The following is a 56,148-nucleotide window of genomic DNA, read 5'->3' as shown; positions in this document are numbered from 1 at the left end:
ACGCGTCGCTCGCCCGGTGCGCCGCCGCAATACAAATACGGCATTGTGCATCTTTATGAAGCGCTCAACCTTCCGGTTCTGCCGATTGCGCATAATGCCGGACTTTATTGGCCGCGCCGTAAATTCCTGCGTTTTCCGGGAACCATTCGTTGTCGCGTCCTGCCGCTGATCCCGGCAGGGCTTGAGAAAGAAGAATTCCTGCGTCGATTGATCGAGACGACGGAAAACGCCTGCGATGACCTTCTGGTCGCAGCAAGCCGTGACGCAAATGCTCCGCCGATGCCACCGACAGCCGTTCAGCGGCTTAAAGAGCTTGGTGAATAATCCTCACAACAACCCAATCATCCCCATCCGCTCTGTTTCGTCTGACGAGAACGACAATTCGCCGCGTTTTGTTGAACTTTCGTTTTTCTTGCACGCAATCATGAAACCCGTTATCAGAGCGCGACACGAAAGGACCCATCATGAATATTGATGCTATCTCCATCGGCAACAATCCGCCAGAAGACGTCAACGTGATCATCGAAGTGCCGGTCGGCGGACAGCCGATCAAGTACGAGATGGACAAGAAGGCTGGCGCCCTGATTGTGGACCGTTTCCTCTATACGCCTATGACCTATCCGGGCAATTACGGCTTCGTGCCGCACACGCTTTCGGAAGATGGCGACCCGATCGACGTTCTGGTTTGCAATACCCGTCCCTTGATCCCTGGTTGCGTGATCAATGTTCGCCCAATCGGCGTTCTGGTCATGGAAGACAATTCCGGCAAGGACGAGAAGATTATTGCCGTTCCTTCGCCAAACCTCACGCAGCGTTATGCAAAGGTGCATGATTACTCCGATCTTCCGGAAATCACGCTCAAGCAGATCGCGCATTTCTTCGAGCACTATAAGGATCTGGAACCTGGCAAGTGGGTGAAGATCGGTGACTGGGGTGATGAAGATTACGCGCGCAAGTTCATCGTTGAAGCGATTGAACGCGCCAAGGGCAAGTAATCTCTCTTATATGTTTTAAACAAAAACGCCCGGATGAAAGTCCGGGCGTTTTAGTTGGCTGGGTACGTTGTCGGCCTCTTACAGAAGGGCCGGAAGCAGCGTCGTCCACATAAACTGGCGGATGAAGAAGATAATCAGCAAAAGCACGACCGGTGAAATATCGATGCCACCGAGATTGGGCAGGATATTGCGGATTGGGCGCAGAACCGGTTCGGTGACTTTGTAAAGAAATTCACCGATGGATGCGACAAACCGATTGGAAGAATTGACCACGTTGAACGCATAGAGCCATGAGAAAACGGCGCTTGCGATGATGATCCACGTGTAGATATCGAGCGCCAAATCAATGGTGCGAAAAAATGCGATCATAAAAATAGTCTCCTTGAAAGCCTGCCGAGATGTAGCGGTTGCATTGGGCGAGAACAAGGGTTGAGGCATCGTTCAGTTCAAATTTTCAGTCCGGGACTATGGCCTGCTCCTTCGAAATCTGAACTTGTCGTAGAAAATAACAATCAGCGCTCATCACGCTTATGGTTTTCAATGTTTTGGCGCACAAGGTCTGTCACATGCTCCAGCGCCGGATCGCGTACACGCATATTGCGCAGGTGTTCGAGCGTGTTTGCAACATAATCGACATTGGCGCCGGATTCGCCACGCGCCGTGGCGACGATTGCTGCCGCATCCTGCGCTGTGAGTGATCCCGCATATTGGGTATGACGGCGGTCTGCAACATAGGTTACGGCTTTCACGTCGCGACCATCAGCAAGGCGCAGGCCAAGCCATTTTTCATGATAGACGTTGTTCGACATTTCGCGTTCGCGCAAATAAACCATAACTTCCTCCGTCATATCGCCCGGAACACGGAAAGCGATGCCAAGGCACGACCCTCCTGCATCCAGTCCCAGCACAAGGCCGGGATGGTCTGGTGTTCCGCGATGGACGTGTGAATAGATGCACAGGCTGCGACGATAACCATGCAGGCGTGCACGCATGGTTTCCACATGCGCAAAGCCCGGCCTCCACATCAATGAGCCGTAACCAAATACCCAGAAATCGTTCATTCGTTGTTCGTCGGTCTGCATTGTCATGATGGACATCAATATATGTTCTATTATGGCGAGTTTTTATCGGGATTCTCAGGATATAGCTCTTTTTTATTCGGCGAAACTTTGCATGACTCATTCCTGCCATAATATGAACACCACTTGGCGGGAACAGAAACAGATATAATCGTTTATGCGTATTGGTGACGTGTTCCGATACGTCCGATACTTATGATGAAACGGGGCTTTTTCGATGGTGCATGCTGGAATTGAATACAAGAAATCCAGAAAGCGCCCAATCACGATTGCGGTTATCGTCCTTGTGCTGGTTGCTGCCTATACGGCAGGCTGGTTCTATGTGGCAGGCAAGATTGAAGCGCGCGCCAAGGCCGATATGGCCAAGCTTGCTTCGCAGGGTGTCGGCGTGCATTGCGAAGATCTGCATATGGGCGGCTATCCGTTGCGCGTGAATGTGATTTGCTCCAGCGTCTCATGGCAGAAGCCCTCTGAAGGCATGTCATTGCGTGCCGGTCGCTTTACGTCCGGTTCACCGGTCTATGCGCCGTATTCGCTCAGCAATGCACTGACTGGTCCGGCCTTTGTCGAGTTTCCCGGTATCAAGCCGCTTGAAGTCAACTGGAATACATTCACCTCCAACACGCGTCTTGAACGACCCTTCCCGACCGAGATCGAGTTGAATGCGCGCGATGTGCAGGTCGGCTTGCGAACCGAAACCACGAAAACGGAACAGATCAGCAAGCTTGAGCAGATGAATTTCCGCATGAGCAGCGAAGATGACCAGCTTAAGATCAATGGACGTTTTGCGGCGCTGAAGCTTGAGCCATCCGTTATTGGCAATGCCAAAAGCCCCGAAATTGATGGTCTGGTCGATATGGAAGTTGCCAATGCCGCAACATTCCTGGCTCCCAGCCCGTCGCCGTTCAATGAGCGCATGCGCGGCCATAGCGGCTTGATCAATCAGGCATTCTTATCGATGCCCAATGGTGCCATGCTTTCGGTTTCAGGACCGTTTTCGATCGATATGGAAGGGGAGATTGATGCGGACCTTAAGGTTACGATGATCAATCCCCAATCCTTTGCGCAGGCTGGACAGACGGTTTTCCCGGAGCAGGGCGGCAATATCGCGACTGTTCTGTTTGCTCTTTCTGCCATGCCGAAAGACGAAAACGGCAATCCCGTTATCGAGATTGCCGTTCGCAAGGGAAAAGCCAGTGCCGGATTTATTCCGCTTGGCCGGTTGCCCAGTCTGTAGCCTTAGCCTTTTGGCGGGTTCGCTGCCTGACGGCCGAAGTTTGGCGCGTCGACTTCCTGACCTGCATCGATGATGCTGCGACGAATAGCACGCGTGCGCGTGAAGAGGTCGAAGAGTGCGTCGCCATCGCCCCAGCGGATCGAGCGTTGCAGCGATGCAAGATCTTCCGAAAAGCGCGCCAGCATTTCAAGGATTGCATCCTTGTTATGCAGGCAGACATCGCGCCACATGGTCGGATCGGATGACGCCAGACGTGTGAAATCACGGAAACCGGAAGCTGAATATTTGATGACTTCCGATTTTGTGACCTGTTCCAGATCGCTGGCTGTGCCAACGATGTTATAGGCGATGATATGCGGCAGGTGCGAGACGATGGCCAGCACCAGATCGTGGTGCTGCGGGTCCATCTGGTCAAGGCGCGAGCCGCAGGCCGTCCAGAAGGCGGAAAGCTTATCGATGGCCGTTTGGTCCGTGTCAGGCAGGGGCGTGAGAATGCACCAGCGATTGGTGAACAGCTCTGCAAAACCCGCATCGGGCCCCGAATATTCCGTTCCGGCCAGCGGGTGGCCCGGAATGAAGTGGACGTTGCCGGGCAATTCCGGCTGCATCTGCGCAATTACCGATGCCTTTGTCGAGCCGACGTCGGTGACAATGGCACCGGGCTTCAGATGTGCTGAAATCTGTTTTGCAACGGTGCCGGACGACCCCACCGGCACCGAGATGATCACAAGATCAGCGTCTTTGACGGCTGCTGCACTGTCAGTAAAGTAGCTGTCGCCGAGGTTTAGCTCCTCGGCGCGTTTGAGTGTTTCGGCACTGCGTGTGGCAATGGCGATATGATTGGCCAGTCCCTCACGACGGATGATGCGCGCCAGCGACGAGCCAATAAGGCCGATGCCAATAAGCGCGATTTTCTCAAAATGGGTTGTAGACATTGCTCTATTTTAAAAACTCAGTGAGAGCGGCTATAACGCCGCGATTGGCCTCTTCCGTGCCGATGCTCATGCGCAATGCATTGGGAAAGCCGTAGCTGCCAACGCGTCGCAGGATGTAGCCGCGCTTCGAAAGATACGCATCTGCCTTGTCTGCCGAATGTTCGGCATCGTCCGGGAAATGGACCAGCAGAAAGTTGGTCACTGACGGGGTGACACGAAGACCAAGCTTTGTGAATTCTTCAACCAGCCATGACCGCCATTTTTCGTTGAATTCGGCCGATTTTTCCACATGAGCGCGATCGCGGATTGCTGCTGCACCCGCAGCAATGGCTGCCGAATTCATGTTGAAGGGGCCACGGATACGATTGACCGCATCAATGATGTGCAAGGGCGCATACATCCAGCCAATCCGCAGGCCCGGCAGGCCGTGAATCTTCGAAAAGGTGCGCGTCATGACGACGTTTTCGTTTGACGATACCAGTTCAAGGCCGGATTCATAATCGTTGCGGCGCACATATTCGGCATAGGCTCCATCAAGAACCAGCACGACATGTTTCGGCAGGCCGGCATGCAGGCGGCGCACTTCCTCAAACGGCAGATAGGTGCCGGTCGGGTTGGCAGGATTGGCGATGAAGACCATTTTTGTGTGTTCTGTAACGCCAGCGAGGATCGCATCGACATCAAGACGCTCGTCTTTTTCTTTCACTGTCACAGGCGTTGCGCCTGCGCCAAGCGTCTGGATTTTATAAACGGCAAAGCCATGCTGGGTGATGATGGCTTCATCACCCGGTGCCAGATAGGTCTGGCAGAGAAGGCCGAGCAACTCATCTGAGCCATTGCCACACATGATATTGCCGATGTTCAGGCCCTGCGATTCAGCAATGGCTTCGCGCAGCACAAGTGCCTGTCCGTCGGGATATATCGCCAGATGATCGGCCCAATATCGATAGGCGTCAACCGCATGAGGGCTGGGACCGATCGGGGTCTCGTTGGAGGAGAGCTTATAGACCTTTGCTACGCCTTCAACATGTTCCTTGCCTGGCACATAGGCTGCAATGTCGAGCAGACCGGCTTTAGGCTGGGGACGGGAGAGGTTTTGCATATTGGTCATGATTTTGGCTCCGCCAAAAGGACTGATGTTAAGGTTACGCAGCGGGCATAAACCGCCGCAGCGTTCAAGTCGAGAAAAACCTTGCTGTCAAAGCGTGCAACGCTATTTTTTGGGTTCTTGCATCGTGGTTTTTCTCATGCCACTGACCGGTGTTCCCTGTGGCGCCAGAACCGGCACAAAGACGCGGCGTGATGAACGTTGTGCAACAGGCAGCCCCTGATAAAGCCGCTTTTGTGCCTCCACGACCAGGACGCCTGCAAAAAGCGGCCAGAACTTGCGTCCCAATCCTTCAACCGCCATGCATGGGCGCATCATCCAGCGGCGTTTGACAGGTGGAAAATGCAACGCATTGCTGATCGTGTTGACGCTGAAATTGGCTTCACGCAGCAAGGTTATAAGCTGGGTGCGGCTGTAAGGCCGACCGCTGCCAAATGGGGTGCGGTCCAGACGTGCCCATACGCCGCGCCGGTTGGGAACAACGATCACCAGCCTGCCATTGGGGGCGAGCACGCGCCACATTTCTTTGAGCGATTCAGCGGCATTTTCCGAATATTCCAGCGCATGAACCATCAAGATGCGATCAATGGAGGAATCCGGCAAAGGCAGCTCTTCATCAAAAACCAGCGCGGTCGCCGATTTTTCCGGGTTTGGCCATGCAATTGCGCCCTGACCCGCTGGCATGAAAGCAAAGCTGCGTTCGGTGTCCGCGCTGAAACGGTCGAGATAAGGCAGACTATAGCCAAGGCCGACAAGGCGCTCTCCCGGCACACGTCCCCAGAGCGCTGCCAGCGCCATGCGGATTGAGCGCTCAGTCAGATGACCCAGCGTCGTATCGTAAAAAGAGCGCAGTTCGATGATGTCTGTGTGCATGGGATTCACGCTATATCAAATCAATCAAATGGCAAATGGTGCAATTGTGCGAAAGCATGGTATAGAGCGTGCCTTTCAAAGCAATTTTATGCTTAAAAATCAGGAGACGCAGCAGATGCCTCAGGTCGGCGGCAAAACCATTGACGTGCTTTTCAGCCCGGAGGAAATTGCTGCGCGCAATCTCGCGCTTGCAAAGGAGATTGCCAAGCGCGATTTTCACAATCTTCTGACGATTTCGATCCTCAAGGGATCCTTTATCTTCGCAGCCGATCTTATTCGCGCCATGCACGATGCAGGGGTTGAACCGGATGTCGAATTCATCACTGTTTCCAGCTATGGCAAGGGCACGACCAGCACGGAAGTGCGTTTGCTGCGCGATATAGATAGCGATGTAAAAGATCGCGATGTGCTGCTGATTGATGACATTCTCGAATCAGGCAAGACGCTCAAATTCGTGCGGGAACTGATGATTGAACGTGGTGCGCGCAGCGTCAGCATTGCTGTGCTGCTTGATAAGAGCGTGCGCCGCAAGGTCGATCTTGATGCCGATTTTGTTGCTTTCGAATGCCCCGACTATTTCGTTGTCGGCTATGGCATGGATGTTGGACATTCCTTCCGCCAACTGCCTTATGTCGGGCATGTGAAGGAATAGTACCAAATTTCGAGCTGCTGTTTTGGTATCAATCGAACTGCAACAGCCGCTGGAGATATTCCTTCTCCATCTGTGGCGTCAGCGCGTTGCCAAGCTTGCGGCGGATTTCGTCAAGAATTTCGCGTGCGCGCTGAATATCGATTTCGCCCGGAATCTTGACGCCATCACCGTCGGACAAACCATTGCTGCCTTGTTGACGACCAAGCGGATCACGGCCATTTTGACCACTTTGGCCCTGACCATTCTGTCCCATGGCCTGTTGCATTTGTTTCATCATATCACGGCCGCCGCGACGCAGGGCTTCGAGCGCGCTGCCTTGCTGATCACCTGCTTCCGAGCCTTCGTTGCGGCCCAGTGCATCGGCAGCATTGCCCATTGATTTGTCCGCATCAGACAGATCCTGATTGGGATCAATGCCCATGCCCTTGAGGTCCTTGTTGAACGTTTTGAGTTCGTCTTGAAGGGCCTGTTGCTGCTGTTGCAGCTTGCGCATGGCTTCAGCGAGATCTGTCGGTATATCGCTTGGCTGCCCACCTTGTTGTGATTCGCCTCTTCCCATAGAGCCGTTATCGCCGGGAAGCTGATCATCCCAGAATTCACCTTCACCATTGCCATATTGCTGCTGCTGCATCTGCTGATCGAGTTTGAAGGTCTCGTTCATCATCTGCTGCTGGCGGCGCATCAGATCGCCCAGCTTGTTCATCTGCTGCTGCATCTGATTGGCCTGGCCCTGACCTTGTCCCTGCTGGCCCGGTTGGCCCATCTGAAGGTTGTTCATCAGGTCTTGCAGCTGCGACAGAAGCTGTTCAGCCTGATCACGCGAACCCTGACGCGCCAGATTTTCAATCTGGTCCATCATGCGCTGTAAATCCTTGTCGGTCAGCAAACGGGCATTCGGGTCCATTGGCTGATTACGGGCATTGGGGTTCTGTTGCTGACGCTGGGCGAATTCACGCAGAAAATCCTGCATTGCCTTGCGTAGTTCCGCAGTCAGCTTTTCTATCTGTTCCTGTGAGGCACCATTTTGTAGTGCGCTGCGCAATGCTTCCTGTGCCTGACGCAGGCGGCGTTCTGCTGCGGACAGATTGCCGTCTTCGATGCCAAGCGCCACCTGCCACATATAATCAGCCGTATCACGCAAGGAATCGTCGCTGGTTGCGAGCTTGAGCCGCGTGCGGATGGTGACGAGACCAAGGTAATGGGCTTTGTCCTTTATCGTCTCTTCCGGGCGGATCATGAGTGCTGAAAGCATATCGCGCACATGGTCGCGCTGTGTGGCGTCAAGGGCGAGAATGCGTCGCTGCTCGGCAACGGCCTTGGCCAGTGGATTGGCAAAGGGGCGTTCGGGCAGGGTGATGATCTTGGTTTCGCTGCGCGCACTCTTGCCGCCAGCATCGGTCACAACCAGCGTGAGCGCTACCTTTTGACCGGCCCATGGATGCTGGGTCAGGTCCTTGGATGTTGTCGCTTCTTTTGTTCCACGGCGCGGCAATGCAAGCGGCAGATCAGGGGCGTCGTAAAGAGGAACCGTTTCCTCGTCTTCGTGGTCGATATTAAGGGGTACAATTTCGCCATAGGCTTTTGCCGCACCGTAATCGTCGGTAATTTCATAGCTGAGCTGCAATGTGCCGTTCAGCGCATGGCTCGGCTCTTTGGTAAAATGGATGGTTGGCGGATTGTCGGGCGTGACGGAAAAACTCCAGCGCGCATCGGTGCCGGACAGCATCAGCGTCTGATCCTGTTGCAGATCGTAACGGAAGTTACGGCTGCCATCGACAAGGTCCTGCTGGTTTTCGCCTTCTTTGGCGGCAACGGGCTGAATGTCACTGCGATGGCCGGTCGAATCGGTCGTGGTCAGCCGTTCAGAACGGCCACCGATGACCCGGATATTGACGATGCTGCCCTGCGGTACGGTGATGGGTTTGGCGGTGGCTGCCGCATCTGTCGTGGTGCTGAGGAAAACCGGCGCGCGGTCCGTATATTGCGGTGGCGTTACCCATGCATCAATGCGCGCAACGGCTGTGGTGCCACCGGCGCGAATATGAAATGCATCCGCAATACGACCGCTTTTCGGGCTAAGACTATAGGCAGAGGCGGTCACAAACAGCAGCGCCACAATTGCGCGCAGCGCAAAAGGATCGCGTTCTGGAATGCGCGGGCGGGGAACGCCTGATTGCAGATTTTTCAGCCGCTCAGCCATGCGGCGCTTATGTTCCTGCCAGAGAGCGATGGCAAAAGGGTCCTTGCTGCCGGTCGCCATTTGGCTGGTCTGCACGGCCAACGGCTCGTGGATCAGGCCATTTACATCTTCAATGCGTGCGGTGATGGTATTTTCATCAGGCAGGCGAAAGCGGAACGGCAGACAGAGCGCAACCAGTGCTGCAAAGGCAAAGAACCCAAGCATACCCAGATGCAGCCAGCGCGGCATGAGTGCAAAAAGCCCAAGCCAGCTTAAGCTTGCAAAAAGCGCAATCAGCAGAATCAGCGGCAGAACGAGTGGCCATAGGCGCTCGAAACTGATTGTCAGAAAATTTTGCAGGCGAAGGCGGCGCAGGGCAGCGCCTTCACCGGAAAACAGGCGGAAAAACGCATCGCGCTTGCGGGCTGGCAAGTCTTTGCTGTCTTTTCTCTGTTTTGTCATCGTGGCTTTCTGATGCGTGTAACGCCTATGGGTTGTTCATAGAATAACACGCATCATGGCAAAGACGAGGCTTTCGCTTTAATTTATAACCAGTCCGGCACGGAATCGAGCGCAAGCAGCTCTTCATAGGTCCGACGTGGGCGAATGACGTGATAGCGGTCGCCATCCACCAGCACTTCGGGGATCAGAAGGCGGCTGTTATAGGTACTCGACAGAACCGCGCCATAAGCACCTGTCGTGCAGACAGCAATCAGATCGCCCGGAGCAGGCTTTGCCACTTCGCGGTCAAGGCCGAGATAATCGCCGGTTTCACACACAGGGCCGACAAAATCAGCGCGGATGCGTGGGGTACTATCCTTGGCTTCCATGACTGGCTTGATGTCGTGGAAAGCTTCGTAAAGGGTCGGGCGAATGAGATCGTTCATTGCCGCATCAACAATGATAAAATTCTTGGCGTCGCCTTCTTTTACGAAAATGACTTCTGTTATCAGAAGACCGGCATTGCCGACGATCAGACGCCCCGGTTCAAATACGGTTTTAAGGCCCAGCGGCTTGATGTGCTTTGCGACGATTTCCGCATAGGCTGCGGGCAGCGGCGGCGGGTTGTTGTCGGTGCGATAGGGAATGCCCAAGCCCCCGCCAACATCGACGTGGCGGATATTGTGACCATCAGCGCGCAATTCCTCAACCAGCTGCGCCATCAGCGCAAAAGCGTTGTCGAATGGCTCAAGATCAATGATCTGGCTGCCGATATGCATGTCGATACCGACAACATTGATACCCGGAAGACTTGCAGCTCGTGCATAGGCCTGACGGGCTTTGACGCGGGGAATGCCGAACTTGTTTTCGGATTTTCCGGTTGAGATTTTGGCATGGGTCTTGGCATCAACATCGGGATTGATGCGAAGCGAAACGGATGCGACCTTGCCAGCCTTGAGCGCGCGCGCCGAAAGGATTTCCAGCTCGGGTTCGGATTCGACATTAAAGCAGTAAATGCCTGCTTGAAGCGCGAAATCCATTTCATGCGGGGTTTTGCCAACGCCGGAAAACACGATTTTGTTCGCCGGAATACCGGCAGCCAAAGCGCGGCGGATTTCGCCTTCCGAAACCGTGTCGGCGCCCGCGCCAAGCTTGGCGAGCGTTTTCAGCACGGCCAGATTGGAATTGGCCTTCAGCGCGTAAGTGACCAGCGTTTCCATATCGGCAAAGGCTTCGCTGAAGACGCGGAAATGGCGCTCAATCGTGGCACGCGAATAGACATAGAACGGCGTGCCAACTTCTTTTGCGATGTCGGGCAGGCTTACATTTTCGGCGTGAAGAACGCCGTTGCGATATTCAAAATGATTCACGGGAAACAATCCGAATGGGGGATTACAGGATTTTGTCGAGGATGAAGGGCTTGTCTTCCTTCGGTTTCTCTACCGTGCGCCCCTGTTCATTGGTGATCATCTGCGCAGGCGGCGGCTCAAGCGGGCCTTTTCGTCCGCAAGCGGCAAGAGTGGCAGCAAGGGCTGCGATCAGAAGCACGGAAGAAATGGCGGAGCGGCCTGTCATCAGCTTTGGTTCCCGGAATTTGTCCTATGGGGCTGGTCTAACCCAAAATGCTTGAAAGTGAAATCACTCCTTCAGGAGCGATTTCACCACGATCGTTAGCTTATGCCTTTGCGATGCGATTTTTCCAGTAAGAAATCTGGTTTCGCACCTGTTGTGGTGCAGTGCCACCGAATGACTGGCGGCTTTTGACCGACTGCTCGACCGTCAGATAGCCGAAAATCGCATCGGTAATGCCCGGATTGATCGACTGAAGATCTGCGAGCGTGAGTTCTGCGAGGTCAATCTGCTTGCTTTCAGCCAGAGCCACGGCGCGGCCCGTCACATGGTGCGCATCGCGGAATGGAAGGCCCAATTCGCGCACCAGCCAGTCAGCGAGATCCGTTGCGGTGGAATAGCCGGAACCGGCGGCTTTTTTCATGGAAGCGACATTGACGGTCAGGTCACGCATCATGCCAGACATGGCAGCGATGGCGAGTTCCAGATTTTCAGCAGCGTCGAAAACCTGTTCCTTGTCTTCCTGCATATCTTTTGAATAGGCGAGCGGCAGACCTTTCATGATGGTAAGAAGGGCTACCAGCGAGCCATTGATGCGGCCCGTTTTGGCGCGCACCAGTTCGGCAGCGTCCGGGTTCTTCTTCTGTGGCATGATCGATGAGCCGGTCGAGAAAGCATCAGACAGGCGCACGAAATTGAATTGCGGCGTTGACCAGATGACGATTTCTTCAGCGAGACGCGACAGGTGCCCCGCACAGATGGCGGCAAGCGACAGGAATTCGAGCGCATAGTCGCGGTCAGAAACGCTATCAAGCGAGTTGCGGGTTGGTTCGCGGAAACCAAGTGCCTGCGCCGTCATGTGACGATCAATCGGGAAGCCGGTGCCTGCAAGGGCTGCGGCACCCAGAGGCGATTCGTCCATACGTTCAATCGCATCGCGCACGCGCGACAGATCTCGGCCAAACATTTCCACATAGGCCATGCAATGATGACCGAAAGTGACAGGCTGTGCCGTCTGCAAATGCGTGAAGCCCGGCATGACGGTTGCAGCATGCTCTTCTGCGCGCTCCAGAAATGCTTCGATCAGGCCTTTGAGTGCAATCGCTGTTTTCTGCATCTCCTGCTTGACCCAAAGGCGGAAATCGACAGCCACCTGATCGTTGCGCGAGCGGGCGGTGTGCAGGCGTCCGGCGGATGGACCGATGAGGTCGGCAAGGCGCGCTTCGATATTCATATGAATGTCTTCGAGCTTGCGCGAGAAGGTGAATTTACCCTCTTCAATTTCCTTGAGGATGGTTTTCAGGCCCTCTTCGATCTTTTTATGATCGTCTGCCGCAATGATGCCAGTCTTTGCAAGCATGGCAGCATGGGCGAGCGAGCCCTGAATATCCTGCGCATAGAGCTTGCGGTCGAAGCCAATCGATGCATTGATCTCTTCCATGATCGCATCGGGTCCTGAGGCAAAACGGCCGCCCCACATCTGATTGCTTGATTTTTGTTCGCTCATGCTCGTATGCCTCGGATGCAAGACTAAGGGAAAGTGACGCGAGATGGCAAAAGACAACGATAAGGCAAAGTCAGGAAACCGGAAGATCGTCCTTCTTGCAGCACTTGCCGGTGTCATCGCCGGTATAGGCGCGGTATACGTGATGGAACGGCCTTCTGGCAATGCACCCGTCAGCAAAGTTTACGTTCAAAGTGATGAGGCTTCCGCACAATGTGCGTTGAAGGCCGATAGTCTGAAAGCTCTTGATGCAGCGGCGACGGGTAGTGTTGCTGCGATGCGGGCTGCTGAAAAGCCTATTTCTGTTGCCCATATCGCTTTTACCGGCCCTGACGGCAAGCAGATGACACTTGGCGATTACAAGGGTAAGACGCTGCTTGTTAATCTCTGGGCGACATGGTGCGCGCCCTGCCGCGAAGAAATGCCCGAGCTTGATCATCTTCAGGCTCAAAAGGGCGGCAGCGATTTTGATGTCGTCGCGATCAACATTGATACCGGCTCTGATGAGAAGCCGAAAAAGTTTCTCGAAGAGATTGGCGTGAAGAGCTTGAGCCTTAATCGCGATGCCAGCATGTCGAGCTTCAATGAATTAAAGCGCAAAAATCTCGCTTTCGGTCTTCCTGTGACATTGCTGGTCGATAAAGAAGGCTGCCAGATAGCATCGATGAATGGTCCGGCTCCGTGGGATAGCCCGGATGCAATCAAGCTGATCGAAGCGGCACAAAAACTTTAGATAGACAAGTTTCACGTTTGGTGGCTTCCTTATGCTCATAAAGGGGGACATTGCCGATGAGCATGGAAGTCTGGCTGGCATTCTCTGCCGCATCAATCGTTATGTTGATTATTCCGGGACCGACGGTTTTGCTGGTGGTGTCCTATGCGCTGGGGCAGGGCTGGAAGGCCGCCCTTCCGATGGCAATTGGTGTGGCGCTTGGTGATTTCACCGCCATGACGCTTTCCATGCTGGGGGTTGGTGCACTTCTTGCCGCTTCAGCAACCGTTTTTACTGCGGTTAAATGGATGGGGGCTGCCTATCTTATCTGGCTGGGCATAAAGTTGTTTCGATCCGGCGGCGCGATGAATGCCAAGGCGCGGCATGATCAGGTGAAGCCGGTCAAAATGCTGCTTCATGCGTGGCTGGTAACGGCGCTCAATCCGAAAAGCATTACGTTTTTCGTGGCTTTCCTGCCGCAGTTTTTAAGCCCGCATCGTGATTTCATGACGCAGATGCTGGTCTTTGAAAGCACGTTCCTCGCGCTGGCGTTTCTCAATGCTTTTGCTTATGCGCTGATTGCCACACGTGCGCGACGTTTCTTCGCCAATGAGCGTGCCTTGCGTATTTTCAACCGTGCAGGCGGCACTATGCTGATTGGCGCAGGGGTCGCGACCGCTTCGATGCGCTCAAGCTGATACGAAACCGGCGCGCTTCAACTGGACAATGGCCTGTTCAAGCGCCGACAGGAATGCCGAGCGGTCTTTGGGTGAAAAGGGGGCTGGCCCGCGTGTAACTTCCCCGGCAGAACGCAGCGAATCCATCAGATTGCGCGTTGCAAGCGTGTTGCCGATCGTGCTTGCCGTGTGCACTTTGCCATTGGGTGCGATAACCGATGCGCCCTTTTCAATGGACCGGCTTACGAGCGGAATATCCGCCGTGATGACGACAATGCCGGGACGGGAATTTTCTGCAATCCAATCATCTGCTGCATCAAGCTTGTCCGAGACGATGACACGTTCAACGCGTTCTGCATCGCGTGGGATGGCGATATAGCTGTTGGCAACCAGCACAACAGGCAGACCATGGCGTTCGGCCACGCGATAGATTTCCGCCTTCACCGGGCAGGCGTCGGCATCAACAAAAATGCGGATTGTGTTGTTTTCAGCGTCCATGCTGTTTCATAGGCAGAACTGCGGCATTTGGCAAATTGATCGCAGCATTGAGATTTATGCGATAGCGGAATCGCATGAGGAAGACTATTGCAGGCAAAACAAGAAAGTCTGCATCATGGCCACCCGCTTTTTCCCGATCATGTTTGTGCTGCTCTGGGCCACTGGCTTTATCGGGGCCGGGCTTTCCATGCCCTATGCGGAACCGTTCAGCTTCATGGCGGTGCGCTTTTCCATTGCAGCGCTCATCATGATCCTCTGGGCTTTGGCAAGTCATAGCGTTTGGCCGAAGGGCAGGGGGCTGATCAATGCAGCCATTGCCGGGTGTCTGATCCATGGCGTTTATCTTTCAGCGCTTTTCTGGGCTGTGCATCACGGATTGCCGGCTGGCATGTCGGGCCTTGTTGCGGGGCTTCAGCCCATGCTGACCACACTGATTGCAGCACTTCTTTTGGGGGAGCGCGCAAGCGGTCGGCAATGGCTGGGGTTGCTGATCGGTTTTGTTGGTGTTGCAATGGTGGTGGGGCCGAAATTTTCTGGCCACAGCGGCGTCGACCCGCAAAGCCTGGCGGCAGCATTTGTGGCGGTTCTGGCGATCAGCACCGGAACGGTTTGGCAGAAACGCTTTGGTACGGCGGCGGATTTGAAGACTGGGACGGCGGTGCAGTATATTGCTGCTGCCGCTTTGACAGCGATTTGTGCTTTTACCTTTGAAACACGCGTGATGGTCTGGTCGCCGCAGCTTATCTTTGCGTTGGTCTGGCTGACATTGGCGATTTCCATCGGCGCAATTCTGGCACTTCTGGTGATGATCCGCGAAGGGGCGATGTCGAAAGTTGCATCGCTTTTCTATCTGGTGCCCGGAACCGCTGCGATCATGGCTTATCTGATTTTTGGCGAAACACTGGGGCCTATTCAGATTGCGGGCATGGTTGTGACAACCTTTGGCGTGGCGCTGACTACTTTGCGTCGATAAGTCCGGGCTGTTGTTCGCGCTTGCGGAAAATCATGATGGCCGCGTTGATTTCTGCGCCAATGATGAAGATTGCCGATAGCATATAGAGAAATACGATTGCCACCATGATCGAGGCGAGGCCTGCATAGGTGGTGACGTAATTGGCAAATGTTTCGAGATATTTTGCAAAGGCCGTTGCGGCAGCAAGCCATGCAATCAGCGTGATGCCGATGCCCGGCAGAATGTCGCTCAAGCGGCGTTTTCCGGCTGGCAGCCAGATATGCACGATGAACAGCGCCAAGACGAGAACGATGACAGTAATCGTATAGCGCCATATGGCGATTGTTCCGGTGAAAGGTGCGATGTCCGGAAACCATTGTTCTGCCAGCCGCACGGCAAGCGGCGCCAGAACCAGCAGAAAGCTGATCGCCATCAGGCTGATTGTACCGATCAGCACAAAACCTAAGCTTTGCAGGCGGCAGAAAATGATCGAGCGCTGGTCGCTGACACGATAGGCACGGTTCAACGACATGCGCAGCGCTTCCACACCATTGGAGGCAAAATAAGCGGCGGCGATCACACTCAGCGTCAGAAGTCCGCTGCGCTGAACGGTCAGAACATTCATCACTTCATTGGCGATGGGAGCGGCGATATTGGAAGGCCACATATCAAAAATGACGTGCACGGCATTGTTGGCAAATTCTTTGGTGCCAAGAAAACCGGCGAGTGTGGTTGCAAAGATCAAAAACGGAAACAGCGCCATCAGTCCTGACAGGGCTATATGAGAGGCGAAGGCCCAACCATCGTCGCTGCTGAAATGCCCGTAAACATCGAAGGTGATCTGACGGAGAAAACGCCGTATTTTTCGCATCCGCAGATTTGTCTCTCTTTGGCTCATTTATTGGATTTCAAAGCCTTCAATCTAGTATCGAATTGGGAAATGCAAGGGGCGGACTGTTTTAAACCTTTTGCGAATCAAGCACTCTGGCCAAAATCCTACTGTAGGAAGAAAGCAATGGCTCCACAAAATGCAAAGCGCAATATCCTGATAACCGGGTGTTCTTCGGGGATTGGGGCTTATTGTGCAGAGGCTTTGCATAGGGCCAACTGGCGCGTATTGGCCACGGCGCGCAAAGATGCGGATATTGCAGCGTTGAAAGCCAAAGGCATTGAGGCTTTCTATCTTGATTATACGCAACCACAGTCGATTGAAGCGCTGGTCAAGCAATTTTTGCGTGCAACCGATGGAAAGCTGGATGCGCTTTTCAACAATGGCGCCTATGCGCAACCGGGCGCCGTTGAAGATTTGCCGGTGGATGCTTTGCGCGCGCAATTTGAAGCCAATTTCTTTGGCTGGCATGATCTCACACGCCGCATCATTCCCACCATGCGCGCGCAGGGCCATGGCCGTATCGTGCATTGCTCATCGATCTTAGGTCTTGTGCCGATGAAATGGCGTGGCGCTTATGTGGCGTCGAAATTTGCGCTCGAAGGGTTGATGCTCGCGCAACGCATGGAACTCGAAGGTTCAGGCATTGCGGTGTCTATGATTGAACCCGGGCCGATTGCGTCGCAATTTACCTATAATGCAGCCTTACATGCGCGGGCCAATATCGATCTTGAGCATTCCGTGCATCGCGAATTATACCAACGCCAGATGGCAAAGCTTGAAGGTGGTGGTACAAAATCTAAAAACAAGCTTGGCCCGGAAGCGGTTTACGCGGTACTTGTGCATGCCTTGGAAGCGCACAACCCGCGTCCGCATTACGCCGTTACACGACCGGCGAAACTGGGTATTCTGGCACGACGCCTGCTACCATCGCGCTGGCTCTATAAAATGCTGTCCGACCAGTCTTGACCAAAAAAGACGGCGGATTATGGGAGGAAAGTAAATGGACGTTCTGTTCAAGGGCGCGGCTCTGGTGGCGATGTTTGCCGTGGCGATTGTGCTCATTATCGGCTTGCGCAATATGATGCGCGGTGGCGACGGTAATTTTTCAAACAGGATGATGCAGTTGCGCGTGCTTTTGCAGTTTGTCGCGATTGTGTTGATCGTTGCAGCGGTCTATTTCGCACGCCAGACGGGTGGACAATAAGATGGTCAGGCTCAACAAGATTTATACCCGCACGGGGGATGATGGCACCACAGGTCTGACGAGCGGACCGCGGCGGCTCAAATCGGATTTGCGCGTTGAATCCTATGGCACGGTTGATGAAACCAATGCCTGTATCGGCCTTGTGCGCATTCATACCACGAGCGTGGATTATACGCATATTGATGTGATGCTTGCGCGTATCCAGAATGACCTGTTCGATCTTGGTGCCGACCTTTCAACGCCGGATGATGGGCAGCCTCTAAGCTATGAACCGCTGCGTATTGTTGAGCAACAGGTTAAAAGGCTGGAATCCGATATTGATTATCTGAATGTCGATATTCCACCACTGCGCTCGTTCATTCTGCCGGGCGGTTCGGCAGCGTCGGCAGCGCTGCATCTGGCACGTACTGTTTCACGCCGCGCTGAGCGTCTGATTGTGGCGCTTGCAAAGACCGAAGGCGAAGTGGTTTCGAAAGAGGCGTTGCAATATATCAACCGCCTCTCTGATTTCCTGTTTGTCGCTGCCCGCGCCGTCAATGAAAACGGCGCGAAGGATGTGTTGTGGGTGCCTGGACAAAACAGGTAGTTCAAACCCCGCGCTTATTGCCCCAGATCAGCACATGAAGCTGGGGCAGCACATGCGCCTCAAACCAGCGGTCGGCCATTACCTTGTCGACCAGCCATTCCATGCGGTTCATGATGCCGTCCATGTCAATGCGGGCATTGTCATCTTCGGGCGGCGGCGGTGTGTGGTTGCCCGGCTGAAGGTAGACGGCCAAATGCGGGTGCCGCGCTGATGCGACCTTTGCAAAGGCATAGTCTGCATCGTCGAAAACCACGAATTTGAGGACTGTTTTCGGCTTTGATCCTGCCGCATCAATGCAGGCGGCAAGCGCATCCCAATCCGTTACCATGCCGCTTGATGGCGGCTTTGGGCTTAAAACCAGCGTGTCGAGCTTCGCAAACCAGTCTTTCGCCACCGATCCCTGAGTTTCCAGCGCAAAACGATAGGCTTGCGCGTGACCATGATCGATCAGTGGTCCAAGAGGCTGGATGGCTGGATTGCCACCTGAAAGTGACACTGTTATGGGGCTTTTTCCAGAAAGTGCCGTCACTTCATGCCAGATTGCATCGACGCTCATTGGCTTCCAGTCATGACGAAAGCGGCTTTCAACAGCGTGCAGACTGTCACACCATGCGCAGCGATAGTCGCAGCCGCCCGTGCGCACAAAAACAGTCGGCTCGCCGCTTAATACGCCTTCGCCCTGAATGGTTGGGCCGAAAATCTCGCTGATGCGAATTTCGGGTTCGATCTTCATGGCTGATGTCCGGGCCGATACTCAGCCCATGTTTTTGGCGTTTCGCTGACCCGCACCGCCGTCACTTCCTGCCAGCGGCTCTTGCACCATTCAAAGAGATGACATGCCAGCACTTCCGCCGTCACGCGATTATGGCCAAGCACATCATTGAGATGGCGGTGATCGAGCTCATCATCAATATAGCGCTTGAGCGGTGCCAACTCGTGATAATCACGCACAAAACCGTGGTCATCGAGAACCGAAGCGGAAAGCTCGACTTCCACGATGTAATTGTGCCCGTGCAGCCGCGCACACTGATGATCGGCTGGCAGTTCGGTTAACTGATGCGAGGCGGAGAAATGAAATTCCTTGGTGATGCGAAACATCAGGCACCCCCTCTTTCGATGGCGGCACGCCAGAAATCAGCATCTTCGTAGAGCGTTGGATCTTGGATCCCGGCCAGATGAAAGGCCTCGCGGCGTTCCACGCATGTGCCGCAGCGTCCGCAATGATGCGCACCGCCTTTGTAGCAGGACCATGTTGCCTCAAATGGTGTTTTGTATTTCGCACCATCCACGACGATGTCGCTTTTTGTCTTTTGCACATAGGGCGCGAGCAGCCTGGCATCGGCATAGCCTTCCAGTGCATGATCCTGCATGGTCTGGAAAGCATTGATAAAGCCGGGGCGGCAATCGGGATAGATGAAGTGATCGCCGCCGTGAACGGCAAGCGCCACGGCTTCAGCTTTTTGTGCTGCCGCCACACCAAAGGCAATTGCCAGCATAATGGCATTGCGGTTGGGAACGACCGTGATTTTCATTGTTTCTTCGGCATAATGGCCGTCAGGAACATCAACATCGTCGGTTAGGGCCGAACCGGTGAGGCTTGAACCAATCGGGCGAATATCGATGATCTGATGAGGGACATTGAGCCGCTTTGCACAAGAGGCCGCAAAGTCGAGTTCTTTTTTGTGCCGCTGGCCATAATCAAAAGAGATCAGGCCAGTGAGCTGATGTTCCGCCGCAATTTTATAGCTAAGCGAAACAGAGTCCAATCCGCCGGAGCAGATGACGAGTGTTTTCATCGTTTGAGTCCTTGTTTTGACCGGGTAGGCTGCGACCGGATGTTTACGGGGTTCTCCTAACCCACAAGATTGGGGTTGTAAACGCTATGAAGTTGGGATGCCTGTGATCGTGCAGGACGAAACATGGTGGAAAGCATCACAGGGACCAGATGCGATCGGGGTTAGTGCGAAAACGGAATGACTACCTGTAACAATAAATTCATTTAAATCGATATTGCCGCCCATCCGTGATTGACGTGCACGTCAACCGTCTTTAGGTTTCGGTCCGGTTCCTGACGCTGCGGGGAGGTGCCGGTTTCACGGCGTTTGTGTCAGCAGCGTTTTCATGTCGGATTCTGACATGTGGGCAGAGATTCATGGCGGCATAGTCGCGCCGCAAAAGTCATTGAAGAGGTAATCGCGGATGAAAGTCCTTGTCGCAGTAAAGCGGGTTGTAGATTACAACGTAAAGATCCGGGTCAAGGGTGATGGCTCTGGCGTTGAGCTTGCCAATGTCAAGATGTCGATGAACCCGTTTGACGAGATTGCAGTTGAAGAAGCGCTGCGCCTGAAAGAAGCGGGCAAGGTCTCGGAAATCGTTGTGGTCTCGATTGGTCCGGCACAGGCGCAGGAAACCATCCGCACAGCTCTTGCCATGGGTGCTGATCGCGGCATTCTGGTTAAGGTTGAAGAAACTGTCGAGCCGCTTGGCGTGGCCAAGGTTTTGAAGGGGGTTGTTGAAGCTGAACAGCCAGACCTCGTGTTCCTTGGCAAGCAGGCCATTGACGACGATGCCAACCAGACCGGCCAGATGCTTTCAGCGCTGCTTAACTGGAGTCAGGCAACCTTTGCGTCCAAGGTTGAACTGGGCGATGGTTCTGCCAAGATAACACGCGAAGTCGATGGCGGTCTTCAGACCATTGATGTGAAACTGCCTGCGATTGTGACCGTTGATCTTCGTCTGAACCAGCCGCGCTATGCTTCGCTGCCAAACATCATGAAGGCCAAGAAGAAGCCGCTCGAGGAAAAGTCACCGGCTGATTTTGGCGCCGATATTGCACCGCGTCTTAAGGTTTTGAAGACCGAAGAACCCGGTGGCCGTAAGGCTGGCATCAAGGTTGGTTCGGTTTCTGAACTGGTTGAGAAGCTCAAAGCTGACGGCGTTCTGTAAGAAATCGGAAAGGACAAACACATGGCTATTCTTCTTATTGCCGAACACGACAATGCAAGCCTTTCTGATCAGACGGCAAAGGCTCTGACGGCCGCGGCACAGATCGGCGGCGACGTCGATGTGCTGGTTGCAGGCAAGGGCGCAAAAGCTGCGGCTGATGCAGCTGCCAAGCTTTCCGGCGTGCGCAAGGTTCTGCTTGCTGAAGGCGATGCGCTGGAAAACCAGCTGGCAGAGCCAGTGGCAGCGCTCATCGTTGAACTCGCTGGCAATTACGACACGATCATTGCACCAGCCACCACATCGGCCAAGAATATTCTGCCGCGCGTGGCAGCCCTTCTTGATGTGATGCAGTTGTCTGAAATCATGGAAGTTGTCTCAAGCGACACCTTCAAGCGTCCGATCTATGCCGGCAATGCGGTCCAGACCGTGCAGTCGACTGATGCCAAGAAGGTGATCACCGTGCGCACGGCTTCGTTCTCGGCTACCGGCGAAGGTGGTTCGGCTGCGGTTGAGAGCGTGAATGCAGCGAGCGATCCGGGTCTGTCGCGCTTTGTTGAAAATGCGCTTTCGGGCGGTGATCGTCCAGAACTGACTTCCGCCAAGATTATCATCTCGGGTGGTCGTGCGCTTGGGTCGTCGGAAAAGTTCGAGGAAGTGATCCTGCCGGTTGCTGACAAGCTTGGCGCAGCGGTTGGTGCCAGCCGTGCAGCAGTTGATGCGGGTTATGCACCAAACGACTGGCAGGTTGGCCAGACGGGTAAGGTGGTTGCGCCTGAGCTTTACATTGCGGTTGGTATTTCCGGCGCGATCCAGCATCTGGCGGGCATGAAAGACAGCCGCGTGATCGTCGCGATCAACAAGGATGAAGAAGCACCGATCTTCCAGGTGGCCGATTATGGCCTCGTCGGTGATCTCTTCACGATCCTGCCAGAGCTTGAAAAAGCGCTTTGATTTAAAAGGCGGCAGGGATGACCTGCCGCTTTCTTCTTCTAAGAGCGTTTCGCGTTTTGATGGACCCACGCGAAACGCTCCGAGTCGTTTTTATCGCATTATCTTACGCAACAAAACTTATGCATTTTTGCTGGAAATGCTCTGGTCCTGCGACAATGGCGAGTGGGGCGGCGAATGTGATTGTCTTGCATTTTCTGCCTATAGCTGTCTTGGTGGGTGAGCGTTTTTATAAGCGTGAATGCTTGGCATGAAGGAGTTGGTACTGTGGCAATCAAGACAGTCGGTATTGTTGGCGCGGGGCAGATGGGCAGCGGTATTGCACATGTCTGCGCATTGGCAGGTTACGACGTGCTGCTGCATGATGCGGCTGCGGACAGGCTCGAAAAGGGCATTGCCACCATCAACGGCAACATGGCGCGGCAGGTCTCGTCGGGAAAGCTCGAAGAACAGCAGCGCGCTGATGCGATGAAACTGATCCGTGCCGCCAATTCCATGCAGGATCTGGCGGGCGTCGATCTGGCCATTGAAGCCGCAACAGAAGACGAAACCGTCAAGCGCAAGATTTTTGCGCAGCTTTGCCCGGTGCTGAACCCGGAAGCGATCGTTGCGACCAATACGTCATCAATCTCCATCACGCGCCTTGCATCTACCACGGATCGCCCGGAGCGTTTCATCGGCATTCATTTCATGAATCCGGTGCCGCTGATGAAGCTGGTTGAACTGGTGCGCGGTATTGCGACCGAGGAAGATACATTCCGCAAGTCAAAGGACTTTGTGACGGCGCTTGGCAAGACCGTCACGGTGGCAGAAGATTTTCCGGCCTTCATCGTTAATCGTATTTTGTTGCCGATGATCAATGAGGCGATCTACACGCTTTATGAGGGTGTTGGCAGTGTGGAAGCCATCGATACGGCCATGAAGCTTGGTGCCAATCATCCGATGGGACCTTTGCAGCTTGCCGATTTCATCGGGCTTGATACCTGTCTTTCGATTATGCAGGTGCTGCATGACGGCCTGTCAGATTCGAAATACCGCCCATGTCCCCTTCTGGTCAAATATGTCGAAGCGGGATGGCTGGGCCGCAAAACGGGTCGTGGCTTTTATGATTATCGCGGAGAGCATCCCGTTCCGACCCGCTGATCAAGTCTTTGTTTGCTCCAAAGCCGGTATTTCGATACCGGCTTTTTTAGTTGTGTCTAATTTCCCACGCCTGTGGAAAACTTGAATATCCTTACTGTTAACTTAACCTTAACTACGACGCTTCAGGAGTTATTCATCTTTAATGGTTAAAGTTTTCATTAAGATGTTCGGAAGCGAAAAGCATTCAACAGAGCTTAAACGTTTCAGTATCGGGCATTATTTTTCGAGCAGCAAATTCGTGATGAGGTGAAGACGATGAACATTATCGTTCAGCTACGTGACAGCGTTAATGTCATCCGTGAATTCGTCGCACCAAGCTACAGGCCAGAGCGCCATTATATGCGCGGACCTGGCCCGGCTTGCGCGGCACGCACGGTCAATTAGAATCGAAAAACCGGTTCGCACTTTTGATGGAAATGCTCTAGTTCCAGAATTTCGTTCTGGTTTCAGGCAACAGAAAAGCCAGAGTGGGTGACCACTCTGGCTTTTTGTTTAGCGCTTTTGCTTATTCCAAGCCTTCAAACAGTGCCGTTGAAAGATAGCGTTCTGCGAAGGATGGAATGATGATGACGATGTTCTTGCCCTTGTTTTCAGGACGTTTGCCAATTTCGATGGCAGCGGTGAGGGCGGCACCTGAAGAAATGCCGACCGGAATGCCTTCAAGACGTGCAATCAGACGGGCGTTGGCAAAGGAATCTTCGTTGGAGACGGTAACAATTTCGTCATAGATGCTTGTGTCGAGGGTCTTTGGTGCAAAGCCGGCACCGATGCCCTGAATTTTATGCGGGCCGGGTGTTCCGCCGGAAAGAATGGGCGAGTCTTTTGGCTCGACGGCAACCACTTTGAAAGACGGTTTGCGCGCCTTGATGACCTGACCAACGCCGGTGATCGTGCCGCCGGTGCCGATGCCTGAGATCAGAATATCGGCTTCGCCATTGGTGTCGTTCCAGATTTCCTCAGCCGTCGTCAGGCGATGAATTTCTGGATTTGCCGGGTTTTCAAACTGCTGTGGAATGATCGCATTTGGATTGCCTTCAGCAATTTCTTCAGCCTTTGTGATCGCGCCTTTCATGCCTTTTGCACCCTCGGTCAAAACGAGTTCAGCACCCAAAAGCTTGAGCAACTTGCGGCGTTCAACCGACATGGTTTCAGGCATGGTCAGCACAAGGCGGTAACCCTTTGCTGCGGCAGCAAAGGCCAGCGCGATACCGGTGTTGCCGGATGTCGGCTCGACAAAAACAGTTTTTCCCGGAACAGCCTTGCCCTGTGCCTCAAGCGCTTCGATCAGTGCCAGACCGATGCGGTCCTTGACGCTTGCCAGCGGATTGAAGAATTCCAGCTTTACCAGCAGATTGGCTTCAACGCCGTTTTCCTTGGCGAATTTGTCGATGCGCACGAGCGGTGTGTTGCCGATTGTATCGAGAATGGAATTATAGATGCGACCGCGCCCTGCGGGTTCACCGTTTTTTCCGCCAAGTGGCTTGCTCATGGAATAATCTCCTTCTGTTGAGGGCGAAGTTTATGAGGAAATGGCGCAAAAGCATAGCTGCTTCCATGCTTCTGATTGGATAATAATGGAATTATATTCTAAAAATTTCTCTTTGCTAGAAGAAGATTCCAGGCTGTTGCGTGCCGTTAAAGCGCATGATCATTTGTTGGAAAATCGCGCAATGCTCAAGTGAAAACAGATCGCGTGCTCTTTCGATCAGCCTCTTATGTCTGTAAGCTTTTGGCGTCTGATTGATCCGCATCAATGTTCTTTTTGCGACGAGCGCACATGATCGGGTCGTGATCGCAAACTGGAGGCATGGGCCGTGTATAAGACAATTCTGATTGCAACCGATGGGTCTGAACTTGCCGATAAGGGCATTGAACAGGGCGTGGCGCTGGCCAAGAAGTTTGGCTCGAAAGTGCTGCTCGTTTCTGTGACCGAGCTTCTGCCATCCTATGGGATCGTGGTTGCTGCAGAATGGGCCTCAAGCCCTGCTGCTTTTCAGGAATATCGTGAGGCAATCACCAAAGCGGCGACAGAATTGCTCTTGAAAGCCAAAGCCAAGGCGAAAGCCGCAGGCGTTCATGCCGAAACTTTGCACATTGAGAATCAGTCGCCAGCGCAGGGCATCATTGAAGCCGCCAAGCAGACAGGCAGTGACCTGATCGTTATCGCATCGCATGGCCGCCGTGGTGTCAATAAGCTGCTTCTTGGCAGTCAGGCTGCTGAAATCCTCTCTTTAAGCTCTGTACCTGTGCTTGTGGTCAAATAAATCACGCAATCTGCAAAATGCTAAACACAGGGCAATGTTCGCTCACAGTCGCATAAGAGACTAACAACGCAAGAAGATTGCCCCATATCTCTGTTAGACTTCTCTGGCCTCTAAGGGCAGGAGAAGTTTTTCAGGAGATTATCATGACCGCGCCGCGTCCATCGAAGACCAGCATTGGCAATCATCTGCTTCATCCCGAAACACAGATGCTTAATTATGGTTACGATCCCGAGCTATCCGAGGGAGCTGTCAAACCGCCTGTTTTTCTGACATCGACCTTTGTGTTCAAAAGCGCTGAAGATGGGCGCGACTTTTTTGATTTTGTTTCCGGGCGCAAAGAGCCTCCCGCTGGCGTTGGGGCGGGGCTCGTTTATTCGCGTTTCAACCATCCTAACAGCGAGATCGTAGAAGATCGCCTGGCTGTTTATGAAGGCACGGAAAGCGGTGCGCTGTTTTCCTCCGGCATGTCGGCGATTGCCACGACCCTCTTTGCATTCACCCGGCCGGGTGATGTGATTCTGCATTCGCAGCCGCTTTATGGCGGCACAGAAACGCTGCTTGCCAAGACATTCTATAATTTCGGTGTTGAGGCTGTGGCCTTTGCTGACGGTGTCCACGAGACTTCTATCCAAGAGGCAGCCGATAGGGCGGTACAGAAGGGGCGCGTGTCGGTTATTCTGATTGAAACGCCTGCCAATCCAACCAACAGCCTTGTCGATATTGCTGCGATCCGGCGCGTTGCAGAAAAGATCGCCGCCAAGCAGAATGGCCACCGCCCTGTGATCGTGTGCGATAACACATTGCTTGGCCCGGTTTTTCAGAAGCCGCTTGATCACGGTGCAGACCTGTCACTCTATTCGCTGACGAAATATGTCGGTGGCCATTCCGATCTGATTGCCGGTGCCGTTCTTGGCGCGAAGGCGGTTGTCAAACAGGTGAAAGCGCTGCGTGGCGCCATTGGCACACAGCTTGATCCGCATTCGTGCTGGATGCTGGGGCGATCGCTCGAAACACTTGGTATTCGTATGGAACGTGCGAACAACAACGCACGCGCGGTTGCGGATTTCCTGCGGGGGCACCCCAGGGTCGAAAAACTGCATTATCTGCCTTTTGAGGATGAAAATTCGGCGGCTGGGCAATTGTTCAAGCGCCAATGCACCGGAGCGGGTTCGACTTTCTCCTTTGATATCAAAGGCGGTCAAGCGGCAGCATTTCGCTTCCTCAATGCACTGGAAATATTGAAGCTGGCCGTTAGCCTCGGCGGAACGGAATCGCTGGCTAGCCATCCGGCGGCAATGACGCATTCCGGTGTTCCGGTGGATGTGCGTGAACGCATCGGTGTATTGGAAACAACCATAAGACTGTCGATTGGTATTGAACACCCGGACGACTTGATCGCTGATCTTGCTCAGGCGCTTGAAGCAGTTTGATTGATATGGTGCGGGTGGTCGGAATCGAACCGACACTCCTTTCGGAACCGGATTTTGAGTCCGGCGCGTCTACCAGTTCCACCACACCCGCACGTGACTGCTTAAGCAGTTTGATATGGTCCAAAAACGGACAGCGGGGAGGGATATACCGGCTAAACGAAACAACGTCAATCGCCCTCGGGCGCCTGACTGATTATAGTTTCAGGTTTTTCACGACGCGCAGTCCACAGTCTCCTGATCGCTCGTCAGTCCGGTTGAAACAGATCGGCGTTCTGATTGTCTGTTTGATCGCGCAGCGTGTTTTAAAAACTGTTCCACACATATCATCACGCGCTCGAAGGTGTAAATTGCTTCCTGCGCTTAAAGCATTTCCTGTTTTGATTAAACTATTGGAAATGCTCTATCTGTTTGTTTTCACGCATGCCATTCTCGGATCGTAGCGCGAATAGAAATCAGACCGGCGGACGGATTTCTCCGCGAAGGCGGTTCCCACTTTTTCGCGACATGCTCTAGCGGCGGATATTGTGCTCGACAATATTCCAGCAGACCAGACATGCAATGAGGCCCAACACGATGAGGTCAAGTGTTTTCAGGTATGAAAGATATTCCAACATAGCGCATCTCCTTCCCACAGGAGGCGCTTTGGTTTTTGTGAAGCAGCGAAAGAGGGGCGTGTTTATATTTTTACTTAATTGCTTCCGAGTAAAACCTGGAGCCAATCAATTTATACCCTCAATTTCACCTGCCAAAATAGTTTACAGGCGCTCTCCTGAAACAAATGATAGCACAGCTTTTTGATTTCTCAAGTAAATGTGACTTTTATTTCCGATCGGTAAAATTGCGGATTCTATTTCGAATAATCCGGGTGAGATTGCGCGTGCGCTGATAAAGATGAATTTGCGCCGCCGCCTGACGAACATGCTTGTCTGCGCCCGGATGAAGTCCGACAACAAGCGTTTCAATGGTTTCACGCTCCTCAAACAAGCGCGACATAACCGGGTGGTCGGGCACCGCACAGGAATCGGTGCGTGTGATGTTGGGGTCTTCGAGATGGTTTTTCACCACTTCAATCATCAGCAGCATGCCGGGCGAATAGGCTTGAAGCGTTTCATCAAAGGCCGTTTTCCAGGTCCATGCTTCGCCTGAAACCGTGAAGACGATCAGGATCGCAATCACGCGACCATTGAATTCAAGCGTGTGGATGCGCACGCAATCGCGCTCGGCCAGATTGTTGACCGCCTCACGTGCGAAAGCCGCGCGGAAACGGTCGACCGCCATGGCCGTGCCGCGCCGCCCTTTCCAGCCGCTCGCTTCAAGCGTCAGAAAATGCTCGAATGTGTGGCGCACTTCGTCAGGCTTTCTTGCGATGCGATAGGCCAGTTCGCCTTTCTCGGCAAGACGACGCCACAGCCGGGCATATTCGCGGCGATGATGCGGGCCGATGGCTTGCTTGACATAGGTCTCACCATCAAGATCGCTCTTAAGGAATGGCCGCTCTTTTCGCTCAATGGAGACAATCGGCAATTGCCGTCCGACAGCCACGGAACGGATCAATTTTGCAACCGGGCCGTCAGCGCGCATTTCTGGCAGTACAAGCACTTCCGGCATTTTGATATGATCGCGGGCCAGAATATCGAACAGATCTTCAAGAACGCCCAAAGGATCGTCATGATCGATCAGCGGAGTGCCCTGAGGGCCAAATGGTGTGGCCCATGCGCGAATAACAGGCGATGACAGGGGAAAGCCGGGACGCTCAATCGTATAGGGCATGACGAAACGCAGGCGGCTGCGCACGTCATTTTCGTCACGCATAACCATGAAACGCACTTCGCGATCTTCAAGGCGCGGCATAGCGGGCGCAAGAAAGCGTGCATTAAAGAAGATGTTTGGCTCTATTGTGCGGTTGCTCAGATGATCAAGCTCGTCGCGCAGTTCAAAGCCTGCGGATGCGCCATAGATTGCAAGCTTGCGCGGAATGGCGCGGCTGCTAAGGCTTTCCTCCAGCCGTTTGGTCGCATCCCTGGCAGGCAGTGTTTCAGAGAGTTGCGAAATAATGCGTGCAGTGTGTCCACCTGCGGATTCCTCGAGCAAAGGTTTTGCGGCCATTACAAACTCTCCTCAGAGGTATTGCTGCGGGCATTTGCTGCCATTGCAAAGCGCATGAACACCGCCAGCAGCGATAAACGCTGAGCGCGCATCGACGTCCTTGGAAACAGCAAAACACGATCGACCCGCCCCGTCACAGAACGATGTTTCGTTGCGATCCTGCCAGATAAATTCCGGCGTGCTGCATTCGCGGCAGATAAACGCACTTGTTGCCAACCCTGTTTGTTGCGACCTTTATTTCAGGCCCATTCTTTCCGGTGATCTTCTCAAGGATCACCGTTTTACCGCATCCCGTATTTTTCGGCCTGCGATGGCTGAACATTAGATGCCAGTTCTTTATAAAGGTAAAAAGAAACGGCCTCCTTTGCGAAAGTGAAGCCAAAATTTTGAAATGGTAATTACTTCGTGAATATATCGGTAATTTCGAAATTTCTAATTAACAAGGCGGACTACCATGATGTTTATAATAAAAACCCGGCGATTGTGCGCCGGGTTTTGGTTTTAAGGAGCATGTTTCGGGCGTGGCTTAGTCAAACGCGCCGTGGCAATGCTTGTATTTCTTGCCAGAGCCGCACGGGCAGGCTTCGTTGCGGCTGATCTTGCCCCAGGTCCTTGGATCGGCGGGATCGCGTTCACTGGCTGGAATGATACGCTCATCCTGCTGATGTTCGGCCCATGAATTCTCATCAAAATCATTCTCGCCGGTGGTTCCATCGATGTGGACGCCAGTCATTGGCGGAAGCTCGGGCTCTGGTGGGGCTTCGCGCACGATTTCGACGCGCATCAGCTGGGTAATGACCACTTCACGCAGGTTTGCAAGCAGGGCCTGAAACAGTTCGAAGCCTTCCGTCTTGTACTCGTTCAGCGGATCGCGCTGTGCATAGCCACGGAAACCAACGACCGAACGTAAATGGTCAAGATTGACCAGATGTTCGCGCCAGAGGTTATCGAGTGACTGCATGATCACTGACTTTTCGATGTATGTCATGATCTGCGGGCCGAAGCGTTCTGCCTTCTCGGCTGCGGCCTTGTCCGCGGCTTCCTTGATCCGGGCTTCAAACTCTTCTTCGGCGATACCTTCTTCCTTGGCCCATTCGTCCACAGGAAGAGCGAGGTTCAACTTGGTGAGAATGTCGTCCTTGAGGCCGGCAATATCCCATTTTTCAGCGTAAGCATCTTTCGGGATCCGAAGCGCGACCATATCCTCGATCACTTCGTGGCGCATCTCCGCAACGGTATCGGTCAGGTCTTCGTCGTCCATGATTTCAAGGCGCTGCTCGAAAATCACCTTACGCTGATCATTCATCACGTCATCGTATTTGAGCAGATTCTTGCGGATTTCGAAGTTCCGCGCTTCCACCTTGGTCTGCGCCTTTTCAAGCGCCTTGTTGATCCATGGATGCACGATCGCTTCGTCTTCCTTGAGACCCAGCTTCTGCAGCATGCCGTCCATACGGTCAGAGCCGAAGATACGCATCAAATCATCCTGAAGCGACAGGAAGAATTTTGAACGGCCCGGATCGCCCTGACGGCCGGAACGACCGCGCAGCTGGTTATCGATGCGGCGGCTTTCATGGCGTTCTGTGGCAAGAACATACAGGCCGCCTGCAGCCAGTGCCTTTTCCTTCAGCCTTGCAATATCGGCCTTGAGTTCGGCAATTTTGGCAGTGCGTTCTGGACCTTCCGGTACATCTGAAAGCTCGCGCTGCACGCGCATTTCAAGATTGCCGCCAAGCTGAATATCCGTACCACGACCAGCCATATTGGTGGCAATCGTAATTGCACCCGGAACACCGGCCTGTGCAATGATGAAAGCTTCCTGCTCATGGTAACGGGCGTTGAGGACCTGGAAGTCTTTGATGCCGTCCTTGCGCAGGCGCTCAGCCAGAAGTTCCGACTTTTCAATCGAAGTCGTGCCGACAAGAACAGGCTGGCCCTTTTCGTGGGAGGCGCGAATGTCACGCACGATGGCTTTGTATTTCTCTTCGACGGTGCGATAGACTTCGTCGTCTTCATCGATGCGCTTGACCGGCAGGTTGGTCGGAATTTCAAGAACGTCGAGACTGTAAATATTGCCGAACTCTTCCGCTTCCGTGGCAGCCGTACCGGTCATGCCGGAGAGCTTGGTATACATGCGGAAGTAGTTCTGGAAGGTGATCGAAGCCAGCGTCTGATTTTCAGGCTGGATGGTCACATGTTCCTTGGCTTCCAGTGCCTGATGCAGACCTTCCGAGAAGCGGCGGCCCGGCATCATGCGGCCGGTGAATTCGTCAATGATGATGATTTCATCATTGCGGACGATATAGTCCTTGTCACGCTGGAACAGCTTGTGCGCGCGAAGGGCATTGTTGAGGTGATGAACAACCGAAACATTTTCGATGTCGTAGAGGCTTTCGCCTTTGAGATGGCCAGCAGCTTCCAGAAGCTGCTCAACCTTTTCAGTTCCGACTTCGGTGAAGATTGCGGTCTTCTGTTTTTCATCGATTTCAAAATCTTCCGGCTCAAGTGCCGGAATGAATGTGTCGATGAGATTGTAAAAGTCTGAACGATCTTCCAGCGGGCCGGAAATAATCAGCGGGGTGCGTGCTTCGTCGATGAGGATCGAATCCACTTCGTCGACGATGGCGTAGTTGTGACCGCGCTGCACCATCTGGCCACGCTCATATTTCATATTATCGCGCAGATAATCGAAACCGAGTTCGTTGTTGGTGGCGTAGGTGATGTCACAGGCGTAAGCAGCCTGACGCTCATTGTCATCGAGGCCGTGCTTGATGACACCGACGGTCAGCCCCAGGAAGTTATAAAGCTTTCCCATGGTTTCGGCATCGCGGCTGGCAAGGTAATCATTGACTGTCACCACATGTACGCCCTTGCCTTCAAGAGCGTTGAGGTAGACAGGCAGCGTTGCCATCAGCGTCTTGCCTTCACCGGTGCGCATTTCGGCGATACCGCGTTCGTGCAGAACCATGCCGCCGATCAGCTGGACATCGAACGGGCGCATACCGAGCACACGCTTGGCCGCTTCACGCGCCGTTGCAAAAGCGTCGGGAAGCAGTGCATCCAGCTTTTTGCCCTGAGCGAGTTCTGCACGGAATTCCGCAGTCTTCGCCTGTAGCTGTTCATCGGTTAGGGCTTCGTAATTCTTCTCAAGCGCAGTAATCTGTTCCGCACGAACGCGCAATGATTTCACATGGCGGTCGTTGGATGAACCGAATATCTTGCGGGCGAGGCCGCCAAAGCTGACCATTCCTGGTCCTTTCCTGTCCGTTCAGCCGGAAGCGCTTCCGGCGTCATGGCCTCTCTCGATTTCACCGAAATTCGCGAAAGGCTCTAACTCTTTGTTTTGTCGCATTTTCGAACGCAAAACCGCTGCGCACTTTTGCTGATAATGCTTTGTCGAATGCTTTATTCACGCGTATTGAAACAAATGCAAGAAAACTACGCTGTCAACGCTGCCAGAAACGGCGCGTTTTAGCGCAATTCGCCCGGTCGCTTACTGGACGACAAGACGAAGGACAGATAAGAGGGGCTTCGAGCGATGTCAATGTTGCTCGATAAGACGCAAAACCTGTCTTTTCTCACTAATAAGTGTGTTTCAGGGCCAAATTCTGCCGCATTAATGGGGCCGTTAGGTGGTCTCGAAGGAGAGAATCTCATATGAAAGCCATTCTCAAAGCCCCTTATCGCAAGGCACTTGCCGTTCTTGCAACCTCGGTTGCACTCGCTGGTTTTTCCAGTTCGGCTGTCTTTGCACAGGATGCAGCGAAACCCGCAGAGGCAGCACAGTCTGCGGCTGCTTCCAAAGATCCGGCAAAGGTTCTGGCCACCGTCGGCGGTAAGGACATTACTGTCGGTGACGTTGATCAGGCTGCAGGCGATCTTGATCCGCAGTTTGCACGTCTTCCAGCCGAGCAGCGCCGTCTGGCCGCTCTTGCAGCGCTCATCGACATCAAGGCGATGGCTGGAGAAGCCGTGAAAGAAAAGCTCGATCAGAGCGAGGACTTCAAGAAGCGCATGGAATTCCTGCGTGAACGTGCGCTGCACAATGAATATTTCAAGGATGCGATTGTCAACAAGATTTCCGATGCCGATGTTCGTGCGCGTTACGACAAGGAAATCGCGGCCATTCCTCCACAGACTGAAGTGCGTGCTCGTCACATTCTCGTCAAGACCAAGGAAGAAGCGGAAGCCATCATCAAGAAGCTTGAAGGTGGTGCGAAGTTTGAAGATCTCGCCAAAGAAAACTCCACCGATGGCACTGCCGCCAATGGTGGTGATCTTGGTTATTTCTCCGAAGGCCAGATGGTTCCGGAATTTGAAAAGGCCGCTTTTGCCCTCAAGCCGGGTGAATACACCAAGGAGCCGGTGCAGACGCAGTTTGGCTTCCACGTCATTCAGCTTGAAGATCGCCGCACCAAGCAGCCGCCGGCATTTGATCAGGTTTCCGACCAGATTCGTTCGATCATCATGCGTGAGCGTTATGTCGAGGCCGTCAAGAAGCTGCGCGATGGCTTGAAGATCGAATATAAGGATCCTGCCGTCGATAAAGCGATGAAGGAAGCGGCCGCCGCTCAGGAAGCGGCGGATAAAGGCGATTCGCCTGATGCCGCTCAACCACAGCAGTAAATTATGAATTCACAAAGCGCCCCGGAAGTCCGGGGCGTTTTTTGTTGAACGTTAGTTAAAGCTTGATTTTGTGCTGCAAACCTTTCCAATGCGACAGAATCAAATCGCATCTGTTCAGAGGCAATCATGTCTGCGTCCGTATCACCGCTCGCCCCCAAACATTATCCATCCATGCCTGTTATTCACGGCGTCCGCATCGCGACGGCTGCAGCCGGTATCAAATATAAGGGCCGCACGGATGTCATGCTGATGGTCTTTGACAAGCCTGCGGAGGCAGCCGGTGTTTTCACCCGTTCGCTCTGCCCGTCTGCACCGGTTGATTTCTGCCGCCAGAACCTGGTGCATGGCAAGGCGCGTGCGGTTGTGGTCAATTCAGGCAATGCCAATGCCTTCACAGGTCTCAAAGGTCGGGCGGCCACGCAAGCAACCGCAGAGGCTGCCGCCAAGGCTGTTGGATGCAAGACGACAGATGTGTTTCTTGCCTCCACCGGTGTGATCGGCGAGCCGCTGGATGCGTCGAAGTTCTCGGGTCTTCTGGATGACATGGCAAAATCTGCCAGCGACGATCTCTGGACAGAAGCCGCCAAGGCCATCATGACAACCGATACTTATCCGAAAGTGGCGACCGAAACGGTGCTGCTCGGCCAGGTTCCGGTGACGATCAATGGCATTGCCAAGGGTGCGGGCATGATCGCACCTGACATGGCAACCATGCTTTCATTTGTTGTTACCGATGCACCGATCAAGGCGGATGTCTTGCAGAGCCTGCTTTCCAAGGGCGTTGGTTCGACGTTCAATGCGGTGACAGTTGATAGTGATACATCCACTTCTGATACGCTGATGCTGTTTGCAACAGGATCGGCTGCGGAACGCGGTGCACCCGAAATTACCGATGTTTCCGACAAGCGTCTGGGTGATTTCAAAAAGGCGCTGGCGCGCGTTTTGAAGTCGCTGGCACTTCAGGTCGTGCGTGATGGCGAAGGTGCGCGCAAGATGGTCGAAATTGAAGTGAGCGGTGCAAAGTCCGCCGCTTCTGCGAAGAAAATCGCGCTTTCAATTGCCAATTCACCCTTGGTCAAAACGGCGGTTGCCGGTGAAGATGCCAATTGGGGCCGTGTGGTCATGGCTGTTGGTAAAGCGGGTGAACCGGCTGATCGCGATCTGCTGGCGATCTGGTTTGGCGATATTCGCGTGGCGCATCAGGGCGAACGCGATCCGGCTTATTCGGAAGAGGCAACGTCTGCTTATATGCAGGGCGAGGATATTCTCATTCGCGTCGATCTGGGGATCGGGAAGGGCAAGGCGACCGTCTGGACCTGCGATCTGACCAAGGAATATGTGGCGATCAACGGCGACTATCGCAGCTAAGCTTGGAGAGAGTTTGAATATGTCAAATCTTGCTATCGTTCGCCAGCTGGAGGCCGTTGGCTTTCGTGCATGGCCTGCCACGTCCGTTCATTATGACGGAACGTGGGCGATACGCATGACGGCTGCACATCCTTCAAAGCGGCTCAATTCGGTTAATCCGCTTGATCCGGGTGATACGCGCGATATTCCGGCGCGTATCGAACAGGCATCGCAGCGTTTTCGCGTTTACGGACGGGTGCCGTGTTTCAGGCTTTCGCCACTCGCACCCGTCGAGCTTGAAGATTATCTTGAAGGTCTGGGATGGGAGCGTCGCGATGAAACCATCGTCATGACTTCCAATCTGGATGATATTGATCTCTCGCAGGAGCGTGATCAGATTCCGCTCAAAGATATTGGCCGCTTCGTCGAGGCTTCGCTCATCATTCACGGGCGCCCCGCTGAACTTCGTCCGGGTTTCTGCGAGCTGCTGGATGGCATTCGCCCCAACAAGGGTATGTTTATTCTCGAAGAGGACGGACGGGCGGTCTCCAATGTGCTTTGCGTGCAGGATGGTGTCATGGCGGGGCTGTTCGATGTTGGGACTTTGCCGGATGCACGCCGCGCCGGTCATGGTCGCGCTATCATCGGGGCGACGCTCAAATGGGCAAAGCAACTCGGTGCCCAAAAAGCCTGGCTTCAGATTGAGGCGGATAATGTTGCCGGACTGGCGCTTTACGAGCGCTTTGGCTTTCAGGAAGCCTATCGTTACGCTTATCGGGAGAGCAATGAGAAATGAGCGAGATAAAAGCCCGGCGCATCGTGCTGGTGGCCGCCTGCGCGCTTGTGGATGCTGATGGGCGTGTGCTTCTCGCGCAGCGCCCGCAAGGCAAGTCTCTGGCAGGTCTCTGGGAGTTTCCCGGAGGCAAGGTCGAAGCTGGTGAAACGCCGGAAGAAACGCTGATCCGTGAACTCGAAGAAGAAATTGGCGTGACGACCAAGGTGGCCTGTCTGGCGCCGCTGACCTTTGCCAGCCACACATATGATGATTTTCATCTTCTGATGCCGCTTTATGTCTGCCGTCGCTTTGAAGGTGTTGCGCAAGGGCTGGAAGGACAGGCCCTGAAATGGGTGCGTCCGAAGGATATGCGCGATTATCCGATGCCGCCAGCCGATGAGCCGCTGATCCCGTTTTTGATTGATCTGCTTTGAGCCTGTGGAAAGCTTCAAAATAGCTGACAAATCGTTGACGTTAACCTTCTGCGTTAATCGATGATTCACTCCGCTGCGGCATTGTTTAAAACAAGTGCCTCGGAGTTTATGTCATGAGTTTTGACAACAATTATTTTAGTGCAGATCATAACGAATATAAGCCGGGCCCACTCTCAAAAGCGGGCGGCAGCATTTTACGCGTTGTCTTGCTGTTTGGGTCGGCTGCGGTCGCGTTGGCGTTGATTATTGTTCCGGTTTTAAACGATCAGGCAAACAAGGTTGCATCGCAATCAGTACTGCCTGCCGGTGTCGATCGCACCATGACCGGATCAGTCAAGCGTGACACTTACGTCGCCCGCAAGGCACCCGTTCGCCCAATCTGCGTGATTGATCCAGATGGCACGCATAGTGGCGACTGCTGAAAGATTCATTCCACATTCTTTAATGCATCGGCCAGTGAAGCCTTGGCAGAGCCGGGCTTTAATGGCTTTTGCTGCGATTCATGTGGTGCCCAGCCTGACAGCCAGACTGTCGAGAAGGTGGCACGAATACGCCCATCGGGATCGCTGAACCGCTCGGCATAAATTTCTGCTGCACGCAGGAACAGTTTTTTCGAGACTGGTTTGCGCGAGCGATCGCGCAACACATTCTGCATGCCCATGGCGCGCAGATCGGCCATCAGGTTGAAAATGCTGTCATAGCGGACCGTCACATTATCCACGTCTGTTACCGGCAGCGCAAAACCTGCGCGTTGCAAAAGACCGCCAACATCACGCACATCTGCAAAAGGGAATATGCGCGGACTTGCGCCACCCGTCAGTTCAATTTCCGCCTGCAAAAGGCTTTCCCGCAATTCGCCCAATGTTCCATTGCCGCTGAGTGCAGCAAGAAACAGGCCATCCGGTTTCAACGCGCGGGCGATTTGTATCATCGCGCCCGGCGTATCATTGGTTGAATGCAGCGACAGCAGTGACACAATCAGATCGGCACTTTGGGGTTTCAGTGGCAGGGCTTCTTCATCGGCGACAATGGCCGGAAAAGGACCGGAGAGAAAAGCTGCATCGCGTTCGATGCGTAAAATCATGTCTGCTTTGCCTGAATGAGCAAGAGCGCCTGCTGCAAGACCGTTGTGACCGGCAAGATCAATGGCAACGGAGAAGTGGCGCTCGACAGCAGCAAGCCGGTCTTCCAGATCGTCAGCCACTCTGCGCAACAAAAAGTCTGCACCCTTCACAGCATGCCTGAAAGCGCGGCGGCGGAACGCCAGCTGGAGGTCGCGATCAAAAATCGCATTTTCTGACGATTGAGCGGATGAGGGGGCTGCCATTGCGATTCCGTCTTCTCTTTCGGATATGCGTCGGTAATATGGATAAGGGCGTAGATGCATTCGAACGGGGGCGAATGCAATGGTTGATGACGACAGGTCGCATCAAAGCTTGGTGTTGAGGCTGAAAACGACAGCGTTTAACGCGGTGCGTGTTGGTTTGCGCCGTTCTGCGGATATTCTGTTTCCAGCAGGCTGTATCGGTTGCCGCATAGAGGTTTCCGAACCCGGAACGCTTTGCCCTGAGTGCTGGTCACAGCTGCGCTTTATCGAAAAGCCTTACTGCCCGGTGCTTGGCATTCCGTTTAATCATGATTTTGGCGAGAATTTCATGAGCGCGGAAGCAATCGCCAATCCGCCGCCGTTTCGGCGTCTGCGCTCTGCGGTGCTTCACAGAGGGGCTGCGCAGCGCATGGCTGTCTTGCTTAAGTTTCAGGACCGCACGGATTTAGCATCATGGATGGCACGCTGGATGCTGCGTGCCGGACGGGAATTGCTGGATGAGTGCGATGTCATTTTGCCGGTGCCGTTGCACAAATGGCGTTTCTGGTCGCGGCGGTTTAACCAGTCGGCAGAGCTGGCGCGCAGCTTGGCGCAACTCAGTGGCAAGCCTTATGAACCACAGGCCATAAGGCGTATTCGTCAGACAAATCAGCAGATCGGGCTTGGTTTGAAAGAGCGAAAGCGCAATGTTGACGGTGCTTTCCGCGTGCCAAAGGAGCACGATATTCATGTGCGCGGACGGAGGGTCTTGTTGATCGATGATGTTTATACGACAGGATCAACGGCGAAAGCTGCAACACGTGCGCTCTTGCGCGGTGGCGCAAAAAGCGTGGATGTGCTGACATTCAGCCGGGTTCTACCGGATTCGTGAACGCATCAGGGGCTTCCAGATCGTTGTTTTGCCATTATATAGAGGCCAACGAATGGAGTTTTACATGACTGATGTCACCATCTATACCCGCCCTGGCTGCCCATATTGCACGCGTGCAGTCGGTCTTTTGAAGAACAAGGGCGTTGCGTTTAACGAAATTAATGCAGGCGCTACACCTGAACTGCGTGCGGAAATGCAGCAGCGTTCGGGCCGCAATACCTTCCCGCAGATTTTTGTCGGTTCGGTGCATGTGGGCGGTTGCGATGATCTGTTTGTTCTCGATAATGCAGGCAAGCTTGATGGTCTGCTTGCGACTGGCGAACTGAATTAAGATTATGAAGGGGGAGACACTTATGAGCACTTTTCGCGCTGCTGCGGTTCAGATGCGTTCGGGCACGGATGTGGCCCGCAATGTCGAGGCGATGGAAAAACTGGTTTCCGATGCTGCGGCAAAGGGTGCTCACTATGTGCAGACCCCGGAAATGACCGGCGCGCTGATGCGTGATCGTGCAGCGCTTTTTGCAAGTCTGCGCGATGAAAAGGAAGATCTGGTCTTTAAGGCCGCGTCAGAACTTGCAAAGAAGTACGGCATTTATCTGCATATTGGTTCGACGGCGATTGCCGCCGGTGACGGCAAGATTGCCAATCGTGGCGGCATCTTCGCGCCATCGGGTGAGAAGATCGCAACCTATGACAAGGTGCATATGTTCGATGTTGATCTCGACAACGGCGAAAGCTGGCGCGAATCAGCAACCTATGAGCCGGGCAAGGAAACGGTGATTGCCGAACTGCCTTTTGCTCATGTTGGCATGGCGGTGTGCTACGATATCCGTTTTCCGCAACTGTTTCGTGCGCAGGCGCTGGCAGGCGCCAATGTGATTACCGGGCCTGCTGCATTCACGCGTCAGACCGGTGAAGCGCACTGGCATGTTTTGCAGCGTGCGCGTGCGATTGAAAATGGCGCGTTCCTGATTTCGGCTGCGCAAGGTGGTGTGCATGAGGATGGTCGCGAGACCTATGGGCATTCGCTGATCGTTTCCCCTTGGGGCAAGGTCTTGGCAGAAGCGGCGCATGATGAGCCGGGTGTCATTGTTGCCGATATTGATGTGAGCGAGAGTGCCGCCGCACGCGCCAAGGTTCCGAACCTCAAGAATGCACGTGAGTTTTCTGTGAAGGTTGTTCAAGAGAAAGAGGACGTATAATCCATGATCCGCTTTTCGCTTCATTGCGATCACGGCCATGAATTTGAAGGCTGGTTTCGTGACAATGCCGACTTCGATCGGCAGTCGGAGCGCAAACTCGTCTCTTGCCCTGTCTGCAATTCGCCTGAAATTCGAAAATCGCTGATGGCGCCTGCCGTCTCCACCAGCCGCTCAAAAGAGCAGGTGGCGATTGCCCTCGGTGAGGCGCAGAAGCAGGCGCTTGAACAAATGCGCGCGTTGAGCCGCAAGGTTCGCGAAAATGCGGATTATGTTGGCGATAAATTTGCGGAAGAAGCGCGTAAAATCCACTTTGGTGAAACCGAAGCGCGGGGCATTTACGGAGAAGCGTCCAAAGAAGACGTTCATTCTCTCATTGAAGATGGCGTCGATGTGATGCCATTGCCTGTCTTCCCGGAAGATAAAAACTGATACTTAAAGACTTTGACTGCGTGAGAGGATATGGCGCATGAAACTGATGGATTCCGCGCCTTTCTTGCTGCTTGCCACAGGCACGCTTCTGGGGCTTATTTTGCCTCTTGGAAAAATCGCCGCTGAAGCGGGGGTTCCGCCGACAATCTGGACATTTTTGTTTTCAGCCAGTGCCGGAGTTATTCTGCTTGTGGCTTTGCTTTTGAGCAAAAAGCGGGTCGGCATTTCCGGCCACAGGTTGCGCTATTACATTTGTACGGCTGCGATTTCCTATGCGGTTCCTAATCTGCTGATCCTGTCGGCAATCCCGCGACTTGGAGCCGGATTTACCGGCATCATGTACACGCTATCGCCGGTGATCACGCTTCTGATCTCGATGGGCTTTGGCCTTCGTCGCCCCAATGCGCTCGGCATTGCAGGGATTATTGTTGGCTTTATCGGTGCCATTATGGTGGCAATGACGCGTGGCGAAGTCGGTAAGCCTGCCGATCCGCTCTGGATCGGATTAGCGCTTCTCATTCCGGTGTTTCTGGCGATGGGAAATGTCTATCGCACGCTTGACTGGCCGAAAAATGCTGATCCGACGGAGCTTGCTTCAGGCAGCCATCTGGCCGCGGCTGTGATGCTGTTGATTGGTATGTTGTTGTTTAACGGCGATTTTCCGATTGAGACACTGGCGCTTGCGCCGCTCACTGCTGTGGCGCAAGGGGTTGCGGCAGCAGGCATGTTTGCTCTGTTTTTTCGCTTACAGGCGGTCGGCGGGCCGGTTTATCTCAGCCAGATCGGCTATGTGGCCGCAGCGCTTGGGCTGATTTCCGGCACGCTGTTTCTGGGCGAAAACTATCCGTTGCTCACATGGATAGGTGCTGTCGTCATCGCCTTTGGTGTGGCACTGACGACAAAAGCTCAGAAGCGTTGATTAAAGCGCGATGCGCTTTGTTTCTTTTGTACAAACATGTCGTTATCAGAAAACCGGTTCCCACTTTTCTGCGACATGTTTCATGCGGGCCGTTCCGCAAGAACCATGTAGTTCACATCGGTATCGCGTGAACGGTTCCAGCTATCGGCAAGTGGGTTATAGGTTACGCCCAGCTTGTCGATCAGATTGAGGCCCGCTTTGCAAAGAGCTGCTTCGAGTTCTTCTGGACGCACCAGCTTTTCATATTGATGCGTGCCGCGCGGAAGCCAGCGCAGCACATATTCCGCACCGATGATTGCCAGACCATAGGCTTTGAACGTGCGGTTGATGGTGGCAACAAACATCAACCCACCCGGCTTTACCATTTCGCTGGTCGCAGACATGAAAAGATCGACATCAGAGACGTGTTCGACCACTTCCATGTTGAGCACGACATCGAACTTCTCGCCCGCTTCGGCCAGAGCTTCGGCAGTGGTTGCGCGATAGTCGACTTCAACGCCGCTTTGGGCCGCGTGAATTTTTGCAACTTCAATATTGGTTTCGGATGCATCCGCACCGATGACCGTTGCACCAAGGCGCGCCATCGGTTCGCACAACAGGCCACCACCGCAGCCAATATCAAGAAAGCGCAGGCCTTCAAACGGGCGCGGACTATTGGCATCAAGCTTGAATTTTTCGCAGACCTTTTCCTTGATATAGGCAAGGCGTGTTGGATTGAATTTATGCAGTGGACGAAATTTGCCCTGCGGGTTCCACCACTCGGCGGCAATGCGCGAAAAATGCTCGATTTCAGAAGCATCAATCGTGGTGCGGGCAGTCTCGGTCATGTCAATCTCCTGCGAAGGCAATGTGCCGTTCTGCTCTCAAGGTAGCGCTTTAAAGTCAAGGATCAAATCAAATTCCTGATTCCAAAGCCTCCATTATTGTTTCACGGGAATCACACCCTTGCGGAAGCGCGACATTTTAGCTATGTGACCCCCGGTTTGTCTGTCGCAAGAAAATAATGTTTCGGCAGGCTAAAGTGTAATTTTGCAAAAGACGGGACGTAACCTTAAATGGCGCGCATCGTGATGAAATTCGGCGGCACTTCTGTGGCTGATCTGGAACGCATCTCCAATGTGGCGCGCCACGTCAAACGTGAAGTCGATGCCGGCAACCAGGTGGCTGTTGTCGTCTCCGCCATGTCGGGCAAAACGAACGAACTGGTCAGCTGGGTGCAGAACATGCCCAAGGTTGCCGGTGGCACCTCGCCTTTTTACGATGCACGTGAATATGATGCCATTGTTGCTTCCGGCGAGCAGGTGACAAGCGGCCTTCTGGCTATTGCGTTGCAGTCCATTGGTGTTGACGCGCGTTCGTGGCAGGGCTGGCAGATTCCGATCCAGACAGACAATGCGCATGGTGCAGCCCGTATTCAAGAAATCGACGGCTCTGAAATTATCCGTCGCATGGAAATGGGACAGGTTGCCGTTGTTGCCGGTTTCCAGGGCATTGGTCCTGATAACCGCATCGCAACACTGGGCCGTGGCGGTTCGGATACGTCTGCTGTCGCGATTGCGGCTGGTGTAAAGGCCGATCGTTGCGACATCTATACCGATGTCGATGGTGTTTATACGACCGATCCACGCATTGAACCGAAGGCAAAGCGCCTTTCCCGCATTACATTTGAAGAAATGCTGGAAATGGCTTCGCTAGGTGCCAAGGTTCTTCAGGTGCGCTCGGTTGAGCTTGCCATGGTACATAAGGTGCGCACCTTCGTGCGCTCCAGTTTTACGGACCCCAATGCACCGGGCATGGATGATCCGATCAACCCGCCCGGAACGCTCATTTGCGACGAGGAAGAAATCGTGGAACAGCAGGTCGTCACAGGTATCGCTTATGCGAAGGATGAAGCTCAGATTTCGCTCCGGCGTGTGGCCGACCGGCCCGGTATCTCGGCAGCGATTTTTGGGCCTCTCGCCGAAGAGCACATTAATGTCGATATGATCGTACAGAATGTCTCGGAAGACGGTTCGAAAACCGATATGACGTTTACGATCCCGACCGGCGATATTGATAAGGCACTGCGCGTTCTTGATAAAGTGAAGGCAGAAATCGGCTCGGATCATATCCAGTCGGAAACCGGTCTTGCTAAGATTTCGGTGATCGGTATCGGTATGCGCAGCCATGCCGGTGTTGCAGCGACTGCTTTTAAGGCCCTGGCTGAAAAGGGCATCAATATCCGCGCGATCACCACGTCTGAGATCAAAATCTCGATCCTGATTGATGGTCCTTATGCTGAACTCGCAGTCCGCACGCTGCATGGCGTCTATGGTCTTGATAAGTAATTAGCCGGCTTTATCTGGTTCGTTTTGAAACAATGCCGCTCGCTAGAAATAGCGTGCGGCATTGGCTTATTGTACGACTTCTCATATTTTCGAACGATTGGACTAGACGTAGGTGTCAAAAATGCTCACAAAGGATTCGGCGTAACGCTTCGCAGGCGGGTAATGGGAACTGGCTTTGCGTGAGGCGGGGCCTGTACCAAATGAGGAGCCTCCGACGATCATGCGTGATCTGACAACTGGTCCCCGCGTGCTGCTGAAGCGGTTGCGCGAATTGATGGCGGAATCACTTGAGCCGCAGGAACGCCTTGACCGGATCGTCCGTGAAATCGCGCAAAATATGGTCGCGGAAGTTTGCTCTTTCTATATTCTGCGCGCCGATGGCGTGCTTGAGCTTTATGCGACTGAAGGTCTTAATCCTCAATCTGTTCACCTTGCACAGCTGCGTCTGGGGCAGGGACTTGTCGGCACGATTGCCGCCAGCGCGCGCCCGTTAAACCTGACCGATGCGCAGAGCCATCCTGCCTTTGCCTATCTGCCTGAAACCGGCGAAGAAGCCTATAATTCGTTCCTTGGTGTGCCTGTGCTTCGTGCTGGCCGCACTTTGGGCGTTCTTGTTGTCCAGAATCAGACCAAGCGCGCTTATCGTGAGGATGAGGTTGAGGCACTTGAAACGACAGCAATGGTTCTGGCCGAGATTATCGCGACCGGCGATGGTCTGCGTCTTGCCCGCCCCGGTATCGAACTGGATCTTGGCCGTCCGATGAGCGTGACGGGCAATGCGCTCAATGACGGTATCGGGCTTGGTCATGTCGTGCTGCATGAGCCGCGTATCGTTGTCACCAACCTGTTTAATGAAGACAGCCAGGCTGAACTGGCCCGGCTGGAAGAAGCTGTTGGCTCATTGCGCATTTCCATCGATGATATGCTTTCGCGCCGCGATGTGGCTGTGGAAGGCGAGCATCGTGAAGTGCTCGAAGCCTATCGCATGTTTGCGCATGATCGCGGCTGGGTGCGGCGTCTGGAAGAAGCCATTCACAATGGTCTGACGGCGGAAGCCGCGGTCGAGAAGGTGCAGAGCGACACGCGTGCGCGCATGGTGCATCTGACCGATCCTTATATGCGCGAACGTCTGTCCGATTTTGATGATCTGGCAAACCGCCTGCTGCGTCAGCTGATGGGGCGCGATGTCAAGACTATCGCCGAATCACTGGCAAAGGATGCCATTATCGTTGCGCGCACCATGGGCGCTGCCGAACTGCTTGACTATCCGCGCGAGCGTTTGCGTGGCGTGGTGCTCGAAGATGGTGCCGCGACCAGCCATGTGGTGATTGTTGCGCGGGCGATGGGCATTCCCGTGGTCGGTCAGGCCAAGGGCGCTGTTTCCATGGCGGAAAACAATGATGCGGCTATCGTTGATGGTGATGAGGGCATTGTGCATCTGCGCCCACAGGCGGATGTGGAATTGGCTTATGCCGAAAAAGTCCGCTTCCGTGCGCGTCGTCAGGCGCATTATCGCGAATTGCGCGACAAGCCCGCGCTGACGCAGGATGGCGTTGATATTTCGCTTTTGATGAATGCGGGTCTTCTGGTTGATCTGCCGCAGCTTTCGGCATCGGGCGCTGCCGGCATTGGTTTGTTCCGCACCGAGCTTCAGTTCATGGTGGCATCGACCTTCCCGCGTGCAGAACAGCAGGAACGTCTTTATCGCTCTGTGATTGAGGCTGCGGGCAGCAAGCCTGTAACCTTCCGCACACTCGATATTGGTGGTGACAAGGTTCTTCCTTATTTCCGCGCAACCGGTCAGGAAGAAAATCCAGCTCTTGGCTGGCGCGCGATCCGCCTGACGCTGGATCGTCCGGGCCTGCTGCGCACCCAGTTGCGCGCACTTCTGAAAGCGGCCGGTGGCCGTGAGCTGAAACTTATGTTGCCGATGGTGACGGAAGTGTCGGAAGTGAAGGCTGCACGCGAGATTATCGATCGTGAAGTGCGTCATCTGTCACGCTTTGCACACACGCTGCCGCTTAATCTCAAGCTTGGTGCGATGATCGAAGTGCCTGCGCTTTTGTGGCAGCTTGATGAGTTGATGTCGATTGTGGACTTTGTGTCTGTCGGTTCCAACGACCTGTTTCAGTTTCTGATGGCCGTCGATCGCGGGAACTCGTTGATTTCGGGTCGTTTTGATCAGTTGTCGCCTGCGTTCCTGCGCACATTGCGTCACATTGTTGATGCAGGAAAACGGCATGGAAAGCCGGTGACACTGTGCGGTGAAATGGCCGGACGTCCGCTGACGGCGATGGCGCTGATTGGCCTTGGTTTCCGCTCGATTTCGATGTCAGCGGCAAGTATTGGTCCGGTTAAGGCAATGCTGGGAGCGCTTGACGCGGGCAAGCTCAATGCTTTGCTTAATGAGAAGCTCGACAAGCCAAATGGTGCACATTCGCTGCGTGAGTTGCTGCTTCAGTTTGCCGAAGACAACGATATTCCGCTATAGCGTAGAAAATTGCATGAAATGTTTGGGTGTCGCGCCTTGTGCGCGGCCCTTAATACTGCTTATTCGCGCTGCTATTAAAGTTTTCAGGATATACCAATGATCGCATTGCCACAGGACCGGATGGACCAGCTTTTGAAGCGGTTCTCGATGATTGAAAGCCAGATGGCGAACAATCCGGATTCGGAAACCTATGTGAAACTTGCTTCAGAATATTCCGAGCTTCAGGAGGTTGTCGGAAAAATCCGGGAGCTGACCGATGCGCGTAATGAAGCCCGTGATCTGACTGCTATGCGCGATGATGCCTCAACCGATGCCGAAATGCGCGCATTGGCAGTGGAAGAATTGCCAGACGTTGAAAAGCGCATTGAAGGTCTTGAACAGGAAGTCCAGATTCTGCTTCTGCCCAAAGACGCTGCCGATGAAAAGAATGCGATCCTTGAAATCCGTGCCGGTACGGGTGGACTTGAAGCGGCGCTGTTTGCTGGCGACCTCTTTCGCATGTATGAGCGTTTTGCTTCCGAAAAAGGCTGGCGCGTTGAGCTTGTTTCGTCAAGCGAGGGCGATGCCGGTGGTTACAAGGAAATTATTGCCACTGTTTCGGGCAAGGGCGTGTTTTCCAAGCTGAAGTTCGAATCCGGTGTGCACCGCGTGCAACGTGTGCCGGAAACCGAAGCGGGTGGGCGTATCCATACGTCTGCGGCAACGGTTGCCGTGCTTCCAGAAGCCGAAGACATTGATATCGAAATTCGCAACGAAGATATCCGCATTGATACAATGCGCGCTTCGGGTGCGGGTGGTCAGCACGTCAACACGACTGACTCGGCAGTGCGCATCACGCATATTCCAACAGGCATCATGGTGGTGCAGGCCGAAAAATCGCAGCACCAGAACCGCGCCCGTGCCATGCAGATCCTGCGCGCGCGTCTTTATGATATGGAGCGGCAAAAGGCTGAGTCAGAACGCTCAGAATCACGCCGCAGCCAGGTGGGGTCGGGCGACCGTTCCGAGCGTATCCGCACCTACAACTTCCCACAGGGGCGCGTGACCGATCATCGCATCAACCTCACGCTTTACAAGCTTGACCGGGTGATGATGGGGGAACTTGATGAACTGGTCGACGCGCTGATTTCAGACCATCAGACGGCGCTGTTGATGGAAATGGGCGAAAACGCGTGAGTGGTGAACGTCTTGATCATCTGATGGCGCAAGCCCGCGCACGATTGCGGGGTGCGGGTGTTAATACGCCTGATCTTGATGCGCAGTTGCTGCTTGAATGGACAACCGGCGCGACACGGCTTGATATGATTGTGTCACCGGAAAAGATGATGGATGAGGAACAGGTCGCGAAATTAAACGATGCGCTTGAGCGCCGCGCCGAAGGGGAGCCTGTGCACCGCATTATCGGTATGCGTGATTTCTATGGTTTGCCGTTCAGGCTTTCGCCCGAAACACTCGAACCACGCCCGGATACGGAGGCGCTTGTCGAGCTTGTTTCGCCCTATATTGAAAAGCTGATTGCGCTATATGGTCGGGCGCTGATGCTTGATATGGGGACAGGAACGGGCGCAATTGCGATTTCACTCCTGCATAAATTTGAGAAGCTCAATGCGATCGGGCTTGATGTGGCTGATGGTGCGCTGGCCATGGCGCGGATCAATGCGGCAACCAATGGGGTGAGTGAGAGATTTGCGGCATTGAAAAGCGACTGGTTTGCGAATGTCAGCGGAAAGTTTCATCTCATTGTTTCAAACCCGCCCTATATTCCGCATGAAGAGATTGCTGCTCTCTCAGCTGATGTGCGCGAGCATGATCCGATGGCAGCCCTTGATGGTGGGGCGGACGGGCTTGATTTCTATCGTGCTCTTGCAAGTGGGGCAGTCGGATACCTATTTGATGGCGGTATGATTGCGGTTGAAATTGGCGTGGGCCAGTTTGACGATGTCGGCACCATTTTTGAAAGCGCCAATTTCCATTTGATCAATTCTGCAAGCGATTTGGGTGGCCACAGAAGGGCCATGGTTTTCATGCATGAAGACATTATGCCAAGGTGCTAAGATGCTGACGCGTCATGCCTTGAAAATGTTCAATCGCCACACAGGCTTAACCAAGTATCCACGAAACATGATTACCGGTATTTGGTATTGCAAGTGTTTGATGTGTCATAAGTAAAAAAACACGCGACGACCTCAAAAAAGCGCTTGGAATTTGCGGCGAAGCCGGTTAGTTTCCAGCCACCGTATACAGCCAGAATGGTTTTGCCCGCTTGAGGGCGGTGGCGGAAATACTCCATGACGAATTAGGGTCATGCTCCTATGAGGTTTTTCTCAAGGGATGGTTTGTACGGAAATGCTCGACTTTCAAAAATAGTTCCGAAGGGTTTTCTTTTCGGGAGGTCTTGCAAATACCAAGCCAAAAAGTTCGCGTTGTCCTTTGTGGACGGTGCGGAACTCTGAACAATTCGATGTGTGGGAAGTTTTAGGGTGTGCTTCCTCCATGGCTCGATAATGCGAAGCCGGTGGCTTTAAGCCGCGGGAATTTGACGCCCTTTAATCTGAAAAGAGAAGACGATGAGGCCAGCACAGCAGAACAGGCGCATGCGCGGACGGGGAAATAACAATAATAACAACAACAACAACCGCAAGGGCCCCAATCCTCTGTCGCGTAATTATGAAAGCAATGGACCGGATGTAAAAATCCGCGGCAATGCTCAACATATTGCAGAAAAATATACGACTTTGGCCCGTGACGCACAGGCGTCCGGTGATCGGGTCATGGCTGAAAATTACCTTCAGCACGCAGAACATTACAATCGCATCATCATGGCTGCCATGGCGCAGCAGAACATTCCGTATCAGCGCGAAGAAAACTTCGACAATGACGGTGGTGATGAAGATGAAAGCGGCTATGCCCCAGCAGCGCCAGCGCCACAGCCAGCCAATGGTTCCGGGCCGCAGCCGGTGATTGAAGGCACGCCAGCTGAAGTTGTTTATGGTGAAGAGAGCAGCGAAGGCCGCGCGGACAACCGCCCTGACAATCGTTCGCAGCCCCGCGATGGACGGGATCAGCGCCGTCTCGGTCGCGGTCGCCGCCCTCAGCGCGAGCGCTTCAATGCAGGCGAAACTTCCGAACAGCCTGTCATCGAGGCCGCTGTTGCGGCGCTAGCCGATGAACAGCCAGCTCCGACGCCTGTTGTTGAGCCGGTTGCTGAAAAGCCGGTTGCTGAAAAGCCCGCCGCTCAAAAGCCAGTGCGTGCTGAACGGCCTGCCAAAGTTGCGGAAGAAGTAGCACCGGCTGTTGAAAAGTCGGCGCCTGCGGTTGAAGCAGCGGTTGAGGCTTCGGTTAAAGAAGAAGCGCCAGCCCGCGTCACGCGGCGCCCCGGTCGCCCGCGTCGTGTTCCCAAGGATGAAGTTGCTGAACCTGCGGATTCTGATGCGTAATTGCTGAACTCGCAAGACGATAGATTTTAAAAAATGGCGCGGTTTTCCGCGCCATTTTTATTTGCATTTTAAGGCGCTTTCCGGGCTTGCCGAAATCGTTCCATACTCCCATATTCCTTCTTGGATAAGGAGCCAGCTGATAAGGGGGCTCCGTCACCAGAAGTCTTCCGATGCCGATACGGGTCGGAGGGAAAAGGAGACATTATGAATATTGAGAAATATACCGAACGGGTTCGGGGCTTTATCCAGTCTGCCCAGACATTTGCCCTTTCTTCCAGCAATCAGCAGTTTACACCTGAGCATCTTCTCAAAGTCCTCGTTGATGACGATGAAGGGCTGGTCGCGTCGCTGATTGAGCGTGCTGGCGGTCGTATCGCCGATGTGCGCATGGGCTTGCAGACAGCCCTAGAAAAGCTGCCAAAAGTGACCGGCGGTAATGACCAGCTTTATCTTGCGCAGCCTTTGGCCAAGGTTTTTACTCTTGCCGAAGAGCTTGCGACCAAGGCGGGTGACAGCTTTGTCACGGTTGAACGCCTGTTGACTGCGCTTGCTATTGAGAAGTCTGCAAAAACGTCTGAAATTCTTGCTGCTGCCGGTGTGACACCGACCGCGCTCAACAAGGTTATCAATGATATGCGTAAAGGCCGCACAGCCGATTCTGCTTCCGCTGAAAGCAATTACGATGCGCTGAAGAAATATGCGCGCGATCTGACGGAAGATGCGCGTGCAGGCAAGCTTGATCCGGTTATCGGCCGCGATGAAGAAATTCGCCGCACGATTCAGGTACTGTCGCGCCGCACCAAGAACAATCCGGTGCTGATCGGTGAGCCAGGCGTTGGTAAGACAGCGATTGCCGAGGGCCTGGCGCTGCGCATTGTGAATGGCGATGTGCCCGAATCGCTCAAAGACAAGCAACTGATGGCGCTCGATATGGGTGCGCTGATTGCCGGTGCGAAATATCGCGGTGAATTTGAAGAACGTCTGAAGGCTGTGCTTTCGGAAGTGCAGACGGCTGCCGGTGAGATCATTCTTTTCATCGATGAAATGCATACGCTGGTTGGTGCCGGAAAGTCCGATGGTGCGATGGATGCATCCAATCTGCTCAAGCCCGCATTGGCGCGCGGTGAGTTGCATTGTGTGGGTGCGACCACGCTTGAGGAATATCGCAAATATGTTGAAAAGGACGCAGCACTTGCGCGTCGTTTCCAGCCGGTATTTGTCGATGAGCCGACAGTTGAGGACACGATTTCGATCCTTCGTGGTTTGAAGGAGAAATATGAGCAGCACCATAAGGTCCGTGTTTCTGACTCGGCACTTGTTGCGGCTGCAACGCTTTCAAACCGTTATATCACCGACCGTTTCCTGCCGGATAAGGCAATTGACCTTGTCGATGAAGCCGCATCGCGTCTGCGTATGCAGGTGGATTCAAAGCCGGAAGAACTCGACGAAATTGATCGTCGCGCCATGCAGCTCAAAATTGAGCGTGAAGCGCTGAAGGTCGAAACGGATACGGCTTCCAAAGATCGTTTGCAGCGTCTTGAAAAAGAGCTGTCCGATCTGGAAGAGGAATCAGCGGAGCTGACGGCAAAGTGGCAGGCTGAAAAGCAGAAGCTTGGCCTTGCTGCTGATTTGAAGCGTCAGTTGGAAGAAGCACGCAATGCTTTGGCGATTGCACAGCGCAGCGGTGAATTCCAGAAGGCTGGCGAGCTGGCTTATGGAACAATCCCTCAGCTTGAGAAGCAGCTTGCCGATTCTGAAAGCATCGAAAATAAGGGCTCCCTCCTTGAGGAAACCGTAACACCTGAACATGTTGCGCAGGTTGTTGGGCGCTGGACCGGCATTCCGGTTGAGCGGATGCTGGAAGGTGAACGCGAAAAGCTTTTGCGTATGGAAGACGAACTCGCAAAGCGGGTCGTTGGACAGGGCGAGGCTGTTCAGGCTGTTTCCAAGGCCGTCCGTCGTGCGCGCGCGGGCCTTCAGGATCCAAACAGGCCAATCGGCTCGTTCATCTTCCTTGGACCAACGGGTGTGGGCAAGACCGAGCTGACCAAGGCGCTGGCTTCGTTCCTGTTTCAGGACGACACGGCAATGGTGCGCATTGATATGTCGGAATTCATGGAGAAGCACTCCGTAAGCCGACTGATCGGTGCCCCTCCCGGCTATGTCGGCTATGAGGAAGGCGGCGTTCTGACGGAAGCTGTACGGCGCAGACCCTATCAGGTGATCCTGTTCGACGAGATCGAAAAGGCGCACCCGGATGTGTTCAACGTGTTGCTTCAGGTTCTCGATGATGGTCGTCTGACCGATGGTCAGGGCCGCACGGTCGATTTCCGCAATACTGTCATTATCATGACCTCGAACCTTGGCGCTGAATATCTCGTCAATCTTGGCGAGAATGATGATGTTGAAACTGTGCGTGATGAGGTGATGGGTGTTGTGCGGGCGTCGTTCCGTCCAGAGTTTCTCAACCGCGTCGATGAAATTATCCTGTTCCACAGGCTGCGTCGTGACGATATGGGATCGATTGTCGATATCCAGCTCAAGCGTTTGCAGGCTCTGTTGCATGATCGCAAGATTATTTTGGAACTCGAAGATGATGCGCGCGAGTGGTTGGCAAACAAAGGATACGATCCGGCTTATGGTGCGCGTCCGTTGAAGCGGGTTATTCAGAAAGAAGTTCAGGACCCGTTGGCCGAACGAATTCTGGTTGGCGATATTCTTGACGGTTCGATCGTCAAGATTTTGCCTGGCTCGGACCGACTCAACTTTCGTCCTATCCGTGTGATGGGTGAAGGTGAACCGGTGCAGGAAGACGAAAAGGCCTAAGTCTTAAACTATGTCGCAAACGGCGCCGCACTCGTTTGAGTGCGGCGCTTTTTTCTTTTTGAACAGGATGTTCAGGCCATCTTCATGTCCAGTTCATCTGGCATTTGCTGTTATTGGGTAATTAATTGTTAACCATATAGTTGCATTCCTTGTCTCAAGGTAATTCAGGGTTTCTTGTATGTCGCATCTCTTACGCATGCTTCGCTTCGGATTGTTCGGGTTTGCAAGTGTTTTTACCGGCATTCTTGCTGTAGGCGGTTCAGCCTTTGCGCAAACAAGTGATGCGGCAATTCATGTTTCGCAGCCAACGCAGCTCGCGCAGCTCTTTGATTGGGGGCACGATCGCGGACGCGACAGGGGCTTGCGCGTTTATACTGATGAATATGGTCGGCAGGTAACGGTTGATCGTCGCGGACGTGTTTTGCATATCGAAGACCCGCGCGATTCCGGGCGCTATGCAAGTGGTCGCCAACAGAATGATGGCTGGTCCGATGGTCCTGTGGGCGGTGGCGCGCCCTATGACGGCTTTGGCAATGTGCCTGAAGATCCGAATTATTATCCAGAAGCGCCCGCCGCGCCCGGTTATGATTATAACCGGGACGGTCAGGTCCAGCGCTCGGAATTGCCGCCGGCAGGCACCGAATACCCGGACACCGAATCACCAACAGCCAGCATCAATCGCGATCCCGGTTATCAACAGCCAGGGACGCAGCCGCAGGCTGTTCCGCATGTCGATGATATGACGCCAGCCATCGAAATGCCGAAAGGGCAGGGCGCAAAGCAGAAGATTGCGGCCTATCAGGTGTTGCTTGATCGCGCAGGTGCATCCCCCGGTGTGATTGATGGTCGCTCTGGCAGCAATGTGGACAAGGCTGCCGCCGCCTATAGCGAAATGACGGGTAAATTTCTCAATCCGAGTGATGAGGCTGCAATCAATGCCGAGCTTGAAGCCACCGGCGGCCCGGCTTTCACCGACTATACAATCACCAACGAAGATGTTGGCCGCCAGTATGTTGCATCCATTCCCGATGATTATGCCCATAAAGCACAGCTTCCGGCGATGGCCTATACATCCGTGACTGAAATGCTCGGTGAGAAGTTTCACATTGATGAAGCCTATCTCAAGGAGATCAATCCGGGTGTGAACTTCAATCAGCCGGGTTCTGTCGTAAAGGTTCCGAACCTTGGCAAAGCTGTTCGATCGAAGGTTGCACGAATCATTGCCGACAAGGCGCGGAAGCAAGTGCGCGGCTATGACGAGAACGGCAAACTAGTCGTTGCCTATCCGTCAACAATTGGCTCGTCTGATACGCCGTCACCATCGGGTATCGTGCAAGTCCAGCGCATCGCGATCAATCCGAACTATACATATAATCCGAAGCTTAACTTCAAGCAGGGTAACAATGACAAGGTTCTGACCATTCCGCCGGGTCCAAACGGTCCGGTCGGCACAGTGTGGATTGCGCTGTCAAAGCCAACATATGGTATTCACGGAACGCCTGAACCCTCGCGTATCGGCAAAACATCCAGCCATGGCTGTGTGCGTTTGACCAATTGGGATGCGGAAGAGCTGGCGAAGCTTGTGAAACCGGGTGTAACGGTTGAATTCACCGATTAGAGCGCATTTTGCTTCTGATTGGATCAGATCGGCGCTCTAATCCTTTGTTCTAACGCGCATCTTTTCCAAAAACCGTGTGACAGGCAACGAAAGCATATTCATACAATATGCTTTCGTTTTGCGTTTTTAAGCTCGCTTGTTTGAAGAATCAGCTCTTTGCCGAACCGCTGGATGCAAGTTTGGTGCCTGCATCATCTGTATTTAACAGTGTATCGATACGATCGCGCTCTTGCTTAAAGGCTTCCAGTTCCGGTCCTTTAAGCGCTTTATTATCTGGCAAACGAATACGAAGCGGGTCAACCTTGGTTCCATTAACGATCAGCTCGTAATGAAGGTGTGGACCGGTTGAAAGGCCGGTTGAGCCAACATAGCCAATCACTTGTCCCTGACGCACACGCTGACCGGCGCTTATGCCACGTGCAATTGCATTTTGATGGCTGTAGCTGCTGACATAACCATTGGCGTGACGAATCAAAGTCTGGTTGCCATAGCCATTCGTCCATCCAGCCTTTTCAACAACACCATTGCCCGAAGCAATAATCGGCGTGCCGCGTGGTGCTGCCCAATCAACACCGGTATGCATGCGGCTGTAGCCAAGAATCGGATGTCGGCGCATTCCAAAAGGAGAGCGGAATACGCCATTGGGCACCGGATTGCGCAATAGGAACTGTTTGGCACTCTTGCCGTCTTCATTGAAGTAATCGATGCTGCCATCGGGTGCCTGATAGCGGTAGAACTTTCGCGTCGTTCCGCTGAAGGTCGCTGCGACGAAAAGAAGATGGGAATCACCGTCTGGTTTTTCCGGGTCGTCCGGCAAGGAGAAAAAAGCATCGATTTTGTCGTTCGGCGAAAGGCGAGCCTGGAGATCGACATCGCTCGCCAGCATTTTGACGAGGTTTTCGCGCATGGTTTCGGTCATACCATAGGCAAGGGCTGCGCGGCTGATACCATCATATGCACTTGGCAGATTGCCGCGGATGGCGGTTGGCGGCGCATCGCCATCGAACGCAGATGCGAGCAGCGGTGTTTCTTCTGGCTGATCGGACGGCACATATTGCATACGATCATTCAGCGACACCGTCACCAGATGTGTGGTTCGATGATAAACACTCGCTCTGACAACGCGGTCTTCGCCATTTTGTGTTTCGGTCCCGATACGCAGGACGCTACCTTCTTTAAGGCGCGGCGAATTGAGCAGTTTGATAAGCGCATCCGCCATATGAGAGACGTCTTCTCCCGTGTAACCCGCATCTTGCAGCGCCTGTTTGATGTCCATCGTCCGGCGGAAAGGAATCAGTTCTTCCGAGAAACCGTCGGCGGCTTCTTCATCATCGGCACGCAGCGCAACGCTGACATTTTCCTGGGTGATTTTTACACCGAGAGCGGGGCTAAGCGCAAAAGACGAATCGGTTCCACCGAAACGCGCCGGGTCCACATAGTGTAAAGAGGCAACCTGGACATCACCGTCGGTTAGCAGCGCGCCGGTGTCGCGGACGACTTTTTCAACTTCATCAACAGTCAGATCATTGGATGCGTCGAAAGTCGTGCTGTTGAGTGGAAAATCGGCAACTTGCAGGCTGACTTCACTTTCAACTTTTGCACCGTAAATCTGCCCGGTATCGGTAGGTTGCGGTGCCGCCGGACCTTCCGAGAAAATAGACATCGCATCAAATGCCGGGTACTTGCGACTTGTTGGATGGTCAACGGCCAAAGCCATATGCACCAGCTCAAAGGGTCTTGTGCGGATAACCTCGCGCTCGCCAACCTTTTGCATCGTTGAAAGGTCGAAGCGACGGCGATCTGTGGCTTTCTGCTTTGAAATCGTGCTGACGAGGCGGGCGCCTTTGGTGACGTTCGTATCATTGACGATGCCGGGCATGTCATTGCGCGCGAGAATTTCCGGTGGCGTTGCCAATTGTTCGCGGCCATCTAGGGCGGCAAACAAAGCCACACCAATGAGCATGCAAGACGTAACGCCTGTAAGAAATGTGCCTGCAAGCCAACGTGCTGAAACTTCACGCCGGTCAGGGGGGCGGCGGCGTCCGCCTACCGTCAGTGGGGGCTCGTCACCCGGATCCAGATTGTTGGGCCCCAATTCTTTCATGCTGCTTTTGTTGGCCCTTCTGCAAATCTGGCCGCACCCGAAGGTGCGTGAACATCATTTTCCAGAAAGCAGCGGGACCGCGATCTGATGTATGGTGTCTTCCCTTAATTATGGAAGTCCCTCAAACGGGATTTTGAGTTTTGCCTGCCGTAACGCCTTAAGTCAACGATAAGCGGACCAGCTTTCGTTATTCACAGCATCCAGCCAGCCGCTTTTTGATTTGCGTGAAGGCTATTTCAATAATGAGGCCGGTTTGTGACCCCATCAGGCTATCTCTTAGGGGCTTTGTTAGAGGGGTATATATAAGCGTATATCGTGAAAACCCTGCTAATTGGGGAGAATTGTCAAAAAAGTTTCAAATAAGACAGTTTTGCCGTTGACAGTTTTGTTGAGTGGGGTCTATATGGCGCCACAACGAGGGCGGCGACGCTGCTAGCGGCAGACTGGTTCGTCCCTTGAGTTGGCAGATTGAGTTTGACAGCGAT

Annotated in this window: 53 protein-coding genes and 1 tRNA gene (1 of these 54 only partly in view); 33 read left to right on the top strand and 21 right to left on the bottom strand. The window is 53.8% G+C overall.

From position 1 onward, the window contains the following. Both ABE527_RS12715 and ppa read left to right on the top strand, forming a co-directional pair. Nucleotides 1–324: the 3' portion of a lysophospholipid acyltransferase family protein gene (locus ABE527_RS12715; protein WP_499697134.1), read on the top strand. It extends 459 nt beyond the left edge of the window; the window shows 324 of its 783 coding nt (coding positions 460–783); the start codon falls outside the window, past its left edge; it ends in the stop codon at nucleotides 322–324. A gap of 140 nt (nucleotides 325–464) precedes the next feature. After that, nucleotides 465–995, top strand: coding sequence for an inorganic diphosphatase (gene ppa / locus ABE527_RS12710; protein WP_024898574.1), 531 nt, complete (start codon nucleotides 465–467; stop codon nucleotides 993–995). A gap of 78 nt (nucleotides 996–1,073) precedes the next feature. Here the strand turns inward: ppa and ABE527_RS12705 are convergent, their stop codons facing one another. Continuing rightward, nucleotides 1,074–1,364, bottom strand: a complete 291-nt coding sequence (locus ABE527_RS12705; RefSeq protein WP_265982329.1) for a YggT family protein — start codon at nucleotides 1,362–1,364, stop codon at nucleotides 1,074–1,076. Between the two features lie 143 nt (nucleotides 1,365–1,507). Further along, entirely contained in the window at nucleotides 1,508–2,077 is a 570-nt protein-coding gene (locus ABE527_RS12700; RefSeq protein WP_499694802.1) for a gamma-glutamylcyclotransferase, read from the bottom strand. Nucleotides 2,078–2,291: 214 nt separating this feature from the next. Here ABE527_RS12700 and ABE527_RS12695 point away from each other — a divergent pair, with 214 nt between their 5' ends. Next, a complete protein-coding gene (locus tag ABE527_RS12695; protein ID WP_499697133.1) occupies nucleotides 2,292–3,311 on the top strand; it encodes a DUF2125 domain-containing protein in 1,020 nt (339 codons plus the stop codon). 2 nt (nucleotides 3,312–3,313) lie between these two features. Here ABE527_RS12695 and ABE527_RS12690 read toward each other — a convergent pair whose 3' ends face one another. The 3 genes from ABE527_RS12690 to ABE527_RS12680 form a co-directional block, all read right to left on the bottom strand. Then, entirely contained in the window at nucleotides 3,314–4,246 is a 933-nt protein-coding gene (locus ABE527_RS12690; protein WP_265982327.1) for a prephenate/arogenate dehydrogenase family protein, read from the bottom strand. A gap of 4 nt (nucleotides 4,247–4,250) precedes the next feature. Then, nucleotides 4,251–5,357, bottom strand: coding sequence for a histidinol-phosphate transaminase (gene hisC, locus ABE527_RS12685; protein ID WP_499694739.1), 1,107 nt, complete (start codon nucleotides 5,355–5,357; stop codon nucleotides 4,251–4,253). Between the two features lie 102 nt (nucleotides 5,358–5,459). After that, nucleotides 5,460–6,227: a class I SAM-dependent methyltransferase gene (locus ABE527_RS12680; RefSeq protein WP_499697132.1), complete on the bottom strand. Its 768-nt coding sequence runs from the start codon at nucleotides 6,225–6,227 to the stop codon at nucleotides 5,460–5,462. Nucleotides 6,228–6,342: 115 nt separating this feature from the next. On the opposite strand from ABE527_RS12680, the gene hpt reads away from it, so the two are divergent. Next, a complete protein-coding gene (gene hpt / locus ABE527_RS12675) occupies nucleotides 6,343–6,879 on the top strand; it encodes a hypoxanthine phosphoribosyltransferase (protein ID WP_265982324.1) in 537 nt (178 codons plus the stop codon). A gap of 28 nt (nucleotides 6,880–6,907) precedes the next feature. Here the strand turns inward: hpt and ABE527_RS12670 are convergent, their stop codons facing one another. The 4 genes from ABE527_RS12670 to argH all read right to left on the bottom strand — a co-directional run bounded on the left by ABE527_RS12670 (nucleotide 6,908) and on the right by argH (nucleotide 12,575). Then, on the bottom strand, nucleotides 6,908–9,520 hold the full coding sequence (locus ABE527_RS12670) for a TIGR02302 family protein (protein WP_499697131.1): 2,613 nt from the start codon (nucleotides 9,518–9,520) through the stop codon (nucleotides 6,908–6,910). 83 nt (nucleotides 9,521–9,603) lie between these two features. Beyond that, nucleotides 9,604–10,869, bottom strand: a complete 1,266-nt coding sequence (gene lysA / locus ABE527_RS12665) for a diaminopimelate decarboxylase (RefSeq protein ID WP_499697130.1) — start codon at nucleotides 10,867–10,869, stop codon at nucleotides 9,604–9,606. A 22-nt stretch (nucleotides 10,870–10,891) separates the two neighbouring features. After that, nucleotides 10,892–11,074 carry an LPS translocon maturation chaperone LptM gene (lptM, locus tag ABE527_RS12660; protein WP_024898585.1) on the bottom strand — a complete coding sequence of 61 codons (183 nt, stop codon included), beginning with the start codon at nucleotides 11,072–11,074 and terminating at the stop codon, nucleotides 10,892–10,894. 100 nt (nucleotides 11,075–11,174) lie between these two features. Beyond that, a complete protein-coding gene (argH, locus tag ABE527_RS12655; protein ID WP_499697129.1) occupies nucleotides 11,175–12,575 on the bottom strand; it encodes an argininosuccinate lyase in 1,401 nt (466 codons plus the stop codon). Nucleotides 12,576–12,618: 43 nt separating this feature from the next. Between argH and tlpA the strand changes: the two genes are divergently transcribed. Continuing rightward, a complete protein-coding gene (gene tlpA, locus ABE527_RS12650) occupies nucleotides 12,619–13,305 on the top strand; it encodes a thiol:disulfide interchange protein TlpA (protein ID WP_499697128.1) in 687 nt (228 codons plus the stop codon). A 56-nt stretch (nucleotides 13,306–13,361) separates the two neighbouring features. Further along, entirely contained in the window at nucleotides 13,362–13,982 is a 621-nt protein-coding gene (locus ABE527_RS12645) for a LysE family translocator (protein WP_265982319.1), read from the top strand. Here the strand turns inward: ABE527_RS12645 and ABE527_RS12640 are convergent. After that, nucleotides 13,974–14,459, bottom strand: coding sequence for a YaiI/YqxD family protein (locus ABE527_RS12640; protein WP_499697127.1), 486 nt, complete (start codon nucleotides 14,457–14,459; stop codon nucleotides 13,974–13,976). The two genes, ABE527_RS12645 and ABE527_RS12640, sit on opposite strands and share 9 nt — an antisense overlap. Nucleotides 14,460–14,574: 115 nt before the next feature. Between ABE527_RS12640 and ABE527_RS12635 the strand changes: the two genes are divergently transcribed. Next, nucleotides 14,575–15,432, top strand: a complete 858-nt coding sequence (locus tag ABE527_RS12635; protein ID WP_499697126.1) for a DMT family transporter — start codon at nucleotides 14,575–14,577, stop codon at nucleotides 15,430–15,432. Here ABE527_RS12635 and ABE527_RS12630 read toward each other — a convergent pair. Continuing rightward, complete coding sequence (locus ABE527_RS12630) at nucleotides 15,416–16,282, bottom strand: YihY/virulence factor BrkB family protein (RefSeq protein ID WP_265982316.1); 867 nt, start codon at nucleotides 16,280–16,282, stop codon at nucleotides 15,416–15,418. The genes ABE527_RS12635 and ABE527_RS12630 overlap by 17 nt on opposite strands. 144 nt (nucleotides 16,283–16,426) lie before the next feature. Between ABE527_RS12630 and ABE527_RS12625 the strand changes: the two genes are divergently transcribed. The 3 genes from ABE527_RS12625 to ABE527_RS12615 are packed head-to-tail and all read left to right on the top strand — an operon-like array spanning nucleotide 16,427 to nucleotide 18,093. After that, the gene (locus ABE527_RS12625) at nucleotides 16,427–17,269 is read left to right on the top strand and encodes an SDR family oxidoreductase (RefSeq protein ID WP_499697125.1); all 843 of its coding nucleotides are present in this window, start codon (nucleotides 16,427–16,429) and stop codon (nucleotides 17,267–17,269) included. Between the two features lie 34 nt (nucleotides 17,270–17,303). Continuing rightward, a complete protein-coding gene (locus ABE527_RS12620; protein ID WP_265982312.1) occupies nucleotides 17,304–17,507 on the top strand; it encodes a twin transmembrane helix small protein in 204 nt (67 codons plus the stop codon). Between the two features lies 1 nt (nucleotide 17,508). After that, nucleotides 17,509–18,093 carry a cob(I)yrinic acid a,c-diamide adenosyltransferase gene (locus ABE527_RS12615; protein ID WP_499697124.1) on the top strand — a complete coding sequence of 195 codons (585 nt, stop codon included), beginning with the start codon at nucleotides 17,509–17,511 and terminating at the stop codon, nucleotides 18,091–18,093. Between the two features lies 1 nt (nucleotide 18,094). Here the strand turns inward: ABE527_RS12615 and queE are convergent, their stop codons facing one another. Genes queE through queC form a run of 3 tightly spaced genes read right to left on the bottom strand, consistent with a single transcriptional unit; the run spans nucleotide 18,095 to nucleotide 19,889 of the window. Beyond that, nucleotides 18,095–18,826: a 7-carboxy-7-deazaguanine synthase QueE gene (gene queE / locus ABE527_RS12610; RefSeq protein ID WP_499697123.1), complete on the bottom strand. Its 732-nt coding sequence runs from the start codon at nucleotides 18,824–18,826 to the stop codon at nucleotides 18,095–18,097. Then, nucleotides 18,823–19,191: a 6-carboxytetrahydropterin synthase QueD gene (gene queD, locus ABE527_RS12605; RefSeq protein WP_499697122.1), complete on the bottom strand. Its 369-nt coding sequence runs from the start codon at nucleotides 19,189–19,191 to the stop codon at nucleotides 18,823–18,825. Before queD ends, queE begins: the two co-directional genes overlap by 4 nt. Next, complete coding sequence (gene queC, locus ABE527_RS12600) at nucleotides 19,191–19,889, bottom strand: 7-cyano-7-deazaguanine synthase QueC (RefSeq protein WP_499697121.1); 699 nt, start codon at nucleotides 19,887–19,889, stop codon at nucleotides 19,191–19,193. The genes queD and queC overlap by 1 nt, the downstream gene beginning before the upstream one ends. 403 nt (nucleotides 19,890–20,292) lie before the next feature. On the opposite strand from queC, the gene ABE527_RS12595 reads away from it, so the two are divergent. The 4 genes from ABE527_RS12595 to ABE527_RS12580 all read left to right on the top strand — a co-directional run bounded on the left by ABE527_RS12595 (nucleotide 20,293) and on the right by ABE527_RS12580 (nucleotide 23,514). After that, nucleotides 20,293–21,039, top strand: a complete 747-nt coding sequence (locus ABE527_RS12595) for an electron transfer flavoprotein subunit beta/FixA family protein (RefSeq protein ID WP_265982306.1) — start codon at nucleotides 20,293–20,295, stop codon at nucleotides 21,037–21,039. A 21-nt stretch (nucleotides 21,040–21,060) separates the two neighbouring features. Next, nucleotides 21,061–21,990, top strand: coding sequence for an electron transfer flavoprotein subunit alpha/FixB family protein (locus ABE527_RS12590; RefSeq protein ID WP_499694730.1), 930 nt, complete (start codon nucleotides 21,061–21,063; stop codon nucleotides 21,988–21,990). 264 nt (nucleotides 21,991–22,254) lie between these two features. Then, nucleotides 22,255–23,130 carry a 3-hydroxybutyryl-CoA dehydrogenase gene (locus ABE527_RS12585; RefSeq protein WP_265982303.1) on the top strand — a complete coding sequence of 292 codons (876 nt, stop codon included), beginning with the start codon at nucleotides 22,255–22,257 and terminating at the stop codon, nucleotides 23,128–23,130. A 255-nt stretch (nucleotides 23,131–23,385) separates the two neighbouring features. Then, the gene (locus tag ABE527_RS12580) at nucleotides 23,386–23,514 is read left to right on the top strand and encodes a hypothetical protein (RefSeq protein WP_260525696.1); all 129 of its coding nucleotides are present in this window, start codon (nucleotides 23,386–23,388) and stop codon (nucleotides 23,512–23,514) included. A 121-nt stretch (nucleotides 23,515–23,635) separates the two neighbouring features. Here ABE527_RS12580 and cysK read toward each other — a convergent pair whose 3' ends face one another. Beyond that, a complete protein-coding gene (cysK, locus tag ABE527_RS12575; protein ID WP_499697120.1) occupies nucleotides 23,636–24,619 on the bottom strand; it encodes a cysteine synthase A in 984 nt (327 codons plus the stop codon). A gap of 325 nt (nucleotides 24,620–24,944) precedes the next feature. Between cysK and ABE527_RS12570 the strand changes: the two genes are divergently transcribed. Both ABE527_RS12570 and ABE527_RS12565 read left to right on the top strand, forming a co-directional pair. Continuing rightward, a complete protein-coding gene (locus ABE527_RS12570; protein WP_499697119.1) occupies nucleotides 24,945–25,394 on the top strand; it encodes a universal stress protein in 450 nt (149 codons plus the stop codon). Nucleotides 25,395–25,537: 143 nt separating this feature from the next. Beyond that, entirely contained in the window at nucleotides 25,538–26,824 is a 1,287-nt protein-coding gene (locus tag ABE527_RS12565) for a cystathionine gamma-synthase family protein (RefSeq protein ID WP_499697118.1), read from the top strand. Nucleotides 26,825–26,830: 6 nt separating this feature from the next. Here the strand turns inward: ABE527_RS12565 and ABE527_RS12560 are convergent. From ABE527_RS12560 to secA, 3 genes are all read right to left on the bottom strand, one after another. After that, nucleotides 26,831–26,915, bottom strand: a tRNA-Leu gene (locus ABE527_RS12560). Between the two features lie 728 nt (nucleotides 26,916–27,643). Next, complete coding sequence (gene bspF, locus ABE527_RS12555; RefSeq protein WP_499694727.1) at nucleotides 27,644–28,930, bottom strand: type IV secretion system effector crotonyl transferase BspF; 1,287 nt, start codon at nucleotides 28,928–28,930, stop codon at nucleotides 27,644–27,646. A gap of 526 nt (nucleotides 28,931–29,456) precedes the next feature. Then, nucleotides 29,457–32,177, bottom strand: a complete 2,721-nt coding sequence (gene secA / locus ABE527_RS12550) for a preprotein translocase subunit SecA (protein WP_265986930.1) — start codon at nucleotides 32,175–32,177, stop codon at nucleotides 29,457–29,459. A gap of 410 nt (nucleotides 32,178–32,587) precedes the next feature. Here secA and ABE527_RS12545 point away from each other — a divergent pair, with 410 nt between their 5' ends. From ABE527_RS12545 to ABE527_RS12525, 5 genes are all read left to right on the top strand, one after another. Further along, nucleotides 32,588–33,556 carry a peptidylprolyl isomerase gene (locus tag ABE527_RS12545; protein WP_499697117.1) on the top strand — a complete coding sequence of 323 codons (969 nt, stop codon included), beginning with the start codon at nucleotides 32,588–32,590 and terminating at the stop codon, nucleotides 33,554–33,556. A gap of 126 nt (nucleotides 33,557–33,682) precedes the next feature. Beyond that, the gene (gene argJ / locus ABE527_RS12540) at nucleotides 33,683–34,924 is read left to right on the top strand and encodes a bifunctional glutamate N-acetyltransferase/amino-acid acetyltransferase ArgJ (protein WP_499697116.1); all 1,242 of its coding nucleotides are present in this window, start codon (nucleotides 33,683–33,685) and stop codon (nucleotides 34,922–34,924) included. Nucleotides 34,925–34,943: 19 nt separating this feature from the next. Beyond that, nucleotides 34,944–35,699: a GNAT family N-acetyltransferase gene (locus ABE527_RS12535; protein WP_265986925.1), complete on the top strand. Its 756-nt coding sequence runs from the start codon at nucleotides 34,944–34,946 to the stop codon at nucleotides 35,697–35,699. After that, nucleotides 35,696–36,112: a (deoxy)nucleoside triphosphate pyrophosphohydrolase gene (locus tag ABE527_RS12530; RefSeq protein WP_265986923.1), complete on the top strand. Its 417-nt coding sequence runs from the start codon at nucleotides 35,696–35,698 to the stop codon at nucleotides 36,110–36,112. Before ABE527_RS12535 ends, ABE527_RS12530 begins: the two co-directional genes overlap by 4 nt. A 113-nt stretch (nucleotides 36,113–36,225) precedes the next feature. Then, nucleotides 36,226–36,534: a hypothetical protein gene (locus tag ABE527_RS12525; protein ID WP_265986922.1), complete on the top strand. Its 309-nt coding sequence runs from the start codon at nucleotides 36,226–36,228 to the stop codon at nucleotides 36,532–36,534. A gap of 5 nt (nucleotides 36,535–36,539) precedes the next feature. On the opposite strand, the gene ABE527_RS12520 is transcribed toward ABE527_RS12525, so the two are convergent. Next, the gene (locus ABE527_RS12520; protein ID WP_265986921.1) at nucleotides 36,540–37,439 is read right to left on the bottom strand and encodes a methyltransferase domain-containing protein; all 900 of its coding nucleotides are present in this window, start codon (nucleotides 37,437–37,439) and stop codon (nucleotides 36,540–36,542) included. 79 nt (nucleotides 37,440–37,518) lie between these two features. On the opposite strand from ABE527_RS12520, the gene ABE527_RS12515 reads away from it, so the two are divergent. From ABE527_RS12515 to ABE527_RS12495, 5 genes are all read left to right on the top strand, one after another. Beyond that, complete coding sequence (locus ABE527_RS12515) at nucleotides 37,519–38,310, top strand: ComF family protein (RefSeq protein ID WP_499697115.1); 792 nt, start codon at nucleotides 37,519–37,521, stop codon at nucleotides 38,308–38,310. 64 nt (nucleotides 38,311–38,374) lie between these two features. Further along, the gene (grxC, locus tag ABE527_RS12510) at nucleotides 38,375–38,641 is read left to right on the top strand and encodes a glutaredoxin 3 (protein WP_499697114.1); all 267 of its coding nucleotides are present in this window, start codon (nucleotides 38,375–38,377) and stop codon (nucleotides 38,639–38,641) included. Between the two features lie 22 nt (nucleotides 38,642–38,663). Further along, nucleotides 38,664–39,512 (top strand): carbon-nitrogen hydrolase family protein, encoded by an 849-nt coding sequence (locus ABE527_RS12505; protein ID WP_265986918.1) that lies wholly within the window; start codon nucleotides 38,664–38,666, stop codon nucleotides 39,510–39,512. 3 nt (nucleotides 39,513–39,515) lie between these two features. Further along, nucleotides 39,516–39,941 (top strand): DUF1178 family protein, encoded by a 426-nt coding sequence (locus ABE527_RS12500; RefSeq protein ID WP_265986917.1) that lies wholly within the window; start codon nucleotides 39,516–39,518, stop codon nucleotides 39,939–39,941. Nucleotides 39,942–39,978: 37 nt separating this feature from the next. Beyond that, nucleotides 39,979–40,860 carry a DMT family transporter gene (locus ABE527_RS12495; protein ID WP_265986916.1) on the top strand — a complete coding sequence of 294 codons (882 nt, stop codon included), beginning with the start codon at nucleotides 39,979–39,981 and terminating at the stop codon, nucleotides 40,858–40,860. Nucleotides 40,861–40,940: 80 nt separating this feature from the next. Here the strand turns inward: ABE527_RS12495 and ubiG are convergent, their stop codons facing one another. Continuing rightward, complete coding sequence (gene ubiG, locus ABE527_RS12490; protein ID WP_499694721.1) at nucleotides 40,941–41,687, bottom strand: bifunctional 2-polyprenyl-6-hydroxyphenol methylase/3-demethylubiquinol 3-O-methyltransferase UbiG; 747 nt, start codon at nucleotides 41,685–41,687, stop codon at nucleotides 40,941–40,943. A 228-nt stretch (nucleotides 41,688–41,915) separates the two neighbouring features. Between ubiG and ABE527_RS12485 the strand changes: the two genes are divergently transcribed. The 7 genes from ABE527_RS12485 (at nucleotide 41,916) to ABE527_RS12455 (ending at nucleotide 53,559) form a co-directional block, all read left to right on the top strand. Then, nucleotides 41,916–43,187, top strand: a complete 1,272-nt coding sequence (locus ABE527_RS12485; RefSeq protein ID WP_265986913.1) for an aspartate kinase — start codon at nucleotides 41,916–41,918, stop codon at nucleotides 43,185–43,187. Between the two features lie 220 nt (nucleotides 43,188–43,407). Next, nucleotides 43,408–45,678, top strand: coding sequence for a phosphoenolpyruvate--protein phosphotransferase (gene ptsP, locus ABE527_RS12480; RefSeq protein WP_265986912.1), 2,271 nt, complete (start codon nucleotides 43,408–43,410; stop codon nucleotides 45,676–45,678). 96 nt (nucleotides 45,679–45,774) lie between these two features. Continuing rightward, a complete protein-coding gene (gene prfA / locus ABE527_RS12475; RefSeq protein ID WP_499694719.1) occupies nucleotides 45,775–46,854 on the top strand; it encodes a peptide chain release factor 1 in 1,080 nt (359 codons plus the stop codon). A 23-nt stretch (nucleotides 46,855–46,877) separates the two neighbouring features. Further along, nucleotides 46,878–47,732, top strand: coding sequence for a peptide chain release factor N(5)-glutamine methyltransferase (gene prmC / locus ABE527_RS12470; RefSeq protein WP_499697185.1), 855 nt, complete (start codon nucleotides 46,878–46,880; stop codon nucleotides 47,730–47,732). Between the two features lie 513 nt (nucleotides 47,733–48,245). Then, complete coding sequence (locus ABE527_RS12465) at nucleotides 48,246–49,115, top strand: DUF4167 domain-containing protein (RefSeq protein WP_499697113.1); 870 nt, start codon at nucleotides 48,246–48,248, stop codon at nucleotides 49,113–49,115. Nucleotides 49,116–49,319: 204 nt separating this feature from the next. After that, the gene (clpB, locus tag ABE527_RS12460; RefSeq protein WP_499697112.1) at nucleotides 49,320–51,941 is read left to right on the top strand and encodes an ATP-dependent chaperone ClpB; all 2,622 of its coding nucleotides are present in this window, start codon (nucleotides 49,320–49,322) and stop codon (nucleotides 51,939–51,941) included. 178 nt (nucleotides 51,942–52,119) lie between these two features. After that, entirely contained in the window at nucleotides 52,120–53,559 is a 1,440-nt protein-coding gene (locus tag ABE527_RS12455) for a L,D-transpeptidase (protein ID WP_499697111.1), read from the top strand. Nucleotides 53,560–53,707: 148 nt separating this feature from the next. Here the strand turns inward: ABE527_RS12455 and ABE527_RS12450 are convergent, their stop codons facing one another. Then, the gene (locus ABE527_RS12450; protein WP_499694715.1) at nucleotides 53,708–55,663 is read right to left on the bottom strand and encodes a M23 family metallopeptidase; all 1,956 of its coding nucleotides are present in this window, start codon (nucleotides 55,661–55,663) and stop codon (nucleotides 53,708–53,710) included. Between the last annotated feature and the right edge of the window lie 485 nt (nucleotides 55,664–56,148).

The organism is Brucella sp. TWI432 (assembly GCF_039674445.1).
In the GTDB taxonomy this organism is placed as follows: domain Bacteria; phylum Pseudomonadota; class Alphaproteobacteria; order Rhizobiales; family Rhizobiaceae; genus Brucella; species Brucella chromiisoli.
The sequence above is the reverse complement of the archived record's forward strand: the minus strand, read 5'-3'. Positions and strand labels throughout refer to the sequence as shown.

What these genes read in the sequence shown, in the direction of transcription:
- ppa (WP_024898574.1), top strand. Translation starts at nt 465, where the DNA reads ATGAATATTGATGCTATCTCCATCGGCAACAATCCGCCAGAAGACGTC.
- ABE527_RS12705 (WP_265982329.1), bottom strand. Translation starts at nt 1,364, where the DNA reads ATGATCGCATTTTTTCGCACCATTGATTTGGCGCTCGATATCTACACG.
- ABE527_RS12700 (WP_499694802.1), bottom strand. Translation starts at nt 2,077, where the DNA reads ATGCAGACCGACGAACAACGAATGAACGATTTCTGGGTATTTGGTTAC.
- ABE527_RS12695 (WP_499697133.1), top strand. Translation starts at nt 2,292, where the DNA reads ATGGTGCATGCTGGAATTGAATACAAGAAATCCAGAAAGCGCCCAATC.
- ABE527_RS12690 (WP_265982327.1), bottom strand. Translation starts at nt 4,246, where the DNA reads ATGTCTACAACCCATTTTGAGAAAATCGCGCTTATTGGCATCGGCCTT.
- hisC (WP_499694739.1), bottom strand. Translation starts at nt 5,357, where the DNA reads ATGACCAATATGCAAAACCTCTCCCGTCCCCAGCCTAAAGCCGGTCTG.
- ABE527_RS12680 (WP_499697132.1), bottom strand. Translation starts at nt 6,227, where the DNA reads ATGCACACAGACATCATCGAACTGCGCTCTTTTTACGATACGACGCTG.
- hpt (WP_265982324.1), top strand. Translation starts at nt 6,343, where the DNA reads ATGCCTCAGGTCGGCGGCAAAACCATTGACGTGCTTTTCAGCCCGGAG.
- ABE527_RS12670 (WP_499697131.1), bottom strand. Translation starts at nt 9,520, where the DNA reads ATGACAAAACAGAGAAAAGACAGCAAAGACTTGCCAGCCCGCAAGCGC.
- lptM (WP_024898585.1), bottom strand. Translation starts at nt 11,074, where the DNA reads ATGACAGGCCGCTCCGCCATTTCTTCCGTGCTTCTGATCGCAGCCCTT.
- argH (WP_499697129.1), bottom strand. Translation starts at nt 12,575, where the DNA reads ATGAGCGAACAAAAATCAAGCAATCAGATGTGGGGCGGCCGTTTTGCC.
- tlpA (WP_499697128.1), top strand. Translation starts at nt 12,619, where the DNA reads ATGGCAAAAGACAACGATAAGGCAAAGTCAGGAAACCGGAAGATCGTC.
- ABE527_RS12645 (WP_265982319.1), top strand. Translation starts at nt 13,362, where the DNA reads ATGAGCATGGAAGTCTGGCTGGCATTCTCTGCCGCATCAATCGTTATG.
- ABE527_RS12640 (WP_499697127.1), bottom strand. Translation starts at nt 14,459, where the DNA reads ATGGACGCTGAAAACAACACAATCCGCATTTTTGTTGATGCCGACGCC.
- ABE527_RS12635 (WP_499697126.1), top strand. Translation starts at nt 14,575, where the DNA reads ATGGCCACCCGCTTTTTCCCGATCATGTTTGTGCTGCTCTGGGCCACT.
- ABE527_RS12630 (WP_265982316.1), bottom strand. Translation starts at nt 16,282, where the DNA reads ATGCGAAAAATACGGCGTTTTCTCCGTCAGATCACCTTCGATGTTTAC.
- ABE527_RS12625 (WP_499697125.1), top strand. Translation starts at nt 16,427, where the DNA reads ATGGCTCCACAAAATGCAAAGCGCAATATCCTGATAACCGGGTGTTCT.
- ABE527_RS12620 (WP_265982312.1), top strand. Translation starts at nt 17,304, where the DNA reads ATGGACGTTCTGTTCAAGGGCGCGGCTCTGGTGGCGATGTTTGCCGTG.
- ABE527_RS12615 (WP_499697124.1), top strand. Translation starts at nt 17,509, where the DNA reads ATGGTCAGGCTCAACAAGATTTATACCCGCACGGGGGATGATGGCACC.
- queE (WP_499697123.1), bottom strand. Translation starts at nt 18,826, where the DNA reads ATGAAGATCGAACCCGAAATTCGCATCAGCGAGATTTTCGGCCCAACC.
- queD (WP_499697122.1), bottom strand. Translation starts at nt 19,191, where the DNA reads ATGTTTCGCATCACCAAGGAATTTCATTTCTCCGCCTCGCATCAGTTA.
- queC (WP_499697121.1), bottom strand. Translation starts at nt 19,889, where the DNA reads ATGAAAACACTCGTCATCTGCTCCGGCGGATTGGACTCTGTTTCGCTT.
- ABE527_RS12595 (WP_265982306.1), top strand. Translation starts at nt 20,293, where the DNA reads ATGAAAGTCCTTGTCGCAGTAAAGCGGGTTGTAGATTACAACGTAAAG.
- ABE527_RS12590 (WP_499694730.1), top strand. Translation starts at nt 21,061, where the DNA reads ATGGCTATTCTTCTTATTGCCGAACACGACAATGCAAGCCTTTCTGAT.
- ABE527_RS12580 (WP_260525696.1), top strand. Translation starts at nt 23,386, where the DNA reads ATGAACATTATCGTTCAGCTACGTGACAGCGTTAATGTCATCCGTGAA.
- cysK (WP_499697120.1), bottom strand. Translation starts at nt 24,619, where the DNA reads ATGAGCAAGCCACTTGGCGGAAAAAACGGTGAACCCGCAGGGCGCGGT.
- ABE527_RS12565 (WP_499697118.1), top strand. Translation starts at nt 25,538, where the DNA reads ATGACCGCGCCGCGTCCATCGAAGACCAGCATTGGCAATCATCTGCTT.
- bspF (WP_499694727.1), bottom strand. Translation starts at nt 28,930, where the DNA reads ATGGCCGCAAAACCTTTGCTCGAGGAATCCGCAGGTGGACACACTGCA.
- secA (WP_265986930.1), bottom strand. Translation starts at nt 32,177, where the DNA reads ATGGTCAGCTTTGGCGGCCTCGCCCGCAAGATATTCGGTTCATCCAAC.
- ABE527_RS12545 (WP_499697117.1), top strand. Translation starts at nt 32,588, where the DNA reads ATGAAAGCCATTCTCAAAGCCCCTTATCGCAAGGCACTTGCCGTTCTT.
- argJ (WP_499697116.1), top strand. Translation starts at nt 33,683, where the DNA reads ATGTCTGCGTCCGTATCACCGCTCGCCCCCAAACATTATCCATCCATG.
- ABE527_RS12535 (WP_265986925.1), top strand. Translation starts at nt 34,944, where the DNA reads ATGTCAAATCTTGCTATCGTTCGCCAGCTGGAGGCCGTTGGCTTTCGT.
- ABE527_RS12530 (WP_265986923.1), top strand. Translation starts at nt 35,696, where the DNA reads ATGAGCGAGATAAAAGCCCGGCGCATCGTGCTGGTGGCCGCCTGCGCG.
- ABE527_RS12525 (WP_265986922.1), top strand. Translation starts at nt 36,226, where the DNA reads ATGAGTTTTGACAACAATTATTTTAGTGCAGATCATAACGAATATAAG.
- ABE527_RS12520 (WP_265986921.1), bottom strand. Translation starts at nt 37,439, where the DNA reads ATGGCAGCCCCCTCATCCGCTCAATCGTCAGAAAATGCGATTTTTGAT.
- ABE527_RS12515 (WP_499697115.1), top strand. Translation starts at nt 37,519, where the DNA reads ATGGTTGATGACGACAGGTCGCATCAAAGCTTGGTGTTGAGGCTGAAA.
- grxC (WP_499697114.1), top strand. Translation starts at nt 38,375, where the DNA reads ATGACTGATGTCACCATCTATACCCGCCCTGGCTGCCCATATTGCACG.
- ABE527_RS12505 (WP_265986918.1), top strand. Translation starts at nt 38,664, where the DNA reads ATGAGCACTTTTCGCGCTGCTGCGGTTCAGATGCGTTCGGGCACGGAT.
- ABE527_RS12500 (WP_265986917.1), top strand. Translation starts at nt 39,516, where the DNA reads ATGATCCGCTTTTCGCTTCATTGCGATCACGGCCATGAATTTGAAGGC.
- ABE527_RS12495 (WP_265986916.1), top strand. Translation starts at nt 39,979, where the DNA reads ATGAAACTGATGGATTCCGCGCCTTTCTTGCTGCTTGCCACAGGCACG.
- ubiG (WP_499694721.1), bottom strand. Translation starts at nt 41,687, where the DNA reads ATGACCGAGACTGCCCGCACCACGATTGATGCTTCTGAAATCGAGCAT.
- ABE527_RS12485 (WP_265986913.1), top strand. Translation starts at nt 41,916, where the DNA reads ATGGCGCGCATCGTGATGAAATTCGGCGGCACTTCTGTGGCTGATCTG.
- ptsP (WP_265986912.1), top strand. Translation starts at nt 43,408, where the DNA reads ATGCGTGATCTGACAACTGGTCCCCGCGTGCTGCTGAAGCGGTTGCGC.
- prfA (WP_499694719.1), top strand. Translation starts at nt 45,775, where the DNA reads ATGATCGCATTGCCACAGGACCGGATGGACCAGCTTTTGAAGCGGTTC.
- prmC (WP_499697185.1), top strand. Translation starts at nt 46,878, where the DNA reads ATGGCGCAAGCCCGCGCACGATTGCGGGGTGCGGGTGTTAATACGCCT.
- ABE527_RS12465 (WP_499697113.1), top strand. Translation starts at nt 48,246, where the DNA reads ATGAGGCCAGCACAGCAGAACAGGCGCATGCGCGGACGGGGAAATAAC.
- clpB (WP_499697112.1), top strand. Translation starts at nt 49,320, where the DNA reads ATGAATATTGAGAAATATACCGAACGGGTTCGGGGCTTTATCCAGTCT.
- ABE527_RS12455 (WP_499697111.1), top strand. Translation starts at nt 52,120, where the DNA reads ATGTCGCATCTCTTACGCATGCTTCGCTTCGGATTGTTCGGGTTTGCA.
- ABE527_RS12450 (WP_499694715.1), bottom strand. Translation starts at nt 55,663, where the DNA reads ATGAAAGAATTGGGGCCCAACAATCTGGATCCGGGTGACGAGCCCCCA.